46 protein-coding genes and 3 pseudogenes are annotated in these 42442 nt (G+C 66.0%); 26 read left to right on the top strand and 23 right to left on the bottom strand.

The features are described 5' to 3' along the window. The first annotated feature begins 32 nt into the window (after nt 1-32). The 3 genes from H276_RS0102480 (at nt 33) to H276_RS0102490 (ending at nt 1426) form a co-directional block, all read left to right on the top strand. Nucleotides 33-479: a MerR family transcriptional regulator gene (locus tag H276_RS0102480; protein WP_019969726.1), complete on the top strand. Its 447-nt coding sequence runs from the start codon at nt 33-35 to the stop codon at nt 477-479. A 126-nt stretch (nt 480-605) separates the two neighbouring features. Then, on the top strand, nt 606-872 hold the full coding sequence (locus H276_RS0102485; RefSeq protein ID WP_019969727.1) for a DUF2277 domain-containing protein: 267 nt from the start codon (nt 606-608) through the stop codon (nt 870-872). Continuing rightward, nucleotides 869-1426 (top strand): DUF1802 family protein, encoded by a 558-nt coding sequence (locus H276_RS0102490; RefSeq protein ID WP_019969728.1) that lies wholly within the window; start codon nt 869-871, stop codon nt 1424-1426. The genes H276_RS0102485 and H276_RS0102490 overlap by 4 nt, the downstream gene beginning before the upstream one ends. Here the strand turns inward: H276_RS0102490 and H276_RS0102495 are convergent. After that, a complete protein-coding gene (locus H276_RS0102495; RefSeq protein WP_019969729.1) occupies nt 1415-3094 on the bottom strand; it encodes a CocE/NonD family hydrolase in 1680 nt (559 codons plus the stop codon). The two genes, H276_RS0102490 and H276_RS0102495, sit on opposite strands and share 12 nt — an antisense overlap. Before the next feature lie 188 nt (nt 3095-3282). Here H276_RS0102495 and H276_RS0102500 point away from each other — a divergent pair, with 188 nt between their 5' ends. The 3 genes from H276_RS0102500 to truB are packed head-to-tail and all read left to right on the top strand — an operon-like array spanning nt 3283 to nt 5812. Next, nucleotides 3283-4239 (top strand): metallophosphoesterase, encoded by a 957-nt coding sequence (locus H276_RS0102500; protein WP_019969730.1) that lies wholly within the window; start codon nt 3283-3285, stop codon nt 4237-4239. Then, a complete protein-coding gene (locus H276_RS0102505; RefSeq protein ID WP_019969731.1) occupies nt 4236-4901 on the top strand; it encodes a 4'-phosphopantetheinyl transferase in 666 nt (221 codons plus the stop codon). Before H276_RS0102500 ends, H276_RS0102505 begins: the two co-directional genes overlap by 4 nt. A 2-nt stretch (nt 4902-4903) precedes the next feature. Continuing rightward, nucleotides 4904-5812 carry a tRNA pseudouridine(55) synthase TruB gene (truB, locus tag H276_RS0102510; protein ID WP_051111361.1) on the top strand — a complete coding sequence of 303 codons (909 nt, stop codon included), beginning with the start codon at nt 4904-4906 and terminating at the stop codon, nt 5810-5812. A gap of 31 nt (nt 5813-5843) precedes the next feature. Here truB and H276_RS25160 read toward each other — a convergent pair. Both H276_RS25160 and mntR read right to left on the bottom strand, forming a co-directional pair. After that, nucleotides 5844-6005 (bottom strand): annotated as a pseudogene (locus H276_RS25160) (alkanesulfonate monooxygenase); the annotation flags it as partial. An 8-nt stretch (nt 6006-6013) separates the two neighbouring features. Beyond that, nucleotides 6014-6721 carry a manganese-binding transcriptional regulator MntR gene (mntR, locus tag H276_RS0102520; protein ID WP_019969734.1) on the bottom strand — a complete coding sequence of 236 codons (708 nt, stop codon included), beginning with the start codon at nt 6719-6721 and terminating at the stop codon, nt 6014-6016. Nucleotides 6722-6801: 80 nt separating this feature from the next. On the opposite strand from mntR, the gene H276_RS0102525 reads away from it, so the two are divergent. The 5 genes from H276_RS0102525 (at nt 6802) to bla (ending at nt 13156) form a co-directional block, all read left to right on the top strand. Further along, nucleotides 6802-7794, top strand: coding sequence for a bifunctional riboflavin kinase/FAD synthetase (locus H276_RS0102525; protein ID WP_026356510.1), 993 nt, complete (start codon nt 6802-6804; stop codon nt 7792-7794). A 189-nt stretch (nt 7795-7983) separates the two neighbouring features. Then, nucleotides 7984-8253 (top strand): 30S ribosomal protein S15, encoded by a 270-nt coding sequence (gene rpsO / locus H276_RS0102530; protein WP_019969736.1) that lies wholly within the window; start codon nt 7984-7986, stop codon nt 8251-8253. A gap of 417 nt (nt 8254-8670) precedes the next feature. Next, complete coding sequence (locus tag H276_RS0102540) at nt 8671-10953, top strand: polyribonucleotide nucleotidyltransferase (RefSeq protein WP_019969738.1); 2283 nt, start codon at nt 8671-8673, stop codon at nt 10951-10953. Beyond that, a complete protein-coding gene (locus H276_RS0102545; protein WP_019969739.1) occupies nt 10931-12253 on the top strand; it encodes a pitrilysin family protein in 1323 nt (440 codons plus the stop codon). The genes H276_RS0102540 and H276_RS0102545 overlap by 23 nt, the downstream gene beginning before the upstream one ends. A 27-nt stretch (nt 12254-12280) precedes the next feature. Continuing rightward, nucleotides 12281-13156, top strand: a complete 876-nt coding sequence (gene bla / locus H276_RS0102550) for a class A beta-lactamase (protein ID WP_019969740.1) — start codon at nt 12281-12283, stop codon at nt 13154-13156. A 392-nt stretch (nt 13157-13548) separates the two neighbouring features. Here bla and H276_RS0102555 read toward each other — a convergent pair whose 3' ends face one another. Together H276_RS0102555 and ald are read right to left on the bottom strand one after the other, a co-directional pair. Then, nucleotides 13549-14094 carry a DUF4334 domain-containing protein gene (locus H276_RS0102555; protein ID WP_019969741.1) on the bottom strand — a complete coding sequence of 182 codons (546 nt, stop codon included), beginning with the start codon at nt 14092-14094 and terminating at the stop codon, nt 13549-13551. Nucleotides 14095-14158: 64 nt separating this feature from the next. Beyond that, nucleotides 14159-15271, bottom strand: coding sequence for an alanine dehydrogenase (ald, locus tag H276_RS0102560; RefSeq protein WP_019969742.1), 1113 nt, complete (start codon nt 15269-15271; stop codon nt 14159-14161). 92 nt (nt 15272-15363) lie between these two features. On the opposite strand from ald, the gene H276_RS0102565 reads away from it, so the two are divergent. Next, a complete protein-coding gene (locus H276_RS0102565) occupies nt 15364-15879 on the top strand; it encodes an Lrp/AsnC family transcriptional regulator (protein WP_026356512.1) in 516 nt (171 codons plus the stop codon). Here the strand turns inward: H276_RS0102565 and H276_RS0102570 are convergent. Together H276_RS0102570 and H276_RS22455 are read right to left on the bottom strand one after the other, a co-directional pair. Further along, entirely contained in the window at nt 15868-16638 is a 771-nt protein-coding gene (locus H276_RS0102570) for an META domain-containing protein (protein WP_019969744.1), read from the bottom strand. The two genes, H276_RS0102565 and H276_RS0102570, sit on opposite strands and share 12 nt — an antisense overlap. A gap of 73 nt (nt 16639-16711) precedes the next feature. Continuing rightward, the gene (locus H276_RS22455) at nt 16712-18058 is read right to left on the bottom strand and encodes an HNH endonuclease signature motif containing protein (RefSeq protein WP_019969745.1); all 1347 of its coding nucleotides are present in this window, start codon (nt 18056-18058) and stop codon (nt 16712-16714) included. A gap of 141 nt (nt 18059-18199) precedes the next feature. Between H276_RS22455 and dapB the strand changes: the two genes are divergently transcribed. The 7 genes and pseudogenes from dapB to H276_RS0102610 all read left to right on the top strand — a co-directional run bounded on the left by dapB (nt 18200) and on the right by H276_RS0102610 (nt 22134). Further along, nucleotides 18200-18937, top strand: a complete 738-nt coding sequence (gene dapB / locus H276_RS0102580; protein ID WP_026356513.1) for a 4-hydroxy-tetrahydrodipicolinate reductase — start codon at nt 18200-18202, stop codon at nt 18935-18937. After that, on the top strand, nt 18934-19398 hold the full coding sequence (locus H276_RS0102585) for a hypothetical protein (RefSeq protein ID WP_018600679.1): 465 nt from the start codon (nt 18934-18936) through the stop codon (nt 19396-19398). The genes dapB and H276_RS0102585 overlap by 4 nt, the downstream gene beginning before the upstream one ends. Nucleotide 19399: 1 nt before the next feature. Beyond that, nucleotides 19400-19615: pseudogene (locus tag H276_RS0102590) on the top strand (flavodoxin family protein); the annotation flags it as partial. 35 nt (nt 19616-19650) lie between these two features. Beyond that, nucleotides 19651-20718, top strand: a complete 1068-nt coding sequence (locus H276_RS0102595) for a DUF4238 domain-containing protein (protein ID WP_019969748.1) — start codon at nt 19651-19653, stop codon at nt 20716-20718. A 24-nt stretch (nt 20719-20742) separates the two neighbouring features. Then, nucleotides 20743-21195, top strand: a complete 453-nt coding sequence (locus tag H276_RS0102600) for a flavodoxin family protein (RefSeq protein ID WP_019969749.1) — start codon at nt 20743-20745, stop codon at nt 21193-21195. 68 nt (nt 21196-21263) lie between these two features. Then, nucleotides 21264-21578: a hypothetical protein gene (locus tag H276_RS0102605; protein ID WP_231376581.1), complete on the top strand. Its 315-nt coding sequence runs from the start codon at nt 21264-21266 to the stop codon at nt 21576-21578. Nucleotides 21579-21714: 136 nt separating this feature from the next. Further along, nucleotides 21715-22134: a hypothetical protein gene (locus H276_RS0102610; protein WP_019969751.1), complete on the top strand. Its 420-nt coding sequence runs from the start codon at nt 21715-21717 to the stop codon at nt 22132-22134. On the opposite strand, the gene H276_RS22460 is transcribed toward H276_RS0102610, so the two are convergent. The 13 genes from H276_RS22460 to H276_RS0102700 form a co-directional block, all read right to left on the bottom strand. Continuing rightward, complete coding sequence (locus H276_RS22460; RefSeq protein ID WP_019969752.1) at nt 22106-22456, bottom strand: hypothetical protein; 351 nt, start codon at nt 22454-22456, stop codon at nt 22106-22108. The genes H276_RS0102610 and H276_RS22460 overlap by 29 nt on opposite strands. Further along, complete coding sequence (locus H276_RS0102620; RefSeq protein ID WP_019969753.1) at nt 22456-23958, bottom strand: terminase large subunit domain-containing protein; 1503 nt, start codon at nt 23956-23958, stop codon at nt 22456-22458. The genes H276_RS22460 and H276_RS0102620 overlap by 1 nt, the downstream gene beginning before the upstream one ends. Nucleotides 23959-24296: 338 nt before the next feature. Next, nucleotides 24297-24992, bottom strand: coding sequence for a hypothetical protein (locus H276_RS0102630; RefSeq protein WP_019969755.1), 696 nt, complete (start codon nt 24990-24992; stop codon nt 24297-24299). Nucleotides 24993-25313: 321 nt separating this feature from the next. After that, nucleotides 25314-26150 carry a hypothetical protein gene (locus H276_RS0102645; RefSeq protein ID WP_019969758.1) on the bottom strand — a complete coding sequence of 279 codons (837 nt, stop codon included), beginning with the start codon at nt 26148-26150 and terminating at the stop codon, nt 25314-25316. A 14-nt stretch (nt 26151-26164) separates the two neighbouring features. Continuing rightward, nucleotides 26165-27049: a hypothetical protein gene (locus H276_RS23815; RefSeq protein WP_019969759.1), complete on the bottom strand. Its 885-nt coding sequence runs from the start codon at nt 27047-27049 to the stop codon at nt 26165-26167. Between the two features lie 166 nt (nt 27050-27215). Beyond that, nucleotides 27216-27797, bottom strand: a complete 582-nt coding sequence (locus tag H276_RS0102660; RefSeq protein WP_019969760.1) for a recombinase family protein — start codon at nt 27795-27797, stop codon at nt 27216-27218. Next, nucleotides 27794-28339 carry a hypothetical protein gene (locus H276_RS0102665; RefSeq protein WP_019969761.1) on the bottom strand — a complete coding sequence of 182 codons (546 nt, stop codon included), beginning with the start codon at nt 28337-28339 and terminating at the stop codon, nt 27794-27796. Before H276_RS0102665 ends, H276_RS0102660 begins: the two co-directional genes overlap by 4 nt. 132 nt (nt 28340-28471) lie before the next feature. Then, nucleotides 28472-28969, bottom strand: a complete 498-nt coding sequence (locus H276_RS0102670) for a hypothetical protein (RefSeq protein WP_019969762.1) — start codon at nt 28967-28969, stop codon at nt 28472-28474. Continuing rightward, nucleotides 28966-29427 (bottom strand): hypothetical protein, encoded by a 462-nt coding sequence (locus tag H276_RS0102675; RefSeq protein WP_019969763.1) that lies wholly within the window; start codon nt 29425-29427, stop codon nt 28966-28968. Before H276_RS0102675 ends, H276_RS0102670 begins: the two co-directional genes overlap by 4 nt. 508 nt (nt 29428-29935) lie before the next feature. After that, nucleotides 29936-32341, bottom strand: a complete 2406-nt coding sequence (locus H276_RS23550; RefSeq protein WP_019969765.1) for an AAA family ATPase — start codon at nt 32339-32341, stop codon at nt 29936-29938. A gap of 135 nt (nt 32342-32476) precedes the next feature. Then, complete coding sequence (locus H276_RS0102690; protein WP_019969766.1) at nt 32477-32683, bottom strand: AlpA family transcriptional regulator; 207 nt, start codon at nt 32681-32683, stop codon at nt 32477-32479. 154 nt (nt 32684-32837) lie between these two features. Continuing rightward, nucleotides 32838-33422 carry a helix-turn-helix domain-containing protein gene (locus H276_RS0102695; protein ID WP_019969767.1) on the bottom strand — a complete coding sequence of 195 codons (585 nt, stop codon included), beginning with the start codon at nt 33420-33422 and terminating at the stop codon, nt 32838-32840. A gap of 85 nt (nt 33423-33507) precedes the next feature. Then, nucleotides 33508-34962 (bottom strand): recombinase family protein, encoded by a 1455-nt coding sequence (locus tag H276_RS0102700; RefSeq protein WP_019969768.1) that lies wholly within the window; start codon nt 34960-34962, stop codon nt 33508-33510. 16 nt (nt 34963-34978) lie between these two features. On the opposite strand from H276_RS0102700, the pseudogene H276_RS22480 reads away from it, so the two are divergent. Both H276_RS22480 and H276_RS0102705 read left to right on the top strand, forming a co-directional pair. Further along, nucleotides 34979-35227, top strand: a pseudogene (locus H276_RS22480) (flavodoxin family protein); the annotation flags it as partial. A gap of 68 nt (nt 35228-35295) precedes the next feature. After that, nucleotides 35296-35748, top strand: coding sequence for a hypothetical protein (locus H276_RS0102705; protein WP_026356516.1), 453 nt, complete (start codon nt 35296-35298; stop codon nt 35746-35748). A gap of 42 nt (nt 35749-35790) precedes the next feature. On the opposite strand, the gene H276_RS0102710 is transcribed toward H276_RS0102705, so the two are convergent. Then, on the bottom strand, nt 35791-36528 hold the full coding sequence (locus tag H276_RS0102710; RefSeq protein ID WP_019969770.1) for a dienelactone hydrolase family protein: 738 nt from the start codon (nt 36526-36528) through the stop codon (nt 35791-35793). 42 nt (nt 36529-36570) lie between these two features. Between H276_RS0102710 and H276_RS0102715 the strand changes: the two genes are divergently transcribed. The 4 genes from H276_RS0102715 (at nt 36571) to H276_RS0102730 (ending at nt 39932) form a co-directional block, all read left to right on the top strand. Continuing rightward, nucleotides 36571-37371, top strand: coding sequence for a thymidylate synthase (locus H276_RS0102715; RefSeq protein WP_019969771.1), 801 nt, complete (start codon nt 36571-36573; stop codon nt 37369-37371). A 25-nt stretch (nt 37372-37396) separates the two neighbouring features. Beyond that, a complete protein-coding gene (locus tag H276_RS0102720) occupies nt 37397-37870 on the top strand; it encodes a dihydrofolate reductase (RefSeq protein ID WP_019969772.1) in 474 nt (157 codons plus the stop codon). A gap of 91 nt (nt 37871-37961) precedes the next feature. Further along, nucleotides 37962-39170 carry a winged helix-turn-helix domain-containing protein gene (locus tag H276_RS0102725; protein WP_019969773.1) on the top strand — a complete coding sequence of 403 codons (1209 nt, stop codon included), beginning with the start codon at nt 37962-37964 and terminating at the stop codon, nt 39168-39170. 60 nt (nt 39171-39230) lie between these two features. Beyond that, a complete protein-coding gene (locus H276_RS0102730) occupies nt 39231-39932 on the top strand; it encodes an RsiV family protein (RefSeq protein WP_026356517.1) in 702 nt (233 codons plus the stop codon). A 135-nt stretch (nt 39933-40067) separates the two neighbouring features. On the opposite strand, the gene H276_RS0102740 is transcribed toward H276_RS0102730, so the two are convergent. Together H276_RS0102740 and H276_RS0102745 are read right to left on the bottom strand one after the other, a co-directional pair. After that, nucleotides 40068-40349, bottom strand: coding sequence for a hypothetical protein (locus tag H276_RS0102740; protein WP_019969776.1), 282 nt, complete (start codon nt 40347-40349; stop codon nt 40068-40070). 186 nt (nt 40350-40535) lie between these two features. After that, nucleotides 40536-41417 carry a hypothetical protein gene (locus H276_RS0102745; RefSeq protein WP_019969777.1) on the bottom strand — a complete coding sequence of 294 codons (882 nt, stop codon included), beginning with the start codon at nt 41415-41417 and terminating at the stop codon, nt 40536-40538. A gap of 208 nt (nt 41418-41625) precedes the next feature. Between H276_RS0102745 and thyX the strand changes: the two genes are divergently transcribed. Then, a complete protein-coding gene (gene thyX, locus H276_RS0102750; RefSeq protein WP_019969778.1) occupies nt 41626-42378 on the top strand; it encodes an FAD-dependent thymidylate synthase in 753 nt (250 codons plus the stop codon). Nucleotides 42379-42442: the final 64 nt, after the last annotated feature.

Below are 42442 nucleotides of genomic sequence, written 5' to 3' on the forward strand. Positions count from 1 at the left end.
CGGTTCAACGTGGGTTGAAGTCAAATGGCGGCATGGATGTGATCTCGATCGGCGAGGCGGCTGCGCGGCTGCGGATGAGTCCCTCGGCATTGCGCTACTACGACGAGCGCGGACTGGTGCGCCCCCGGCTGCGCCGAGCCGGTAAACGCATGTACGGGCCCCAAGAACTTCGTCGGCTCGCGTTGCTCAAGATCGTGCACCAGATGGGGCTTCCACTCGACACTGCGGCGGCCGTGCTGGACGCGTCGAGTGAGCAGTGGCGCCAGACGGTCCGGGACCAGATCGCCGCGCTGGACCGGGTGATCGCACAAGCACAAGGGGCACAGCAGTTTCTGACGCATGCACTGCACTGTCCGTCCGATCATCCCGCCCGCGACTGTGTCACGATGACAGCCGTCCTGGACCGGCTCGTCGACGGGATGAGCGTCGAGGAAATCGCCACTGACAAGACCGCGCTCGGTTGGCTGGCCGCCGACTGAGTCTCAGCGCACCTGGCAGCGGCACCGCGTCGCGGTTGGCGGCGATGCCGGCACGGCGGGAGGACAAGGTGCAGGCCCGGTCGTTGTGTGAGATCGGCCTGACCCGATGCGCCTATCGTGGGACTCATGTGTCGCAACATCACCGAACTGCGCGGCCTGCAACCGGCCGCCACAGCCGAGGAGATCGAGGCCGCTGCCCGCCAGTACGTCCGTAAGGTCAGCGGGATCACGCGGCCGACCGGAGCCAATATCGACGCGTTCGAAGCGGCCGTCGCCGAGGTCACTGCGACCACCAGACGGCTGCTGGACGGGCTGGCGCCACGGCGTCAGCCGCCCAAAACGGTTCCGCCGCTGCGTCGCCCGGAGGTACAGGCCAGGCTGGCGGCCAGGTGAATGCCCCGGCGCTCAAGGAGTGGAGTGCGGCAGTACATGCGCTGCTCGACGGGCGCCAGACTGTGCTGCTGCGTAAGGGCGGCATCGGCGAGAAACGGTTCTCGGTCGCCGCGCCCGAGTTCTTGCTGTTCCCGACGATCGCGCACAGCCACGCAGAGCGGGTGCGCCCCGAACACCGCGACCTGATCGAAGCCGCCGCTGCGGATAGCACCGATGCTGCTGTGACCATCCGTGCTGCGGCGAAAGTGGTTGCGGCCGTGGAGGTCAACCACCCTGAGGCGATCGACGAGATCGACGATCTGCACATCTGGACCGCCGAGTCGGTACGGGCCGACCGCTTGGATTTCCGCCCGAAGCACCGGCTGACGGTATTGGTGGTGCAGGCCCGTGCGCTCACCGAACCCCTCGCGCTGGTCCGAACCCCCGAATTCGCGGGCTGCAAGAGCTGGGTGGAGCTGATGGACGAAGTGGGCCCCCGCAGCGCGGCAGCGGCCGTACACGACGATGCGGCACTGCAGCGCATCGCCGAGCGTGTGCGCGCCTCAGTGGGCTGACGGCGGGCGCGGGCCGGCGGGAAGCACGAGCCGGGACGCACCGTTTTGGTCGTGATGCACGGTGTGGGTGGCACGGATCAGCCGGCAACCGGAGATCGGTGGCTCGCCGGTGCCGAGATTGCGCGCATACCGTGGATGAGACCCGCCCGCCACCAGCAACCGAATCCGCGATCCCGCCGCGAATCTGTGTGCAACAGCGTCGAATTCGATTCGGATGAGACCGGACTGCTCGGTACGTCGGACGAACGCATCGGTCACGTTGCGCGAGTGGCCCTTGGCGTCCACCTCGCTGATCCGGACGAACACGTCGTGGTTCGGGTTGTCGCAGCTGTGCTGCAGTTCGGCCACCGCGGCGCCGACCATATACAGATCGGCGGGCAGCGGGTCACCGGTGTAGGCCAGCACATCGGCGCGCCGGGCCAGCCGAGTGTCGTCGCGATACCCAGCCCTGCGCGTCAGCAACCGACCGCCGACAGTCGGGGTGGGGCTGGCGGGGTCGTAGACGAATGTCCTGGGCCGATCAGGCGGCGCGCTCGGCGCCGGCGGACGGTCCGACAGCCAGCCTGTGGGCTGCAGGAACAGCTCGTGCTCCGGCATCGCCGGCGGCCAATCGGGCAGGTCCACCCAGTCGGACCCGTTGATGTAGGCGCGCACAATGGCGCGGCGAGTCTCGGCCCGCCCCGTCAGATGAGTGCCCAGCCAGTCCAGCGATTCGCCGACGACGGTCCGCAGGCCCTTGGTCAGTAATTGTGAGTGGGTCCACGGTCCGACAGTCAGCGCCACCGGCACCCCGCGCCCGCGCAGTTGTCGGTACTGCTGCAGGGTCTGGTCCAGGAACAGGTCCTGCCAGCCGCTGAGCAGCAGGATCGGGACCTCCACGCGGTCGAGTGCCTCGGTGAACCGCAGTGCGTCCCAGAAAGGATCCTCGCGGTCGGGATGCTCCAGCCACGATTCGAACCAGGGGGCGCCGCTGCCGAGCAGCTCGCGGCCGGCCGCGCCCATCGGCAGCCCAGTGGTCGCCCGGGCAAGCTCCGCGGGGCCCCGGACCTGACGGGTCAGTGCCTGCACCAGACCCGGCTCCTCCTGGCGGGCCACCATCGCACTCCAGCCCAGGAAGTCGTTGAGGGTGAATGAGCCGGTGCCCCACGCCGACTCGCTGAAATCGTGGGGACCGACGATGATGACCGCCGCCTTCATCTCCGGTGGCGGATCGACCAGCAGAGCCCACTGCGTGAAGCCGAGATAGGACTGGCCAACCGTGGCGAACGAGCCGGTGAACCAGGGTTGCCCGCGCAGCCACGCCACGGTGTCGGCGCCGTCGGCCATCTCGTGGACCATCGGCGTGAACTCGCCGCCCGAGCCGAACGTCCCGCGCACACTCTGCAACACCACGTGATAGCCGCGGGCGGCATAGACGTGTGCGAACACCGCCGAGAACGGGAGCCTACGGCCGTAGGGCCCGCGAACCAGCAGGGTACCTGCAGGTGCGGCGGTGTCCGGCGAATAGTGGTCGGCGACCAACTCGATGCCATCGCGCATCGGCACGCGCAGCCCACGCCGCACGGTGTAGGACGTTTCGGGGGGTGGCAGGCCGAGCAGGCGACTGACTGCCCTGCCGGCGTGCCGGCGGAATCCTGCTTTGCCGGCGTGCCGGTGGAATCGCGTCACCGCACCAGGCTACGGATCAGAAGGCGCCAGCTCGTGGGCCACTGCAGAGTTGGCGAGGATCTCCCCGGCTTGTTGAAAGCAGCGGGCAGCGGGCTCGACCGTAGACGAGAACCTGTTCCAGTCCGGGGTGTGGGGACGGCATTCGGCACGCGGTTAGGCTGATCCGTTGTGGTGATGCAACCGTGGTGATGGACCAGGAGTCGAGGGACCGGCAGCCGATCCTGTGGGCAATCAGCGATTTACACACCGGCCACACCGGAAACAAGCCCGTCACGGAATCGCTCTACCCGTCCACGCCGGATGACTGGCTGATCGTGGCAGGCGACGTGGGGGAGCGCACTGACGAGATCCGCTGGACCCTGGACCTGCTGCGGAAACGTTTCGCGAAGGTGATCTGGGTGCCCGGGAACCATGAGCTGTGGACCACCAACAAAGACCCGATGCAAATCTTCGGCAGGTCCCGTTACGACTATCTGGTCGACATGTGTGACCAGATGGGCATCGTCACCCCCGAACATCCCTTCCCGGTCTGGACCGAGCAAGGTGGCCCGGCCACCATCGTGCCGATGTTTCTGCTGTACGACTACACGTTCTTGCCCGCCGGTACGGCGACCAAGGCCGAGGGCCTGGCGGTGGCGCGAGAGCGCAACGTGGTGGGTACCGACGAGTTCCTGCTGTCGTGTGAGCCGTACGCGACCCGCGACGCGTGGTGCCGTGACCGGGTCAAGCAGACTCGCGAGAAGCTCGAAGACCTCGACTGGATCACGCCGACCGTTCTGGTCAATCACTTCCCGCTGGTGCGGGAACCCTGCGATGCGATGTTCTATCCCGAGTTCTCGTTGTGGTGCGGGACCACTGCGACCAAGGACTGGCACATCCGGTACAACGCCATTTGCTCGGTTTACGGGCATCTGCATATTCCTCGCACCACCTGGTACGACGATGTGCGCTTCGAAGAGGTGTCGGTTGGCTACCCGCGGGAGTGGCGCCGGCGCAAGCCCTACCGGTGGCTGCGGCAGATCCTGCCCGATCCGAAATACGCACCGGGCTATCTCAACGAGTTCGGCGGTCATTTCGAGATCACCCCGGAGATGCGAGCTCATGCCAAGCAGGTGCAGGACCGGATTCAATCGAGGAGAGCATGAGCGGCATGCTGCTCACCCAGGTGCTGCCCGATGCGGTGGCGTCTGCCGAGTTGTACGACGATCCTCCCGGGTTGTCACCGCTGCCGGAAGAGGAACCACTCATCGCGCGGTCAGTGGCCAAGCGTCGCAACGAGTTCGTCACCGTGCGTTACTGCGCGCGTCAGGCATTGGGGGAGCTTGGCATCGGACCCGTCCCGATCCTCAAGGGGGACAAAGGCGAACCGTGCTGGCCTGACGGTGTGGTCGGTAGCTTGACGCACTGCACGGGATTTCGCGGTGCGGTCGTGGGCCGTACGGCCGAGGTCCGGTCGGTCGGGATCGACGCCGAGCCCCATCACGTCCTGCCGGACGGGGTGCTCGACGCGATCACGGTGCCGGCCGAACGCACCGAGTTGGGCGGCCTGCCCGATGGTCTGCACTGGGATCGAATCCTGTTCTGCGCCAAGGAGGCAACCTACAAGGCGTGGTTTCCGCTGACGCACCGCTGGCTGGGCTTCGAGGATGCGCACATCACCTTCGCGGTTGATGATTCCGGTACCACCGGCGGCTTCTGGTCGGAAATCCTCATCGATCCGGCCGCCGAGCACGGTCCGCCGCTCAGCCTGCTCGAAGGTCGTTGGTCGGTCCGTGACGGTGTGACGCTGACGGCGATCGTGCTGTGAATATGCCTGCGCACGCGGGGAACAACCCAAACCCGAGCCCGGGTTTGGTGATCGTCGACAAGCCGGCTGGGATGACCAGCCACGACGTGGTCGGCCGATGCCGTCGGCTGTTCGGTACCCGCAAGGTCGGCCATGCCGGCACCTTGGATCCCATGGCCACCGGAGTGCTGGTGATCGGTATCGAGCGGGCCACCAAGATCCTGGGTCTGCTGACCGCCACCGACAAGTCCTACAGTGCGACCATCCGGCTGGGTCAGACCACCAGCACTGAAGACGCCGAAGGTGAAGTGCTGCAGACCGTCTCGGCTGCGCATGTCACCGATACGCACATTGCCGACGCAGTGGCGGCGCTCCGCGGCGAGATCCAGCAGGTGCCGTCGGCGGTGAGCGCGATCAAGGTCGACGGTCAGCGGGCCTACAAGCTGGCCAGGGAAGGCCAGATCGTCGAGTTGGCCGCACGCCCGGTGCGGATCGACCGATTCGATGTGCTCGCCGTCAGGCACATCGACGACTTCGTCGACGTGGACGTCGACGTGGACTGTTCGTCGGGCACCTACATCCGGGCGCTCGCGCGCGACGTCGGCGCGGCACTCGGCGTCGGGGGCCACCTGACGGCGTTACGGCGAACCAAAGTCGGTCGCTACGGACTCGACGAGGCGCGCACTCTCGACGATCTCGCCGAGCAGGCGCGGCTGAGTTACTCGCTCGACGAGGCTTGCCTGGTCGGGTTTCCACGCCGTGATCTGAGTGCGGACGAAACCGAGGACACCAGGCATGGCAGGTCGTTGAAACCTGCCGGCATCGACGGCGTCTACGCGGCAACTTCACCTGACGGCCAGGTCATCGCACTGCTGCAGGACGGTTCGTTACGGACCAAGTCGGTAGTGGTGTTGCGGCCGGCAACCCTGTAGACCGCGGATTTCTCGATTCGGATCGGTCGGGCTACCGGGGTGCGCCGACGAACGGAATCGATGCCGGTGCCGCGACATCTGCTGCGGCGCCGAACAATCCACGCTTGCGTAGGATCGGCACCACGCCCTCACCGAACCAGTACAGCTCTTCGAGGTGCGGATAGCCCGAGAAGATGAACTCCTCGATGCCGAGCGCGGAGGTCAGGCGACGACCCAGATCGCTTCTGCCGCAGGGCTGCCCAGCTCGACCGTGACTTCGGTAGCGGAATCGCACGCGGTGCCCGGCTGCTCTATCGCCACCGAGATCATGCCCGCGAAATCCCGTCGGGCCAGCACCCGCAACCGTGAGTCGAGGCTGATGCCGACGCTGTCGAAGTACCGCAGCATCTCAGGATCGGCGTCGGAGATTCGTGCCACCGTGCCGGCGTCGCCGTTTTGACAGACCGAAAGTTGACGGGCCGGCGGCGTCGGTACTTGACCGTCGGCGCCCGGGATCGGATCGCCGTGCGGGTCCCGGGTCGGGAAGCCGAGCTTGGCGTCGATGCGGTCGAGCATCCGGTCGCTCACCGCATGCTCAAGGACTTCGGCTTCGTCGTGCACCTCGTCCCAGCCGTAGCCGAGCTCCTGGACGAGAAAGGTCTCCATCAGCCGGTGCCGGCGCACCATCGCGAGGGCGGCCTGGCGGCCGGCCTCGGTCAGCGTCACCGCACCGTACTTCTCGTGGTCTACCAGGCCTTGATCGGCGAGCTTGCGGATCGATTCGGAGGCCGTGGAGGCCGATACGCCCATCCGCTCGGCCAGCAGCTTCGTGCTGACCTTCTCGCGTGACCATTCCTGCGCCGTCCAGATCACCTTCAGATAGTCCTGGGCAACCGTCGAGAGGTCGTGATGGTTACCGGAAGGGCTCACAGTGAGGAAGTTTAGGCAATCATCACCTCATCCGGGCACTAGAGCAGATCCTGGCGCGGGCGGGCCGTAGGCTAACTGCTGTGCAGCGCTGGCGTGGGCAGGAAGAGATCCCCACGGACTGGGGCAGATGTGTGGTAACCATCGGGGTGTTCGACGGTGTGCATCGTGGACATGCCGAGCTGATCAGTCATGCGGTGAAAGCGGCCAGATCCCGCGGGATACCGGTGGTGCTGATGACCTTCGACCCCCATCCGATGGAAGTGGTGTTCCCGGGCAGTCATCCGGCGCAGCTCACCACGCTGGCCAGACGCGCCGAGCTCATCGAGGAGCTCGGTGTCGACGTGTTTCTGGTGATGCCGTTTACCTCGGACTTCATGAAGCTCGCCCCCGAGCGCTACATCCACGAGCTGCTGGTGGAGCATCTGCATGTGGTGGAGGTGGTCGTGGGGAAGAACTTCACCTTCGGCAAGAAGGCCGCAGGCAATGTCGACATGCTGCGCGCCGCCGGTGAGCGCTTCGGCTTCGCGGTCGAGGCGATGTCGTTGGTGACCGAACCTCTCGACCCCGAGCACCGCCATGAGCATGTCACCTTCTCGTCCACCTACATCCGGTCCTGTGTCGATGCCGGTGACGTGGTCGCGGCCGCCGAGGCGCTGGGCCGGCCGCATCGTGTCGAGGGTGTCGTGGTGCGTGGCGACGGCCGCGGCCGGGTGCTGGGATTCCCCACCGCCAACGTGGCCCCGCCGATGTACTCGGCGATTCCGGCCGACGGCGTATACGCGGCGTGGTTCACGGTGCTGGGCCACGGGCCGATGATGGGCACGGTCATTCCCGGGGAGCGGTACCAGGCGGCCGTGTCGGTCGGCACCAATCCGACATTCTCCGGCCGCACGCGCACCGTGGAGGCGTTCGTCCTCGACACCAGTGCCGATCTGTACGGCCAGCACGTGGCAGTCGACTTCGTGGCCCGCATCCGCGGCCAGGAGAAGTTCAATTCGGTCGACGACCTGGTGGTGGAGATGAGGGCCGACACCGAGCGCGCGCGATCGATTCTTTCTGCGCACTCAAGCTGAATTCGCGGCTCGCCGCCCAAGCTGAATTCGCGGCTCGCCGCCCAAGCTGAATTCGCGGCTCGCCGCCCAAGCTGAATTCGCGGCTCGCCGCGGCCCACTGCTAAGCTTTCCGGCGATCCGGCACACGCTGCAGGCCGCGGTGGCTGTGTCGAGAATATGTTCGCGGACCGATTTGATGGAGTTGTTTTAGTGGCGCTTACCGCCGAGCAGAAAAAAGAAATCCTGGGCTCCTACGGCCTGCACGAGACCGACACCGGTTCGCCGGAGGCTCAGGTTGCGTTGCTGACCAAGCGGATCTCGGACCTGACCGAGCACCTCAAGGCACACAAGCACGACCACCATTCGCGGCGCGGACTGTTGCTGCTCGTGGGGCGGCGTCGCCGGCTGCTCAAGTACGTTGCGCAGGTCGACGTCGAGCGTTACCGCTCGCTGATCGAGCGCCTCGGGCTGCGTCGCTGACGCAGCGTCCATGGCATCAGAACGGCGGCCGCCTCTTCGGGGCGACCGCCGTTCTGCTTTGTAGCCCTCCTGCCCGTGTTCACGGGCGGCATAGAACAGCAGTTCACCGTATGTGCGGATGACGTTGCGTAAGCAGCGCCGCGATGGCGATCGGGCTGTTACTGCCGTGTACCATGGGTGCGTTCGACAGCCATTCGAACATGGGTGCGGTACCTGCATATCGGCGGGTGCCGTTCCTGCGAGTCACATAGGACCCGCCCGATCGGGCGGTCTTCGGTAGTGGCCGCCGGGAACTCCAGAATTGGGGTATGTCCGGCCGCTTCGATCGACGGCCGTAGCCGTATCGAGGTCTGTGGTATTCACCGGCGTGACGACGCGAAACAACGACTGAGTGAATCAGAGAGGCCACCGGACTAAATGTCTGCAGTTGAACTTGAAGACGGTGTGTTCGAATCCACCGCCGTCATCGACAACGGGTCGTTCGGCACCCGCACCATCCGCTTCGAGACCGGAAGACTGGCCAAGCAGGCCGCCGGCTCGGTCGTCGCATATCTCGATGACGAGACGATGCTGCTGAGCGCCACCACCGCCAGCAAGAACCCCAAGGACCACTTCGACTTCTTCCCGCTGACGGTCGACGTCGAGGAGCGCATGTATGCCGCGGGCCGTATCCCCGGCTCGTTCTTCCGCCGCGAAGGTCGTCCGTCCACGGATGCGATCCTGACCTGCCGTTTGATCGACCGTCCGCTGCGTCCGTCGTTCGTCGACGGTCTGCGCAACGAGATCCAGGTCGTGGTGACCGTGCTGAGCCTGGACCCCAAGGATCTGTACGACGTGCTGGCGATCAACGCGGCTTCGGCGTCCACCCAGCTGGCGGGCCTGCCGTTCTCCGGCCCGGTCGGCGGGACTCGCGTTGCCCTCATTGATGGTCAGTGGGTTGCGTTCCCGACCGGCGAGCAGTTGGAGAAGGCCGTGTTCGACATGGTCGTTGCCGGGCGAATCGTCGGAGATGGCGACAGCGCCGATGTGGCGATCATGATGGTCGAGGCCGAGGCGACCGAGAAAGTCATCGAGCTGGTGGCCGGTGGTGCGCAGGCGCCGACCGAGGCTGTCGTCGCCGAGGGACTCGAGGCTGCCAAGCCGTTCATCAAGGTGCTGTGCGCCGCTCAGCAGGAGCTGGCCGAGGCTCTGTCAGCCAAACGGGTCAAGGAGCCGATTGATTACCCGGTCTTCCCCGACTACGCCGAGGATGTCTACGACTCGGTCGCGTCGGTGGCCACCGACGCTCTGTCGGAGGCGCTGACCATCGCCGGCAAGAATGAGCGCAACGAGCGCACCGACGAGATCAAGGTTGACGTATTGGAGCGCCTGGCCGGGGCCGCTGGGAACTTCGCCGGCCGCGAGAAGGAAATCGGTGCCGCGTTCCGGTCGCTGACCAAGAAGCTTGTGCGCCAGCGTATCCTGACCGATCACTTCCGCATCGACGGCCGCGGCATCACCGATATCCGTGCCCTGAGTGCCGAGGTTGCCGTGGTGCCCCGGGCACATGGCAGCGCGCTGTTCGAACGCGGCGAGACCCAGATCATGGGTGTCACCACGCTGGACATGGTCAAGATGGCTCAGCAGATCGACTCGCTGGGACCCGAGACCACCAAGCGCTACATGCACCACTACAACTTCCCGCCGTACTCGACCGGTGAGACCGGTCGTGTCGGCTCGCCCAAGCGCCGCGAGATCGGCCACGGTGCGCTCGCCGAGCGGGCGCTGGTGCCGGTGCTGCCCAGTGTGGAGGAATTCCCCTACGCGATCCGGCAGGTGTCCGAGGCCCTGGGCTCCAACGGCTCCACCTCGATGGGTTCGGTGTGCGCCTCGACGCTGTCGCTGCTCAACGCGGGTGTGCCGCTGAAGGCTCCGGTCGCGGGCATCGCGATGGGTCTGGTGTCCGACGACGTCGAGAACGACGGCAAGACCGAGCGTCGGTTTGTGGCGCTGACCGACATCCTCGGTGCCGAGGATGCCTTCGGCGACATGGATTTCAAGGTCGCGGGCACCAAGGACTTCGTCACCGCGTTGCAGTTGGACACCAAGCTCGACGGTATCCCGTCGAAGGTGCTCGCCGGGGCGTTGAGCCAGGCGAAGGATGCGCGTCTGACCATCCTCGAGGTGATGGCCGAGGCCATCGACAGCCCCGACGAGATGAGCCCGTACGCGCCGCGGATCACTACCATCAAGGTGCCCGTGGACAAGATCGGCGAGGTCATCGGGCCCAAGGGCAAGATGATCAACTCGATCACCGAGGAGACCGGCGCGCAGATCTCCATCGAGGACGACGGCACGGTGTTCGTCGGCGCCGCGGACGGTCCGTCCGCTCAGGCCGCGATCGACAAGATCAACGCGATCGCCAACCCGCAGCTGCCGAAGATCGGCGAGCGGTTCCTCGGCACCGTGGTCAAGACCACCGATTTCGGTGCGTTCGTCTCACTGTTGCCCGGTCGCGACGGTCTGGTGCACATCTCCAAGCTGGGCCGCGGCAAGCGCATCGCCAAGGTCGAAGATGTCGTCAAGGTCGGCGACAAGCTGCAGGTGGAGATCGCCGATATCGACAACCGCGGCAAGATCTCGCTGATCCTGGTGGCCGAAGAAGCAGAAGAGACCGCAGAGTCGGCTGCACCTGCCGATGCCGCGCCCGCCGAAGCCTGATCGCAAGGCGTCGAAACTGGATACCTCGCAGGTCCGCCGGACCATACTGCCCGGCGGACTGCGGGTGGTCACGGAGTACGTCCCGTCGGTGCGGTCCGCATCGGTGGGCGTGTGGGTGGGCGTCGGTTCTCGCGACGAAGGTCGGAGTGTCGCGGGTGCCGCCCACTTTCTGGAACACCTGCTGTTCAAATCGACGCCGTCGCGTAGTGCGGTGGATATCGCACAGGCCGTCGACGCCGTTGGCGGCGAGCTGAACGCGTTCACCGCGCGCGAGCACACCTGCTACTACGCGCATGTCCTCGACACCGACCTGGAACTGGCGGTCGACCTCGTCGCGGACGTGGTGCTGCGCGGGCGGTGTGCCGCCGAGGATATCGAGGTCGAGCGTGACGTGGTGCTCGAGGAGATCGCCATGCGCGACGATGATCCCGAGGACACCCTGGGCGATGTGTTTCTGTCGGCGATGTTCGGCGATCACCCGGTGGGACGACCGGTGATCGGGAGCATCGAGTCGATCTCGGAAATGACTCGGGCGCAGCTGCATTCATTTCACATTCGGCGGTATACGCCAGACCGGATGGTGGTGGCGGTCGCCGGAAACGTCGACCATGACGTGGTGGTGGCATTGGTCCGGGAGCATTTCGGGCCGAGGCTGGTGGCCGGTCGTACGGCGATTCCGCCCCGCAAGGGTTCGGGCCGGGTCATCGGGCACCCTGTCCTGGAAGTGATCGAACGCGATGGTGAGCAGACTCATCTTTCGATGGGTGTGCGCACCCCGGGCCGCCACTGGGAGCACCGGTGGGCGCTTTCGGTACTCAACACCGCACTCGGTGGTGGTCTGAGTTCCCGTCTGTTCCAACAGATTCGGGAAACCAGGGGACTGGCCTACTCGGTGTATTCGACGGTGGACACCTTCTCGGACAGCGGCGCGTTCTCGGTATACGCCGGGTGCCAGCCCGAGCGGTTCGACGAGGTGGTCCGGGTAACCACCGACGTGTTGGAAACTGTTGCACGCGACGGTATTACCGCGGACGAATGCCGCATCGCCAAGGGATCGTTGCGTGGCGGCCTGGTGCTCGGGCTGGAAGACTCGGCGTCACGCATGCACCGGATCGGCCGCAGCGAACTCAACTACGGTGAACACCGAAGTCTGGAGCACACATTGGCCCAGATCGAGGCCGTGACGCTAGACGAGGTCAATGCCGTCGCGCGCCAGCTGCTGACCCGGGAATACGGCGCAGCGGTGCTCGGCCCGTCGGAAATGGCTCTGCCGCAAAGGCTTCAGGCCATCGCCGGTTGACGCGCACATGCAGGTAGTCTGGGCTCGATGACTGGACTCTCGCGGCGCAAGGTACTCGTCGGATCGCTGGCGGCAGTGGCTGTGGCCGGCATCGGAGCGCCGGCGGCGTCGGCAGCGCCCCTGGACGACCAGATCGCGGGCCTCGAACAGCGCAACAATGCGTTGATCGGCATCTTCGCCGCCAACGTGGATTCGAATCGCACGGTCGCCCACCGGGCCGACGAGACGTTCGCGATGTGTTCGACGTTCAAGGGCTACGCCGTTGGACGTGTGCTGCAACAGGTCGATCGTGGGCAGTTGGCACTCGACACCCGGATATTCATCGACCCGAGTGCGATCGTCGCCAACTCGCCCGTGACCGAGGAACGGGCGGGCGCAGATATGACGATCGGCGAACTGTGCCAGGCTGCCCTGCAGCACAGTGACAACACCGCGGGGAACCTGCTGCTCAAGATGATTGACGGGCCGCCGGGTGTCACGGCCTTCGCCCGTAGCATCGGTGACGACCGCACCCGCCTGGACCGGTGGGAAACCGCGCTGAACTCCGCCATCCCCGGTGATCTGCGGGACACATCGACGCCCGCGGCGCTTGGTGCTGGATACCGTGCGTTGCTGACCGCAGATGTACTGAGCCGCCCGCAACGTCAGCAGCTTGAGGACTGGATGCGGGGCAATGAGACATCGAGCCTGCGGGCGGGCCTGCCCGCAGGCTGGACCAGCGCCGACAAGACCGGCAGCGGTGATTACGGCAGCACCAACGATGTCGGCGTCGCTTACGGCCCGGACGGGCAGCGGTTGCTGCTTGCGGTGATGACGCGATCGCGGGCCGATGATCCGGAGGCAGCCAACCTGCGACCGCTCATCGGTGAGCTGACGGCGTTGTTGGTGCCGTCATTGCTCTGAGTTACCAAGGCCGATGCACGTGGCAAATGTCCGGCAGAAAGCCGCCGAGTTCGGGCGCGACCCCCGGGCCCGACCACAGTCGCTGATGAACTCCAGTCCTGGGTTGATGCAACAGATTTGGACGGTTTCAATCTCATCGCGGCGACCACCCCGGCAGCTATAGGGATTTCACCGAATACGTCATCCCCGAGCTGCGGAGCCGTGGTGTCTGTAAGCAGGGCTATACGCCGGGGACCTACCGTAACAGGCTCACCGGTCGTGGTGATCGTCTGCCGACCGAACACCCTGCGGCGCAATACCGATTCGGCTGAAGCGAAGCGGTGGGGTGGAATTCTGCTGCGGCGGAATCAATTTCAGCCTTGCCCCGGAGTTGGTCGTACCGCTGGGGTGCCCTAGACAAGTGGCAGTGAGTTGTCGCGGTGCAGAACGAAGAAGTAGGGCTGTGATCCCCGCAGATCCATCGCCCCGATCACCGCAACGTCGGAGAGCTTGCGGAACACATCGTTGATGGGCAACTGGTCGTAGATCATCGTCGCCGTGTCGGTGCCGCGATAGCGCGTAGTGCGTAGCCGCGCCTTCGCCGAGCGGGTCTGCAAGACCGGACGCAACGCCGCGATCACCCTCGACATCGGCAACGACAACGGCAACTTGGAGGTGACGCCGAGACCACCGAACGCCAATGCCGGGTTGAGTGCCCACAGGCCCGTGTTGTCTTTGGTGGGAAACAGCAGCGGATGGACGGTCTCGGCATCGACGAACCGCTTGCCCCACCAGCCGCTGGCGGCCAGGAGTCCGTCCATCGGATGACCGGTCGGGACTTCGTCGCCGTGCCAGGTGCCGATCATGAAGGCCGGGTCGACCGCCTCGGCGGCGTCGAAGATCTCCAGAGCCTCGTCCGTGGTCGTCGGAACATTCGGTAACACTTCCTGCAACAGCATGTATCCCAGGGTACTTGACACGTGTCAAGCGGGGCTGCCGGGCCGAGCGTTGGGTTTCATGTTCTTACAGCAGAGTTGCCGGGTCGGTGTAGGGCAAGCCGAGATCCGCGGCGACCTGCTCGGACAGGAGGGCGCCCCCATGGGTCGACAGACCCTTGGCCAGCGCGGCGTCACTCGCGCACGCCGCCTTCCAGCCCTTGTCGGCCAGCTTCAGCACGTACGGCATGGTGGCGTTGGTCAGCGCGAAGGTCGAGGTACGGGGCACCGCGCCGGGCATGTTGGCCACGCAGTAGAACACGGTGTCGTGCACGGCGAAGGTCGGGTCGTCGTGGGTGGTGGGGTGTGAGTCCTCGAAGCAGCCACCCTGGTCGATGGCGATGTCGACCAGGACCGCGCCCGACTTCATATGGGCGACAGTCGAATTGGTAATCAACTTGGGGGCCTTGGCGCCCGGGATGAGTACCGCGCCGATCACCAGGTCTGCGCGCTTGACGGCTTCCTCGAGCTCGAGGCTCGACGAGTAGCGGGTCTCGATGCTGTTGCCACACTCGTTGTCGATCTTGCGCAGCGTGGTGATGTTGAGGTCGAACACCGTGACGTGGGCGCCCATGCCCTTGGCGATGCGGGCGGCGTTGTAGCCGGCGACGCCACCGCCGATGACGACGACCTCCGCTGGTGCGACGCCGGGGACGCCCCCCATGAGCACACCGCGGCCGTTGTGGCTACGCATCAGGTGATAGGCACCGACTTGAGCTGAGAGCCGGCCGGCGACCTCGCTCATCGGAGCCAGCAACGGCAATGCACCGTCGGGTGTCTGCACGGTCTCATAGGCGATCGAGGTGATGCCCGAGGCGAGCAGTGCGTCGGTGCACGACCGCGAGGCGGCCAAATGCAGGTAGGTGAACAGGATCTGATCCATGCGCATGCGGGCGTACTCAGCTTCGATGGGCTCCTTGACCTTGAGCAGCAGCTCGGCATCGGCCCAGACCTGGTCTGCGGTGGTGACGATCTCCGCGCCGGCGGCCTTGAAGTCGTTGTCCGAGATGGCCGAGCCCTCACCGGCGCCCGCCTGAATGATCACGTCGTGGCCGCGGCGAGTCAGTTCGGCAACGCCGGCCGGGGTGGCTGCGACGCGGTACTCGTTGTTCTTGATCTCGGTGGGGATACCGACGAGCATGATCGCTCCTCCAAAGTTGGTCTCTGAAACAAGTGTGAAGAAAATTCGGACTGTGAGCAATATCTCCGATAAGGATTCGTTACAGTACATGTGTGAACGAAGGATCGGCGAGTAGGGAAGGGGGTTCCGTCCGCTCGCCGAAGGATGTTCGGCAGCCTGGCATCGATGAGGTTGACCGGCGGATTTTGCTGGCTCTGCATGCCGATGCGCGGATCTCCAACAGTGCTTTGGCCGACGCCGTCGGGATCGCCGCGTCTACTTGTCACGGGAGGGTTCGACGCCTTCAGGAGATCGGGGTCATCCGGGGCTTCTACACCGATATCGATCCCGCTGCCGTGGGCCTGGGGCTGCAGGCGATGATCTCGGTCAGCCTGCAGTCGAATGCACGGGGGAAGATCCGAAGCTTCATTGCGCAGATCCGCAAACGGCCACAGGTGATGGACGTCTACTTCCTGGCCGGTGGTGACGATTTCATCCTGCACGTCGCTGCGCGCGATACCGACGACCTGCGGGCGTTCGTGGTCGAGAACCTCAACGCCGATACCGATGTCGCCGGGACCCAGACGTCATTGATCTTCGAACATCTGCGCGGTGCGTCACCCTTGTGATCGCAAGATCAGTCCGTAGCCGTCATCGCGGGTGAGGCGCAATTCATCGGCGTCGATTGAGCTACGGACATGTCCGCCCAGCACGTTGAGCACAGCTTGCTGGATTTCGCCCGCCCCTGCCGGGCACGGGTTTCCCTGACCCGCCAGTGGTCCGAACGCAATATCACCGGGTGCGTTGGCAAGGTCGGCATGGCCTGTGATGTGGTTGCAGCCGGTCCAGCCCGTGACCGCGCCGTCGGCGTTGATCATGAGTGTCGGCCGAGCCCGTTCCAGTGCGATGGACGTCGAAATCGCTTGGGGTGAGACCAGACTCTGCACCAGCCATACGGTGCCAGTCAGCGGGCGGTCCGGGTCGACCACCTTTTTGTCCTTCATGGTCACAGTGGCGGCCGTGGTCTTGAGCGTGAGCGTATCGCCGGTGAGTGACCACGAAGGACCGGGTTGGAAGAATTTCGACACCCAGGTATCGGCATCCCCGAGTGGTGGCGGGCAGGCCATCATCGTGCTGGCCAGCTGGGTCACGACGCGTCCGCCGGATAGATCCGCGGTGCCCGAGCCATGGTTGCAGCCTGCGAACGTGCTGATCCGGTTCCCGTGGAACTTGACCGTCAACGGCCCACCTCCGGGGATCTGGTCACCGTCGACGGATATCGACACGAAAGTCCGGCCCTCGGGGGTCGTCGGGTTGTCGGCACCTACGGTGCCCGAGCAACCAGCAAGAGCCAGGGCGGCGGCAAGTGCGGCAGGGAGTGAACGCATACCCTACCGTAACGACCGGCCGATGCTCATATCCGGCTCGGTCAATCACGCTGATGGACAGTCGGTTTCGTCGTCACCGCTGTCTTCGGTGAAGTAGGTGGTAGGTGTTGATGCGGGATTGGCCGGTGTCCAAGAGGGCTGGTGGTATCCATTCGCAGCGGCCGTGGGTGTTGATGCGGGTGGTCCATTTGCCGGGGCCGACGAGGCGTTGATGGGGCCCACATCCCAACGCGAGGTCGGTGATGTTGGTGAGCCCGCCTTGGGCGAAGTCCTGGTTGGCGTGATGGGCCTGGCAACGGTCACCGGAGGCGGTGCAGCCGGGGCGGGTGCAGCCGCGGTCGCGGGCGAAGAGCACCAGCCGTTGTCCCGGTGAGGCGATGCGTTTACTGCGGCCGAGGTAGAGCGGGACGTTGGTGTGTTTGTCGAAGACGGCCAGGTAGTGATGGGCGTGGGCGGCCAGGCGGATCACGTCGGAGATGGGTAGTTTCGACCCGGTGGTGGTGACCGCGACCCCGGCGCCGGCTTCGAGTTCGTGCAGGGTGGTGGTGATCACGATCGATACTGGTAGTCCATTGTGTTGACCGAGTTCCCCGGACATCAGGGCGTGTCGGCCGAGGGTGAGTAGGGCGTCGTGGGTGCGTTGGCTACTGGTGCGGGTGTCGGTGTCGATCTGTTCTTGGGTGGGTGTGCCACTAACACACGGGGTTTGGTCGTCGGGGTTGCACATGCCGGGGGCACCCCATTTCCCGATGACCGCGCCGAGGGTGGCGCCGAGTTCGGGGGTCATTCGGCCGCGGATGGTGCGGGTGCCGTCGGGTTGTTGCGGGCCGAGGACGATGCTCCGCTGGTGGGCGGCCAGGTCCTCCACCGGTTCGTCGCCGTCCTGGTTGAGTAGGTACAGGGCTTCAGCGACAGCCTGGCGCAACACGTCGGGGCAGTCGGCTGCGGCGACGGCCACCAGCTTTTCTTCAAATTTCTGTCGTCGCTCGGTGTCAACCCAGGCAGGACACTCGGTGAAAAACTTCTCCAACTCCTCGATGTGGTCTGGGGTCAGCCAACCCCCGGCCTGGGCGGCGGCGGTCGCTTCCCGCAGCGGCGGCATGGGTTGGCCGGTCAGAGTGGTGCGGGGGCCCAGGGTGATGGCATCCCGATATCGTCGGCGGGCCTCTTTCTGCGAGATGCGCAACCGGATCCGCAATACTTCGGGCCAGGACTTCGCCCCGATCTTGGCGGGGGTGCTCTGATCGGACAGGGCGGTGATCGCGGCATGCTCGACGGTCGGCAACAGGTTGCGAGCATTCTGGATCCCCGAGCACACGTCCAGTAGGTCCGCCGTCGACAGTGACCCCCACGGCAGGTCGCGCACCTCGGTGATCGCTGCGCGTAATGCAGCGAGTTTTGCGGCGACCGACCCCTCCATGATTCGAACATACTTTCGACCACCGACAAGAACCCATGCACCATGAAATGTGACCAGTGGTGCCAACGAGGCCACATTGACCGAAGTTGTTTCCTGCCGAGCGCCGATACCAGCATGGTGCAGGGCAGTAGGCTGCAACCCATGCGAGTTGGGGTTCTGGGTGCTAAGGGAAAAGTCGGCGCGGCGATGGTGTACGGGGTCGAGCACGCCGAGGATCTGACGTTCTCGGTCGGGGTGGACATCGGTGATTCACTGAGTCTGTTCACCGATTCCAACACCGATGTGGTCATCGACTTCACCCATCCCGACGTGGTGATGGACAATCTGAAGTTTTTGATCGACAACGGAATTCACGTTGTCGTTGGCACTACCGGCTTCACCGCGGAGCGGCTGGCCCAGGTGCAGGCATGGCTGAAGGACAAGCCTCAGGTGGCGGTGCTCATCGCGCCGAACTTCGCCATCGGCGCAGTGCTGTGCATGCAGTTCGCGAAGCAGGCCGCGAAGTACTTCGACTCGGTCGAGATCATCGAGTTGCATCATCCGTACAAGGCTGACGCGCCTTCGGGCACCGCGGCACGTACTGCCGAACTTATCGCCGAGGCGCGAAAAGGGTTGCCGCCCAACCCGGACGCCACCAGCACTGGACTTGAGGGTGCCCGTGGTGCCGACGTCGGTGGCGTACCTGTGCATTCGGTTCGGCTGGCCGGTCTGGTAGCCCACCAGGAGGTGCTGTTCGGGACCGTGGGGGAGACCCTGACCATCCGGCACGACAGCCTGGATCGCGCATCGTTCGTTCCCGGAGTGCTGCTGGCGGTGCGGAATGTACGGAAGCGGCCCGGGCTCACCATCGGCATTGAGTCGCTCCTCGACCTCTCGTGACAGACGGCGCGCGTTCGCTGCGCATCCAATTGTTGATCGGCTTCATGTGCCTGGCGCTGATTGTGTACTTCCTCATGCTGGGCCGCACCGCAGTCTTCTTCGTCGGCTCCGGTAAGCCTGCGGCGATCGGACTCGGGCTGGCGCTGCTGGTATTTCCACTAATCGGTGCGTGGGTGTTGGTCACCACGCTGCGTGCCGGGTTCGCCCATCAGCGGCTCGCCCGGCTGGCTCGGGAGTTGGGTATGGATTTAGATGTCAGTTGCTTGCCGCACCGCCCATCGGGGCGAGTCGAACGGGACGCCGCGGACGCCCTGTTCGTCACTGTGAAAGACGAGTTGGAGGCCGATCCCGACAACTGGGTGCGCTGGTACCGGCTGGCGCGGGCCTACGACTACGCGGGTGACCGCAGCCGGGCGCGTGACGCCATGCGCACCGCTGTCCAGATGCAGGAGCGTGCCTAAGATGCCCACGCTGCTCATCGTCCACCACACGCCGTCGCCGCACTGCCAGGAGATGTTCGAGGCGGTGCTTGCCGGGGCCACGGACCCGGAGATCGAGGGCGTCGAGGTGGTGCGTCGCCCCGCGCTCACGGTCTCGCCGGCCGATGTGCTCGCCGCCGACGGTTACCTGCTCGGCAGCCCCGCCAACCTCGGCTACATCAGCGGTGCGCTCAAACACTTATCTGTCAAATACCCCGCTAATAGGCGCCCAGTGTGGTGAGTCACCGGTGGACGTCTGATGCCGAGATCGCGGAGTCCAAGCGGCAGACGATCGAAGGCGGTGTCGGCAAGCGCCATCACTATGTCCCGCAGATGTACCTACGCCGATGGGCAAACGGGGACGGCAACATTCGGCTGACGAAGACGGACAGTGGCGACAGTCACATTCAACCGCCGGAGGACGTCGCGAAACGGACCAATCTCTACACAATCACTGCCGACGATCTGGAGCCAGACTTCCCAAGTCGTTGGCTCGAAAAGCACATGTCACGGATAGAGAGTGACGCCGCCGGATGGCTTCGGGCGCTTGATGACGTCTCTGCCGGTCGTATGACTGACCGCGATCTGATCGCAGATCTGGCCGTCTTTGTAGCGCTGCAAGACCAGCGGACACTCGCAAAGCACGATCGCGAACTGCGCATCGAGGACGCGCTCAATCGTTTTGGGCGCGCCGAGATTCTCAGTCCCTTATTGCCTTTAGTCTGTCGGCTGTACCGGATTCCTTATTCGCCGCACCGTCACGATGCGATCTTGCAGCAGTTTCTCAACCGGCCACTGATCAGCGCGGAACGTAAGCCCCGCGCCCTTGAGAGCACCATCGGCGTGTGGCGGAATCAAGCCGTCCCACATTTTTCGACGCAACGGACATGGTGGCTGGTTGACAGCGCGTCGCCGTTGCTCACGTGTGATGAGCCTGTGGTCTATCTCGGAGGCTCTGTCGGGCCGCGCTGGCGCACTTTGGGCTGGGCTACTTCGCCGATCGCTCTATTTCCAGTTGATCCGCACCGTCTCGTGGTCCTCACGAATGCTGGCCACGATCTCCAACCGCCATTCGAACTGAACGCCGAGGAGGCGGCGCAGATGAATTTCGAGATCGTTGCGGCGTCGAACGAAGTTTGCTTCGAGCAACCGGATACCAACGTCGCCGCGTCGATCCGAGTCCCGCCGTGGCCAGACAGAGACCCCGCTTCGGCAAGTACGTTCATGGAAGCCGTGCTGCCTCCTTCTCGATGGAAAGAGGGAGAGGGGCCGCCGTGGGCGGTTTCCCGGTGGCATCAGTAGACCCGACAGAAGGAGGTGGGAAGGATGTCGCGCCTGCTGATCATCCACCACACGCCGTCACCGCACTGCCAGGAGATGTTCGAGGCGGTTATCGCCGGGGCGACCGACCCGGAGATCGAGGGCGTCGAGGTCGTGCGCCGACCGGCGCTCACCGTCTCGCCGGTCGAGATGCTGGAGGCCGACGGCTACGTGCTGGGAACCCCGGCTAATCTCGGCTACCTCTCGGGGGCCATGAAGCACGCCTTCGACTGTGCTTACTACCAATTGCTGGACTCGACGCAGGGCCGACCGTTCGCGGCCTACATGCACGGCAACGAGGGCACCGAGGGAGCTGAGCGCGCCCTCGACGGAATCACTGCCGGTCTGGGCTGGATAAAGGCGGCGGAGACGGTCGTTGTGGCGGGCAAACCGACTAAGGCCGACGTCGAGGCGTGCTGGAACCTCGGCGCGACCGTCGCCGCGACGTTGATGGGGTAGTGACGTAGCCCGATTGGCGGGAAGCCATTTCATCGCCGATGTCGGTCGAGGCAAGTAACGTGCCAACCGTGGGTGACTTGATCTCCGAAGCCGGGCAAATGCCGGATGCCGCTATCCGTTTCGCTCGTGAGGTTAGCGACGTGTGGACGCCGGATCACCTGGTGCCGCTCAGGACAACCGTCAGGCAGCGTCACGGCGTCGAACTGCAAGCCGTGCACGAGGCCCTCGACCGGCGATTCGGACAACCCAACGCCGACTGGATGGGTGTATTTCGGGCTGCGGGGGAGATGGCCGTCATGGAACAGGTGGGTCGTCAGGAACTGCCGTCCGAAGACCGGAACCTCTTGCTTCAACTCTGGCGAGCGTTGCTGGCAGCCACATAGTCCGGTCATCAGGTTGCCGCCAGCACCACCCAGTGCGTTGATGGCGATCTGGGACAGCGCGCCCGTCAGCCAGAGCCGGCGTGCTTGGTGCGGCTCCGCTTCTCCGCGGGGCGCGATTCGCACTACAATCGAACGAATGTTCGATAGATGTCGTCGCGCGATCGAAGATGCAATCACCTCGGTGCCGGGCCTCCTGACCACCGAGCGCACCGGCAAATTCACGCATGCGGCGGAGGTCGTGGTGCACAGCGAGCACGATGTCGCGGCGCGGATCGCGGCGGTGCTGCCCGGCAAACTTCGCGGTGCGGGCTTTGTTATCGTTGAACTGCCCATTGTCGAGCCAGACGAGTACGGTGGCAAAGGCGTGCGGGTACCGCTTAGTAGCCGGCCCGGTGCCGACTGCGAGGTGTGGATCGACCGTGCCCCGGCCGGCGAACTGGTCGCGGTCCTCGGAGGGATACCGCAGCGACTGCCGGTCGGCGATGCGCCTGTCGTGGCCGCTGCACTGTTGGCGGTCCACGCCGCCGCTACTCGACCCCCGCCACCGGGAAGGTGAGCACTTCGCAGCCGTCCTCACCTGCGCCGGTATCGACCGGCCGCAGGACCGGTGACCATTCCCCGCAGGTGTCGCAGCTGGTAAAGCTGCTCACAGCCACGCGACCCAGGGCCAGGTCGACGGCATCACGGTTGCTGAGGTGCCGCACCGCTGCGTCCACGTCGGCAGGCGTCCATTGCGGTGGGCAGCAGCGTCCGCACTGGCAGCCGAACAGCTGATCGGGCGCAGGTGGTGCGGTCATCTGGGCGCGCAGCTTCGCCCGCCCCAGCTGTGCCAACCGGCCACCGGAACCGTTGGGGCTGCAGCAGCTCGTCGTCGTCATCACGCGCCCCCGATCTTGCGAGTCATCCACGGGGGCGGCGGCGGTAGCTTGCCCTCGCGCTGGCGGCGGGCGATGTCGAGCGGGGTCACAATGTGCACCACACCGGCCCCGGCGGTCAGCACGTCGTGCGCAACCACCGCAGCAGCCAAGCTGTCGGGCTGATGCTGCCCCGACTGCCACGCGACCGCCTGGCTCTCGAACGAGGGCAAGTGCCCGGCCACCCGGCACGTGCCAACTTCGAGCGCCTGGCGCAGCGCGGCGCTGCGAGCTTCGGCGTCGCCCTTGCCACGCCCTGAACCTTTGGGAGGCCACGCGGTTACACGGATCGGACGGTCGGGCCTCATTCGCTTGATCACGTCGGCGACGACTGCCCGGTAGGTGGTGCCAGCGGCGAACGACTCGATTGCGATTTCGGATGCTCCGGTGCTGATCGCGAGTTCGACCGCCCGCCGCGCCCACCGCTCGGAGGTGAGCGGTTCGGAGACATCGGCAATCAACGCTACCGTGCCGTCGGCGTAGCTGCTGGCGGCGATGAGCCCGCACGAGTCGCCGCTACCAGAGTCGGATGGGTCGACGCCGATGACCGTGCGCACCGGCCCGGCGGGGGCGACCGGCAGACGCCAGCTCTCGATCCACGAGGCCTTGATTAGACCGCCCTCAGGGGTGGTCGGGTTGCCCATGTACAGCGCGTGCCAGGCTCGTTCGCCGGACGTGCGTCGAGCTGCGGCGTAGTGCTCCGGCGTGAAGCCGAGCGCGGAGATCATGGCCACGCCCGGCGCACGGCCCAGCGCGTCGGGGATGCCGGTCTCGGCTACGGCGGGAATGTTGGTGCGGGTCCACACGTCGGGTTCGCTGTCGAGCAGCTCGCCGGCGAGATCGCGCTCGTGCCAACGGGTCATGACGAGCAGCACGCTGCCGCCGGGATGCACGCGCGTCGCCAAGGTCGACCGGTACTCGCTGATCACCCGGCGGCGGTGGGCTTTCGAGTCGGCCTCGGCGGCATCCTTGACGGGGTCATCGATCAGTAGCAGGTCGGCTCCGAAACCGGTTACGCCACTATTGATTCCGGTCGCCAGCAGCCCGCCCGCACGGCCCTCGACCTGCCATCGCCCCACCGCTCTCGCGTCCATGGCCAGCCGAATCCCGAGGTAGTCGCCGTGCTCTTGGATGATGCGCCGCGCAGCACGACTGTGCGCCTGGGCGAGTTCGTCGCTGTAGGAAACGATGACGACTTCGAGGTCGGGGTTCCGCGACAGCGCCCACACGGCGGTCCAGATCGCCAGCAGGCGGCTCTTACCGGTGCGCGGCGGGGTGGTCACGATGTCGCGCTGGTCGGGTTGCTCGACGGTGCGCACGGCGATGTCGCTCAGCAGCCGAATCGTGGGCGTTATGACGAACTTCGGGTCCAGCCTCCGCGCAAGGTCGGCTGGCGAGGCAGGCTTCTGACGGTCCCGTGCTGCCGCGATGGCCCTGGCGGCGGCGATGCTGGCGACCGCGCTCACGCTGCTACTACCTTCCGGTCCTGCCTCGGTGTGAATCCGGCTTCGCGCGCGTCCCATAGGTCAGCGCGCTGCCACTGGTAATCGCATCTGGCGCAACGATATTCGACGATGAGTCCCTTTCCACCGTGCCACTCGATCGCCTCAGGCTCGGCCATGGTGCGTTCCCGCGTGCAGCTATCCGCGTGGTGACCGAGCGGATTGCACCGGGGACAGTAGTCCGGCATCCAGTGCAGCGGATCGGTAACGGTGCTGGTCACGGTCATCGGGGTATCCCTCCGGTGGTGGTTTGAACCGGCAACGCGCGCCCGAGGCCAGGGCGGGCGATGCCGGGTGGAACATCAGGCGGGTGCGGCCTGCTTGGTGGCCGGGACGAACGTCGGCACCGTGCGCAGCCCGGCGCGCAGGTTGGCCAACTGCACGCTGCCCGGCCCGCCGCCGTCGGTCAGGCCGAGCGCTTTGCACACGTCGTCGTGATGGGCCTCGCCAGCGGTGTAAAGCCGACGCGCGCAGGTCAACACCGCTGGCCACGCACGCTCCAGTTGAAACGTCACACCGCTACCCTCATGCAGCCCGCCAGCAGCGACCAGAACGCGGCGGTCCTTGTGGCCATGATGGTCGAACACCGCGTGGAGCTGAGCGAAACTCGGGCGACCCCCGGCAAGGAACCTGGCCTGCGCCCACGGCCCCGCGAACGCGAACTCCGGGCCGCGGCCGTGCGGCAAACCACCAGGCATGAGCGTGGTCAGGCCCTCGGGGCCGGTCACCCTGCCGCTGGCCACCACGGCGTTGCGCAGCTGCGCCCCCAGCACCACCGCGGCCACGGCGTGCCCCGCCTCGTGGATGGCCACGGCCAAGAGTTCCCGGTCGCGGTCGGTCAACGCACGCTTCGGTGGCTTGGGCAACTTCGGTGTGCTGGGCGGCTTGGCGGTGGCCCGCGGTGTGCTTGGCGTCCGCGCCGACAAGTGCGCCACAGTTGCCTTGGCAGCGCTGGCGGCAGCGGCGGCGATCAGCTCGGCGGTAGCGGCGCTGGTCATCGTTCCTGGGCCTTCCGGCTGTTGGTGGTGTTCTTCCGAAAATGCTTGGCTAACAAGCGGTTTCGTTCTTTTAGGTCGTTTGCGTCAGCACGCGCGGCAGAGGCGTCCAGGTACTTGTCGAGGCACCTGCGACACCGCCAGCCGTGGACGCTGCCCGCATAATGGAGCACAGGGCCGCCGCACTGCCAGCATTTCGGCAGGGCGTCGTCGGTCGCCATCTCGATGGTCCCGATAGTTACTGCCATGTCGGCCTCCCGAGCATCGCCGCCGAGCAGGTCGATGCTGACAGCATGAACGTGGTCGCGAACATCGCCACGATGGTCACGGCGTCACATCCTCTTCGGGCTCGTCGGGCACGGGCACCTCGGGAACGATGGCCACCGCCCCCACCGCTGCCTCGTAGCCGATGACCAGCGACCGTTCGGCGATGGCAATGAACCTGTTGTGCCGTTCGTCGATGGCCTCCCGGACCGCCACCGAATTGCGCCACCCAAACGTCGCCGACGTGGCCACCAGGGTGTCGCCGAGCCCATCGACGTAGCCGCCGCCGAACACCCAGCGGTGGCCGGCGGGGCTGGTCCAGCCGGTGCCCGTACGGGTCACCATGTGGGCCTCGGTGAGCGGTGCAAGCCACTGCAGGCCAATGTGGATGAGCCCCAATGTGTTCGTCAGCCCGAACGCAGCTTCGATCGTTCCCACCGCCGCTACCAGGTCAGTCGCGCTGGCGATACCACCGGGCAGCTCTGCCGCGTCGGCCAGCAGCCGTGCGGAGAACTCCCGCTCGGCGGCAGTCTGCTCCTCCAGTCGGAAGATCTGCGCAGCTCGCTCGCGGACCTCGGCCCGTGACGGCTCGGTCAGGTCGCAGCTGTCGAACGCCCAGACCGTCATGGCTGGGAACGGGTCGAGGATGTCGGGCCGCTCGCCGGTCTTGATGTCCTCGGGCGTGAGGTCACCGGGGCTCACGCACCAGTCGGCACCCCAAACGCCCGACGCCCCGCCGCCACTGTAGTTCGGTCCCCGCACCTCCACGCCGCTGTCCAGCCATCGCGTGGCGCCGGGCTCCTCGGTCCAGAACGTCGCGGGGTAGAGCCCGCTGGGGCTCGGGTTTACCAGGGGCGCGGTGAACTGCACCGCCAGCATGCTGGCGTGCGGGGTCATCGGGAAGTCAGTTGTCACGGGGTCACTCCTAGGGATTCGAGTTCGGCACGCGCCTGGTCGGCCTCGGTGGGGGCCGGAGCGGGCTTGTCGGCATGGGCGGCCTCGTTACGGGTCAGTCGGCGCTCAAGGTCAAGCGCTGCGGTGTCGACCTCGCGCATGGCTGTGACCACGCGGTTGGACACCACCGCGGTCAGCGCGTTCCCGAGCAGCACGCCGAGGTCATCCGAATACGGCGCGACCATGGCGACCAGTGCCGGCGACCAGGTGCCCGCCGTCAGGTCATCGTCGGATATTTCGGGCAGCTTGGGCCGCTCGGCCAGATCGACCATCGCCCGGATCGCCCGGCCGCGCTCATCCACCGCAAGGTGCTTGGTTCGGCGCTGAGCGTCGGCCTCGGCCAGCAGCCCGACCACGACATGCGCGACACCGTGTGCGGCCAGGGCAAGAGCATCGACCTCGCGCCAGTGCGCCGCCGGCCGTGGTCGGGCAGCGACCCGCTGGGCCAACGGATTACAGATCGCAGCGATCTCGTCGGACAGTGACCAGCCGCCGGGCAGGGTGACCAGCAGACGCGAGCGACGACGCTGACGTAGCTCAGCCTGGTCGTCTTGCCGAACTACCTGTGGACGGTGCGCTGCCGCCTGCGCTGCTGCCGCCGCCGGGGTCTCGGACTGATCGAGCAGCTTGTCCGCAGCTTCGGCGCTGTATCCGAGATTTTTGATCACGAATGTGCGCGTGCGCCACCAGTTGAGCGCCGCGTGGGCCTCGGCGACGAGCGGACCGTCCACCACACCGGCAGCTGAGAGCTGGCCCAAACGGCCACGCCACCCCCGGGCGGTGCGGGCTCGCGGGTCAACAGCGGCAGGCGGATCGGTGGTGGTTTGGGTCGCTGCGGTCATGCACGCCACAGTAACCGCTTGTGCTGCAAGTGGCTAGACGAAATACGTTGTGTACCAACGACTTTGGCGACTTTGACGGGTAAGTTAGTGGCTCTGACGTGGTGAAACGACAGACCTCGGCCCGAAATTGGGTCGAGGTCAGTTGCGGCGCTGGGCGTGTCGCGGGTTAGTCAGTGGTCCGCAGCGCTCGATAAATCGTGGCCCGACTGGCACCGAGCGTGGCCGCAATTTCAGGGATCGGTTCACCACTGGCGCGTAGCTGTAGGGCCTGGCGGATCTGCGCGTCGCTCAGCGCTTTTGGCCGCCCGATCGGCAATCCGCGTGCCTTGCGAGCAGATTTCGACGCGGCCCGGCGTTCACGCTGCAGTTCCAGTTCCAGCTCGGCGAGTGAAGCCAGAACACCGGCGATCATGCGGCCCGTGGCGTTTGAGGTGTCGATACCCTCGCGCAGCGACCGCAGCACGATGCCGCGCTGGCCGAGATCCCTGATGGTGGTCATCACCTCGGCGGCGTTGCGGCCCAGGCGGTCGATACCGACGACCACGATGGTGTCGCCTTCGCGGGCGTAGTCCAGCAAGGCGGCCAGGCCGGGGCGCTGTTCCCTGGTCGACGTGCCGGTCAGCTTGTCGTCGTAGAGCTTTTCGACACCCGCGGCCTGCAGTGCGTCGTGCTGCTGGTCGAGCGACTGATGTCCGGTGCTCACGCGGGCGTAGCCCAGCGGGACGCCTACGCCTGCGGCATTGGTCATCGGGTCACTTTCCCGGCGGTCACGTCGATCTCGGTCTTGCCGTAGGTGGGCTCATCGAGGCGCACCCGCACACGGCTGCGGCGCACCTCGGTGACCGTCGCGCGGCGGGGGCCGTGCCAGCTCACCGTCACCCGATCCCCGACGCTGAGACCGCTCGCAACCGCGCGGTCGGCGGCCATGCGGGTCCGGGCGTCGGTCCACGCGCCGCGCTGGGCTGTGACGTGCAGGGGGAGCCGGTCGCCGTGGGTCGCCCGGTCGCGCCTGCACTGCCCGGCCAGCCACGGGAAGTCTGCCGCGATGGCGTCCAGCACCTCGCGATACAACCGGTCGCTGCGCGCCGAGCGCACCTGTTCGTCGTAGGTGGTGAAGTCGTGCCGCAGCATGTTGACGATGTTGCGGTCGTCGTTAGGAGACAGCCGGATCCAGGGATCGGCGGCGGCGCGCTGCTCCACCATCTCGATCAGGTCGGTACGCGGGGTGCTGACGAGGTGCGCCCAGCCCCAAGGGCTCTGGTCGGCGGTCGGGGTGGCGGGTTCGGTCATGTCTCGAGTCTATATCAAAAGTCAGTCTGACTCAATTTTGATATGCAACAACTTTTGACACAGCCGACCAGCGACAGCGAGACTGCCAGCGGTGCACCGTGGGCTTGTCCCAGAATTAAAGTTTTGACACAGTCAGTATCGACGGCTGTCGCCTGGTTGCCATCCGCGCAGCGGGTCGTAGCGGTCCGGTCGCGGTGGTTCGGTCACTGCCACCCGCTTGGTCTCGGGCTCGGCATCGGCGTCAGCAACGGGTTCTGCTGCGTGCTCGGGTTCGGGTGCGGGGTCGTGCTCGGGGCCAGACGGGACGCTCGGCGATGATTCCGGCTCCGCCGGGGTATCGGCGGGCTCGGGCGCTTCCGATGGTTCTACGCCGCGTTGACGGTCCAACACCGCCGCCCATTCGCGCAGCTCCTCGGGAGTCAGCGCTCCGAGGCCGACGGCTTGCCGGGCGATCTCGCTTTGCAGCTCCCACAACGGGTCGCCGGGGCCGATCACCTGGCCGAACAGCTGCCGCAGCTCCGCCGCCGCCTGCTGCTCCAGCTGTGCGGGGTCCAGTCGGCCCTGCGCCACGTCGTCGGCAAGGGCCATCGCTGCCTCGACGGCATCGCGCTTGGTCATGGTGGTGCTCATCGTTCGATCTCCTTCTGGTCGACTACCTCGGCGTCGAGAACCGCCAGCAGACGTTCGCGGTTCTGGGCGATCACCTGAGGCAAGGTCGTGGTGACGTTGACGTTGACGGTCTCGCTGCCGATACCGAACCACTTGGCGAGGTCGGCATCGTTAGCCGCGAGGGCACGGATCAGACCGGCCACGGTGGCGTACTCGCCCGCCGCCAGCGCACGCTCCAGCGCAAGGGTGCCCTTCTGCGTCCGGTACTGCTGGCGATCACGCAGCTCGGCGATCACGGCCTCACCGCCCGGCAGGGGGTTGCGCCGTTGGTGAGACTTGTAGGCCTGCTGCACCGCACCGATCGAGCGAAACCCGAGCTGATCGCGGATCACTGACCACGAGGCCCCCGCGACGTTGCGAAGGTACGCGACGCGCTCGGCGCGAGCCTGGCTGTCGGCGCGCGGCATCACGGGCGGCATACCTGATGCCTACCTGATTAAATCAGGTATCTCTAGTCCCCGTCGATGTCGGGAAAGTCGTTGCAAGGCAGGTCGATTCGGCGCTGCCGGGTGAGCTGTGGGTCGGTGTCGGTCGCAGCTCCACCGCTCCGTTGTCCGCTGGTCTCGGCTGTCGTGGTCGCGACGGAGTCGCCCACCGCTCGCTCGCGCGCGCGACCTCTCGTGCAGCGACCTATGGGACCTATGACATAACCCCAGGTAGAGAGAGTGAGGGAATGCGACCTATGGGCGACCTATGGGCGACCTATAGGGGAGAAACGCGACCTATGTACGTGCATAGATCCCGCCATAGGTCGCGGCGGCGACCTATGCGTGACCAGGGAAAACACGCCATAGGTCACATAGGTCGCATAGATCGCACACGAGGCCCCCGGGTGCCCTGGTCGGGACCTATGCGCGCCCATAGGTCTCATAGGTCGCGCGGCTGCCAGGGCGGCCCGAGCGCCCATAGGTACGGCGGAGCGGTGGGCTAGCTGGCCGCTTTCCAGACCGTGTGGCTCCCTTTGCCGAACCCCACGCGCTGAGTGGTGATTACGGGGTCGGTCACCCGGCTGCGGGCGTTCTTGATCTGCGACTCCGAGTAGCCCGCCTCGGCCCCGGCAGCGATCACATCGGCAGCGGGCACCCCGCCCTCGTTGGCCTCGGGGTCGGCGTGGCTGGCGATGTAGTCCGCGATGAACTGCTCGACCGGCGACGCGCCACTGCCGGCGCGGCCAGGGCGATGCTCATTGCCCAGCGAGTCGTCCACCGTGGAGTCGGCAACCCCGGTGAACGTAAAGCAGGCGGTGGCAGCCTTGCCCTTCGAGGTCTCCACCACGGCACCAGTGACCTCATAGTTCAACGACGGCAAATCGTTGCGGCCGACGGAGTTCTTGGGTTGGGAAAACACCCGCTCGCCATCCGCCCCCACCGCAAACACCATGACCGCCCGCGCAACGTCCTTGAACGCGCCGCTGCCGGTGATACGCGTCAGCGAGTCCAGCCCGGTGGCCTTGTTGAAGTGCGCCAGGGCCACCACCGCCGCACCCGTCGTGTCGGCCATCGCCGCCAGCGGCTCCAGGGCGGTGCGCACATCGCGGGTGCCGTTGGTGTCCAGGCCCGCGCTCATCGTGGACATCAGCGGGTCGATGATGACCAGGGCAACACCATGGTCGGTGATCGACTGCGTGAGCAGGTCCACGTCCTCGGGCAGGCTCAGCGTCACGGTGGCGCACTCGTTCACCGCTACCTCGATGCGGGCCACCATGGTCAGGTCGGCCCCGGAGGCGATCAGGCGCGGCACCAGGGTGTGCTTCCAGCTGTCTTCGGTAGCCAGGTAGTAGACCCGCTTCGGCACGCCATAGTGCTTGCCGGGCAGGGTGCCGCGCGTGATCTTGGCCGCCAGCCAGATGCCGAAGCTCGACTTGCCCGACCCCTCGCGCCCGGCGGCGATCGACACCATGCCGCAGGCTATGCGACCGTCGGTCTCGACTTCCGGCGGCGACCACGTGTGACCCGGTGCAACGCAAGCGATGTCCCCGATCACGTGGGGGTCGGGCGCTGTGGTGCCCTCTGGCGTGAGCGCAGGGGTGTTCTGTACGGCGATGTCCACCCAGAGCCAGTCGACCGGCTCCGGCTCGATTTCGCACGCCCAGGTGATGCGCAAGGCGCGCCCGGCGGTCACACCTTGGTTGCCGCTGCTCGGCGCCGGCAGATCGGCGGGCAGCGCCAGGGCGTCACTGTCGGTCAGTTCGATGCCGAGCGCGGTCATGGCGTCTCCCACCTGGTCGTCGAAGTGCAACAGCGCCACCGCTTGCAGCTTGCTGAATGTGGGCTTGCCGGTCGCGGCGATGCGGGTTGCCCACGGCTCGCCGGGGTTGTCCGTCCAGATGTGCAACGGCGGGTCAACCGAGTCGGTCCACTTGGCGCAGCCCGGCCCGTGGGCGGTCGCCGACTTCGGGCTGCCGTGCAGGCCGGGCGCGGTCCACGTCGGGCACCCACAGCCATCTGCTTTACCGACCGGCGTCCACCCGGCGGGCTCCAAGATCGACGCCCAGCTAACCGCCGCGCCCCACCGTGCGACCTGGTCGCTATCAGTGTCGGCCCGGCCCTGGCGGCATTTCACGTGGTCGGCGTAGGCCCGGCCGTGAGCGGTGATCGCCTCACCCAGCCAACCCGGTAGCTCGAACACTGCGCCGCAGGTGGTGTACGGCCCTTCGGCGCGCACGCTGGGCGGCGTCAGCACGTAGTTCCCCGCGCCCCACATCACCGAATAACCGGCGTCACCGCCCACCCGCATGGATCCCGTCTGCTCGGGCAGCTCAACGTCATCGGGCACGGTGAACCAAAAATGCCCGCCGTCGCGGTGCACCAGCGTCACCCCGTCAGGCCCCAGCTGGCCGGGGCTGCGCACAGTCGGAGCGGTGTCGGGGTCGGCCTCGGCGTCGACCAGGAACGCGGCGAGTTGCGCTGATGTGTCGCAATCGACCACGACCAGCCGGCTGCGGCCCAGCGACACCGCGACATTGATCTCCACTGCGTCGCCGAAAGTCTCGGCGTAGCGGTCGAGGTACTCGCCCAGCGTGCCGGTGTCGGTGGTGGCGAGGTGGACCCCGGCGTCGGACTTCACCTTGTGCCAATGCGGGTTACCCGCCGCCTGGGCAGCCTCACAGGCGGCGCGGTCGTCGGCGCTGCGCCGCTGCGGTGTCCGCACGTCGGCGGGCTTCTTGCTGGCCGGATACACCAGCAGCGGCGCGCAGCCCAGGCCCGCCAGCGCGCCCAGGTACTCACGCACACCGCCGTGGTCATCAGGCTTGGGCACGTCGCCGAGCACCGCGGTGAGGGCGCGGGCGCGGTCGACCTCAGCGGCATTACCGCCTTTGGCGGTAGACTCCATGATGTTCCCTTTCCGGGGGTTCAACGTGCGGTCCTTTCGTCGGGGTCTTGCACACTTCGGTTGGTGGCAATGCCGCCCGGCATGGCGTCTGAGGCCAAAATGACGCGCCGGGCGGCATCGCTGTTTCTCGGTCACTCACTCGCGATGGGGCACAACGGGTTTCAGCAGCGCGTCGACATCGCTGGCCTTGACCCGCAGCGCAGAGTTCGGCCCGGTCCTGTAGGCAGGCAACAGGCCCTCGCGGACCCGCCCGCGAATTGACCAGTAGGACAACCCGACCCGCTCGCCTGCGGCACGCAAGCTCAGGAACCGGTCGCCCTCGGTGGGAGCGGTGTCGGCCATGGTGGGCCTCCTTTCGGGTATGAGTAAGCCTTGCAAACGGGGGTGCAAACGCCCGCCCAACGCGGTGGACTATCCCGACTTGAACGGGCTTCTGCGCCAACGGATTACAAAGAATTGGCGCCGATATTCACACAGCGGCCCAGCGTTTCCGGGATCACCGGGTACCACTCGTGGTGGCGGTCTCGGCGTCGCGCGACAACGCCAACAGCAGCTCCCCAGCCCGCCGCAGCGCGTCGGCATCGAACTTGGCGACCTGGGCGGCAACCCACGCGGGATCGACAGTCACCGCGTCGCTGGCGGCGGTCTCAGCGGGCAGTGCGGCGGTCGCGGCGATCAGGCCACGCTCGGCCATCCATGCGTGAAGGTCGGCCTCGTTGATGTAGTACCGGCGGTTGAACCGGACGGCGGGTAGGTTCTCCTCGCGGATTAACCTGAGGACGGTGGCGGTCTGGGCATAGCCCAGAACAGCGGCAACTTCATCGGTGCCCAAGCGCCGGTTGGTCGACGGCGGGCTCAGGGTGGCGGTGGATGCAGTGGACATCGTGCGGAACTCCGAGTGCTCGGTGTGGTTCCGCACGAATCCCTGAGCCGGGCCGCCCTGCGCATCCCTCTGGTTATCGTGCGCGGGCACCGTTGCCGGTGCCCAACGTAGCCATGCGTACCGCCCGCCAAGCCCATCCGAGGCCGACGTTTTGGTGCCCTCCGGCTCCTGCAGGGCCTGCTCATCGCCGGGGGTCAAGGTTGACTATAGCCGCGCAACGGTGTCCGGCGCTAATCGCCGGCGTGTCTTGAAACCCGTCAAAGTCGGGTTAGTGCAACAGTTTTCAGCAACCCGCACCACGTGGCGTGACGCTGATGCCCTCCTCCTTGGCGTGCCAGCGACCACGCCCGACGCGCTCCACCTTGACGGTCATCACCGCACGGATGAACTCGCGCTTGCGGACCAGCGGCAAGCCTTTCCACGCAGCCAACGGGTCAGCAGCAGTGGCGATCTCGCGCACCGTCGGGTCGACGTAGACGGGTGCGGCGGCAGCCTCGGCAGCGGAGATCCGCTCGGCCAGGCGCGTTGCGACCCGTGCGCCTGCGTCGGCGGGCATCTTGTTGTCGGCCATCTGGTCCTCGACCGCCTGCAATTGGCGCTTGAGTTCTTCGAGGTCAGCCCTGGCGGTCGAGTCGGGTTCGGCGGGTGGTGCAGCGAGTGCGGCCAACGCCTCCGGCGTGGTCAGGATGCCCTCGACCACGGCGAGGACCACATCATCGACAGTTTCGAGATTGCGCCCAACGCAGTGGCTGCGGCAGGCGTAGACGGAATAGTGGCTGCCGTCCTTCTTGCGCCCGCCCTTGCCGCGCCACATCGGCAGCCCGCACACGCCGCAGGTGAGGATGCCAGATAGCAGGTTTCGCGGCTCCGGCCCGCGCGGGCCCGACTTGCGAGCGGCGAACAGCGCCACCAGGTCGTCGTGCTGGTCGGGGCCGATGATCGGCTCCCAGGTGCCTTTACCGTGGATCACCTGCGGGCCGCGCTTGCCGCCGACCTTCTGGCTGTTGGTGCGGTACCCAGCGGTGGTCGGGTTGACCAGGATGCGGCGCAGCTTGGCAGCGTTCCACTTGGGTGCAGGGTCCTTCGACGCGATCCACCGCACCGTCGATTCCAGGCTGTGACCGTCGAGCACGCGGCGTGCCGCCTCGGCGACCAGGGGAGCGCGGGCCGGGTCGGGTTCGCGCCCGGTGGCCTTGCCGGTCTCGGGGTCACGCACGATCTTGTAGCCATACGGGACTCGACCGTGCGGCTTGCCGTCGGCGAGGTTGGCGCGGTGCGCCCGCAGGATGCGAACGCGGGTCTGCTCGGCCTCCTTCTCGGCCAGCAGCGCGTCCAGGCCGGTGGCGAAACGGTCGTCGCCGTCAGTGAGGTCAAACAGGCGACCGGAATACGACCACCACACGCCGCGCTCGGCGCACAGGTCACGCAGCTCCACATAGCGGGCGAGGTCGCGCTGCGCGCGGCTGGCCTCCCAGGTGACCAGCACATCGCCGGGTTCGAGGAGGTCACGCAGCCGGGCATACTCGGGCCGGGTCTTGGTGGCGAAGCGGCTGGCCGACACGTCGTTGTCGGTGAGCACTGCTGCGACCGGCCAGCCTTGGCGCTGGCACTCGGCGCGGCACTCGCGTTCCTGCTCCTCGACCGACCGGCCTCCGGCCCGATCGGCGGACACGCGCGCATAGATGACCGCACGGAGAGTGTCGGTGCTGGTCATCGCGGTGCTTGACTGGCGACTCATAAAACCGTAGTTTAACGCTATTAATCACGCCTTCGATGTCTGTTATTACCCGTGTCTGGATGCGACACGCGGCCGACCGTACGGCCTGTACCTGCACGGCAACGAGGGCACCGAGGGTGCTGAGCGGGCAGTCGTCAATATCACGACGGGGTTGGGCTGGGTGAAGGCCGCAGCGGACGTCGTGGTGTCCGGCAAGCCGAGTAAATCCGATCTGGAGGCGTGCTGGGAGCTCGGTGCGACAGTTGCCGCGCAGCTCATGAATTGACGCACCTGCCAGTATTTTCGACAAGACTTCAGCCATTTCGTAGCGGGACCATGTGACGGAGGACAGGGATGCCGGGGATTGCCGAACTAGCTCTTGGCGCCGCTCCGATCGCCGGGGGCGCCATGCTCGGCCTGATCGCCGGCAACCTGAAGCCACCGGACGTACGTGGGCTCATCGCCAAGGACATGGACCTGTTGGAACGGCTTCCGGCCGAGGACGCCGAATTGCGGACGCGACTCAAGGCCAGCATCGATGAGCGGATCGGCGAGCTGATCACGGCGGGGGAGCGAAGTCGTGAGATTCGTGAAGCGGCGATGTCCTACGGCGGCAACTGGCGTGACATCGTCGTGTTCGTCTGCGCGGTGCTGTTCACCATCGTCTGGTGGAACGTGAGCCACAGCAGGGCCAACTGGCTGACGATGTTCATCGCCATGATCATCGTGTCGGTGGCCGCGGGCGTATATGCCGGCCGTGGTGTGCTCCGGGCGGTCAGGATGTTCCTGCACCGCGACGATCAGTAGTGGCAGGTGTCTGGACGGCGCGTGACCGCGCCACGCGGCAGGTCAGCCGAGCCGCGAGCCGAAGAAGCTCTCCATGGCTTCCCAGTGCTGCTCATCGGCAGCCTGGTTGTAGGGCGCATTGTCGGCTACCGCGAATCCGTGTGCACCGGCGTAGGTTTCGATGATGTGCTCGACGCCCGCGGCGGTCAGTGCCTTGTTCAGTGTTTCAGCCTGTTCGGGCGTGAACGACGCGTCGCCCGCTGCGGCGCCGATGTATACCGCAGCTTGGATCTTGTCGGCCAGCAGATGAGGGCTGCCGGGGTCATCGGAGGCCAGCCCGCCGCCGTGGAAAGACATGGCCGCCGCGACGCGATCAGGTACCCGGCCGGCCACCACCAATGACGTCCGGCCACCCATGCAGTAGCCGGTGGTGCCGAACTTCGACGCGGTGACCTCCGGGCGGCTTTCCAGATAGTCGAAGAACGCTGCCGCATCGGCCGCCATGACATCCGGGGTCACTTTCTTCATCATCGAGAACAGCCGGCCGCGCTCCTTGGCGTCGCTGAACACCGTCGCCATGTCGAACGGTTTCCAGCCTGCGCCGCGGTAGTACACATCCGGCACCAGCACGACGTAGCCGTAGCCGGCCAACTTCGCGGCCATCTCGTCGAACGTCGCCCGCGCTCCGCCGGCGTCGGGATACATGACGACGCCCGGCCAGGGGCCATGGCCCTCCGGGGTTGCGAGTGTCACGGCGCAGGTGCCGTCGGGCGTGGTTATGGTGTCCTTGATCGTCGGCATGGCTTCCGTTCTACCCCTGACCGCTCCCCGTAAGCTGAGTGCGTGTCTATCGCGACGCCGTACGAGGATCTGCTGCGGCAGGTGCTGCAGACCGGAACGCCGAAGTCCGACCGCACCGGCACCGGTACCCGTAGCCTGTTCGGACACCAGATGCGGTACGACCTTGCCGCGGGATTTCCACTGATCACCACCAAGAAGGTGCATACCAAGTCAGTCGTCTACGAGCTGCTGTGGTTTCTGCGCGGGGACTCCAACATACGCTGGCTGCAGGAACACGGTGTCACCATTTGGAATGAATGGGCTTCTGACACAGGCGATCTCGGCCCCATCTACGGTGTGCAGTGGCGGTCATGGCCCGCGCCGTCGGGTGAACACATCGATCAGATCAGCAACTCCCTGGAGCTGCTCAAGCAGGATCCGGACTCCCGGCGCAACATCGTCTCGGCATGGAACGTCGGCGAGATCCCTCAGATGGCCCTGCCACCCTGCCACGCGTTCTTCCAGTTCTACGTCGCGGACGGCAAGCTGAGTTGCCAGCTGTACCAGCGCAGTGCAGACCTGTTCCTCGGGGTGCCGTTCAACATCGCCAGCTACGCGCTGCTGACCCACATGATGGCCGCGCAGGCCGGGCTGGGCGTCGGTGAGTTCGTCTGGACCGGCGGGGACTGCCACATCTACGACAACCATGTCGAACAGGTCTCGTTGCAGCTGAGCCGCGAACCCCGTCCATACCCGGAACTGGTTCTGGCGCCCCGTGATTCGATCTTCGATTACACCTACGAAGACATCGCGATCCTGAACTACGACCCGCATCCGGCGATCAAGGCCCCCGTCGCGGTATGAGGTCTGCTTGCAGGACCGAACAGTGATGGGGAGCCTTGGGCTGATCTGGGCGCAGTCGCGCACCGGCATCATCGGTCGTGACAACGGCATCCCCTGGCGACTGCCCGAGGACCAGGCCCGGTTCAAAGAACTCACCATGGGTCAGACCGTGCTGATGGGTCGGTTGACCTGGGAATCGCTGCCGGCGAAGGTGCGCCCGTTACCCGGCAGGCGCAATGTCGTGATCACCCGCGATGCCGGATTCGTCGCCGACGGGGCCGATGTGGTGGCGGCGTTACCGGAGAACATCGAGGGCTGGGTCATCGGCGGCGCCCAGATCTACGCGATGACGCTGCCGTTGGCCGACCGATGCGAGGTCACCCAGATCGACGTCGACTTGGCACCCGCCGATGGTGACGCGCTGGCGCCACCGCTCGACGACACGTGGGCGTGCACGGTGGGAGAGTGGCTGACCAGTAGTTCGGGCCTACGGTACCGGTTCTGCAGTTATCGACGGTGAGCGCTGCGGCTCTGTCGCGCCGTGTCGTGGCCGTTGGGCGCATTTCATGCGTGCACGGATTTCTGTCGGTGGCTTGGGGAACGATGGTGAGGTGGCCACTCTTACCACCGCGCAGGCCCGCCGCATCGCCGTCGCGGCGCAGGGGCTGCATGAACCCAAACCTCGTGGCGCGGTCACGCGCGCACATCTGCGTAGCTTGCTCTCCCGGATTCAAGTGCTGCAGCTGGACTCGGTGTCGGTCACGGTACGCGCGCACTATGCACCGGTGTTCAGCCGGCTCGGCCCGTATGACAGGCAGATCGTCGACCGTGCCGCATGGTCGCATTCGGCTCGCTCCCCGCGGCTATTGGTGGAGTACTGGGCGCACGAGGCCGCTCTGATGGCCGTGGACGACTGGCCGTTGCTGCGGTGGCGGATGCGCGGATACACCCACGGCAGATGGGGAACCGAGATCGTGCGGAAGAACGCCAAACTCGCCGACGACATCGTGGCGGCCGTAGCCGAGTTGGGTCCGTCCACGGCCGGGCAGATCGAGGCCCACCTACAGGCCGAGCCGCGCGGGCCCAAGGGTCCGTGGTGGGGACGCAGTGACACCAAATGGGTGGCCGAGGCACTGTTCGCCTCGGGGGTATTCACGACGGCGACGCGCGTCGGGTTCGCCCGCCACTACGACCTCACCGAGAATGTGTTGCCACCTGAGGTGGTATCTCGCGAGGTTGATGACGACGAGGCGATCCGGGAGCTGACACTGCGTGCGGCGACTGCGCTCGGCATCGGCACGGAAGCCGACATCAGGGACTATTTCCGGTTGGGTGCCAAGCAGGTAAGGCCGGTCATCGCCAAGCTCGTGGCCGACGGGGAACTGGAGCCCGTCGATGTGGAGGGATGGAGCGGGGCGGCCTTCTTGCGGGCGGGGCAGATCGTGCCACGACGAGGCCGGGGCACGGCGCTGCTGTGTCCCTTCGATCCGTTGATCTTCTTCCGGCCCCGCGTCGAGCGGTTGTTCGACTTTCACTACCGCATCGAAATCTACACGCCGGCCCCCAAACGCCAATTCGGTTACTACGTATGGCCTTTTCTGCTCGATGGGCAACTGGTAGGGCGGGCGGATCTCAAGCGGACCGACGGTGCCCTGCATGTTGTGGGAGCGTTCACGGAAGACGGGCAGGACCGGTCGCGGGTGGCACACGCGTTGGCGGGAGAGTTGCGGACGATGGCGTCATGGCTCGGGGCCGACGATGTGACAGTTGGACAACGTGGGGATCTGGTCACGGCATTGCGTCGCAATCTTACCGGGTAGTGATCACCGTTCCGGTTCGTTATGTGTGAGGAATCCTCTGGCTCGGACAATAATCGAACGATGTCGAGCAGGGGGATCGTTGTTGCCTTCGCTGTTGTGTTGATGACCGCCTTCGGCGGGACCGGAACTGCGGTCGCCGACGCCGGGACCAGTAACGGCGCGACCTACACGGTCTCGTCGACGTCCGTCGACCCCGGCGACGGTTGGAAAATCGACGTTGGGCAGTTGTCCGGGGGAGATGGCGCGGTGGCGGCGGCATTCAACGCGGCAAGCGTGGCGTCCGGGAAGACCATGGGGGGCATGCTCGATCGCGACGAGGTCATCCACGATGACGCGACGTTCGAAACCAAACCCGCGGTGAGCTTTCGGCCGACGGCGATCTCGCAGGTGTTGACCGGGATGTACTTCCACCAGCATGCTGCACATCCGTTGGACTACGTCACCACCATCGTCATCGACAGTCGCAACGCCCGTCCCATAACCCTCGACAACCTCTTCACCGACTCGCAGGCGGGATTGAACCGGCTCTCCGAGCAGACGAAACTGCTCTTTCCGACGGTGTATGGCGGAAGTAAGCCGATGGCAGACGAACCGGGCAACGCGCCGGTCGCGGATAACTTCCACAATTGGATCCCCACCGCGGACGGATTGGAAATTCATTTCGAGGATTACCAATTCGCCCACGGGCTGCCCATCGTCACGGTGCCGTGGTCACAGCTGACCGATGTGCTCGCACCCGATATGCAGGTGCTGGCTCGGTAGTCGGTCAGCCTGCCAGTGGTCGGCGAACCCGGCTATCTGGGGGTCGCGCCAGAAGGTGCGCCGAGATTGACGAAAACGTTGCCGCCCGAGCGGATCAGCGACATTCTCGTCGATTTCGAGTGATCGGTGGCTGGGTCAGATCATGCTCAATGTCTCCAAGTGGATCTCGGTCGACGCGAACTCGATAATTGGCGTCGTCCGCTGGTGCCACTGGCCGTCCAGGCGCTTCTCGGTCTGGACGATCCGGCCGTCGACGTTGAACGTGATCTCCAACTCGAGCGGCTGTCCGGCACTGTCAAGGCACCGGTGTTCCCACACGATGGTGCGCAAGTCACCGTTCGGCCCACTGTCGAAGATCAATTCCCAGTCGCGTTCGTTGGCCCGCTCGCACACCAGATCCATGACGTGATAGCTCATTTGGTTCCTTTTCTATCGGTGCGTTCGATCCCGTCAAGCTTCCCTCATCGACAGCCCTGAGTCTGTCCGCCGATCGGACTGCTACGGGATGAACTGCTGGTCCACCGATCGGGGGATATGGTTTCGACGGCACATGCCGTACTCGCATCGGCGCAGGTGAGCGCGGGTTGCCGTTCGGAGCTCTCCTTAGCCGCTCTCTGCAGCAGACGTCGTCCGCTCGTACTCAGCCGCGCCGAAGACCGCAACGGCGACAGCGCCGATCACAGCCGCAGCAAACGCGAGTGCCACCAGCCAGCCGTAACCTGGCCGTGCGGTATCGCCCAGCACGAGCACGCCGACGACGCCCGGCACCACGGTCTCGCCGACCACCAGAGCGGCGGCGACACCGTTGACCGAACCGACTTGCAGCGCAACGGTGAACAGATAGAAGCCACCGAGACCGGCGACGATAATCGCCCACAAAGCCGGGTCGGCCAGCAGTACCCGGATGTGTAGCGGCTCCAGCCCGTGGACCACCCGCACCGCGACGGCCATCGCCCCGTAGAGCACGCCCGCGATGAGACCGGCGGGTACTGCCGCATTGCGACCGAGCAACCGGACCAGAGCGGCACCTGCCGCCAGGATGACGGCGGACACCACGAGCACACCCCAGTGCATGGCGTCCCCCGGATCTCCTTCGCCCAGATGGCCGGCGGAGGCGCCCAGGATGCACAGGGCCACAAGCACTATGGCGATGGCGATCCAGTCGCGCCGGTGCAGCCGCACGTGCAGCACGAAGATGCTGAGAATTGCGGTGACGACCAGGTTGGCGCTGATGATGGTCTGGGACAAGAACAGTGGGATCAGGCGGGCCGAGATCAGGCTGCCCACGAAGCCGAGCAAATCAAGAGCCATTCCCGCGATGAAGATCGGTGCGAGCATGGCGGTGATCGTCGATCGCAGCGTAGGTCCACCGTCTGTGGTGTCGGCGTGGCCTGATCCGGATCTGCTCGCGGCGTAGGACTGCAGGACCGACGCTGTCCCATAACCCACGCAGGCCAGCAGTGCTGCCGCGACGCCGATCAGCACGGTAAGCCGGCGTACTGCTGACGGGCGAACTCGGCTCCAGGCATCCGCCAATTGTAGGGAGGCGTCACGAACCGGCCGCCAGCGAGCAAACGTTGCGTCGATCAATGCGGGCAGATCGGCGCCCCTGCTTTTGCCCGGGCGGTCAGAGCCGGCGCCACCGCACCGAGCATTTACGAGCCTTTCGAAGTGGCGACAGTAGGGTGATCGGGTGGCCGAAACCGCCCCGCTGTGCGTGCAACTGATCGCCAAGACCGAGTTCCTGGTGCCGCCGGACGTGCCGTGGCAGACCGAGGCCGAGGGTGGTCAGGCGCTCACCGAGTTCGCCGGCCGGGCCTGCTATCAGAGCTGGTCAAAACCCAATCCGAAGACGGCCACCAATGAGGCCTATATCGGGCACATCATCGACGTCGGCCACTTCTCGGTGCTGGAGCACGCGTCGGTGTCCTTCTACATCACCGGGATCTCCCGATCCTGCACTCACGAACTGGTCCGACACCGGCACTTCTCCTACTCGCAGCTCTCGCAGCGGTACGTCCCCGAACACGACGCCGAGGTGGTCATCCCACCCGGCGTGGAGGACGACGCCGAACTGGTGGAGATCTTCACCGCGGCCGCCGACGCCAGCCGGGTTGCCTACATCGAGCTGCTGAACCGGCTGGAGGCCAAATTCGCCGACCAGCCCAATGCGGTCCTACGCCGCAAGCAGGCCCGGCAAGCCGCGCGCGCCGTGCTGCCCAATGCGACCGAAACCCGCATCGTGGTCACCGGCAACTACCGGGCCTGGCGGCATTTCATCGCGATGCGGGCCAGTGAGCACGCGGATCTGGAGATCCGCCGGCTCGCCATCGCCTGCCTGCGTGAACTCGTCGATGTGGCGCCTGCGGTGTTCGCGGATTTCGATATCTCGACACTTGCGGATGGCACGGAGGTGGCAACGTCGCCTTTGGCCACGGAGGCTTGACGGAGTGGCCCGTCTGGAATGGCCACGGAGGCTTGACGGAGTGGCCCGTCTGGAATGGCCACGG

It is taken from the genome of Mycobacterium sp. 141, from assembly GCF_000382405.1.
In the GTDB taxonomy this organism is placed as follows: domain Bacteria; phylum Actinomycetota; class Actinomycetes; order Mycobacteriales; family Mycobacteriaceae; genus Mycobacterium.

Coding starts and splice junctions, on each gene's coding strand:
- dapB (WP_026356513.1), top strand. CDS start 18,200: ATGCGAGTTGGGGTTCTGGGTGCTAAGGGAAAAGTCGGCGCGGCGATG.
- H276_RS0102730 (WP_026356517.1), top strand. CDS start 39,231: ATGTCGAGCAGGGGGATCGTTGTTGCCTTCGCTGTTGTGTTGATGACC.
- H276_RS0102660 (WP_019969760.1), bottom strand. CDS start 27,797: ATGACCAATGCCGCAGGCGTAGGCGTCCCGCTGGGCTACGCCCGCGTG.
- H276_RS0102705 (WP_026356516.1), top strand. CDS start 35,296: ATGCCGGGGATTGCCGAACTAGCTCTTGGCGCCGCTCCGATCGCCGGG.
- H276_RS0102740 (WP_019969776.1), bottom strand. CDS start 40,349: ATGAGCTATCACGTCATGGATCTGGTGTGCGAGCGGGCCAACGAACGC.
- H276_RS0102480 (WP_019969726.1), top strand. CDS start 33: ATGGATGTGATCTCGATCGGCGAGGCGGCTGCGCGGCTGCGGATGAGT.
- H276_RS0102700 (WP_019969768.1), bottom strand. CDS start 34,962: ATGAGTCGCCAGTCAAGCACCGCGATGACCAGCACCGACACTCTCCGT.
- H276_RS22455 (WP_019969745.1), bottom strand. CDS start 18,058: ATGGAGGGGTCGGTCGCCGCAAAACTCGCTGCATTACGCGCAGCGATC.
- H276_RS0102505 (WP_019969731.1), top strand. CDS start 4,236: ATGAGCGGCATGCTGCTCACCCAGGTGCTGCCCGATGCGGTGGCGTCT.
- H276_RS22460 (WP_019969752.1), bottom strand. CDS start 22,456: ATGACGACGACGAGCTGCTGCAGCCCCAACGGTTCCGGTGGCCGGTTG.
- H276_RS0102665 (WP_019969761.1), bottom strand. CDS start 28,339: ATGACCGAACCCGCCACCCCGACCGCCGACCAGAGCCCTTGGGGCTGG.
- H276_RS0102485 (WP_019969727.1), top strand. CDS start 606: ATGTGTCGCAACATCACCGAACTGCGCGGCCTGCAACCGGCCGCCACA.
- H276_RS0102600 (WP_019969749.1), top strand. CDS start 20,743: ATGTCGCGCCTGCTGATCATCCACCACACGCCGTCACCGCACTGCCAG.
- H276_RS0102690 (WP_019969766.1), bottom strand. CDS start 32,683: ATGGCCGACACCGCTCCCACCGAGGGCGACCGGTTCCTGAGCTTGCGT.
- H276_RS0102720 (WP_019969772.1), top strand. CDS start 37,397: ATGGGGAGCCTTGGGCTGATCTGGGCGCAGTCGCGCACCGGCATCATC.
- H276_RS0102500 (WP_019969730.1), top strand. CDS start 3,283: ATGGACCAGGAGTCGAGGGACCGGCAGCCGATCCTGTGGGCAATCAGC.
- H276_RS23815 (WP_019969759.1), bottom strand. CDS start 27,049: ATGACCGCAGCGACCCAAACCACCACCGATCCGCCTGCCGCTGTTGAC.
- H276_RS0102570 (WP_019969744.1), bottom strand. CDS start 16,638: ATGCGTTCACTCCCTGCCGCACTTGCCGCCGCCCTGGCTCTTGCTGGT.
- H276_RS0102630 (WP_019969755.1), bottom strand. CDS start 24,992: ATGACCAGCGCCGCTACCGCCGAGCTGATCGCCGCCGCTGCCGCCAGC.
- H276_RS0102645 (WP_019969758.1), bottom strand. CDS start 26,150: ATGACCCCGCACGCCAGCATGCTGGCGGTGCAGTTCACCGCGCCCCTG.
- H276_RS0102710 (WP_019969770.1), bottom strand. CDS start 36,528: ATGCCGACGATCAAGGACACCATAACCACGCCCGACGGCACCTGCGCC.
- H276_RS23550 (WP_019969765.1), bottom strand. CDS start 32,341: ATGGAGTCTACCGCCAAAGGCGGTAATGCCGCTGAGGTCGACCGCGCC.
- H276_RS0102555 (WP_019969741.1), bottom strand. CDS start 14,094: ATGCTGTTGCAGGAAGTGTTACCGAATGTTCCGACGACCACGGACGAG.
- truB (WP_051111361.1), top strand. CDS start 4,904: ATGCCTGCGCACGCGGGGAACAACCCAAACCCGAGCCCGGGTTTGGTG.
- H276_RS0102610 (WP_019969751.1), top strand. CDS start 21,715: ATGTTCGATAGATGTCGTCGCGCGATCGAAGATGCAATCACCTCGGTG.
- H276_RS0102545 (WP_019969739.1), top strand. CDS start 10,931: ATGCCGCGCCCGCCGAAGCCTGATCGCAAGGCGTCGAAACTGGATACC.
- bla (WP_019969740.1), top strand. CDS start 12,281: ATGACTGGACTCTCGCGGCGCAAGGTACTCGTCGGATCGCTGGCGGCA.
- ald (WP_019969742.1), bottom strand. CDS start 15,271: ATGCTCGTCGGTATCCCCACCGAGATCAAGAACAACGAGTACCGCGTC.
- H276_RS0102675 (WP_019969763.1), bottom strand. CDS start 29,427: ATGCCGCCCGTGATGCCGCGCGCCGACAGCCAGGCTCGCGCCGAGCGC.
- H276_RS0102670 (WP_019969762.1), bottom strand. CDS start 28,969: ATGAGCACCACCATGACCAAGCGCGATGCCGTCGAGGCAGCGATGGCC.
- H276_RS0102540 (WP_019969738.1), top strand. CDS start 8,671: ATGTCTGCAGTTGAACTTGAAGACGGTGTGTTCGAATCCACCGCCGTC.